Origin of the sequence: Streptomyces sp. NRRL S-350 (assembly GCF_000719705.1) — a bacterium.
Lineage (GTDB): Bacteria > Actinomycetota > Actinomycetes > Streptomycetales > Streptomycetaceae > Kitasatospora.
Map to the genome: position 1 here is coordinate 56,974 of NZ_JOHO01000015.1, position 57,671 is coordinate 114,644.

A 57,671-nucleotide genomic window follows, 5' to 3' on the forward strand; every position below is an offset into this window, starting at 1 on the left:
GGCCGAGCGGCACAACCTGCCGGCCGAGAACCTGATCACCCCGGACCTGGTCCGGCGGGTGTCCTGGGAGCCGCCGGCCGACCGGGGCCCCGAGGGCGTGGCCGCCGCGCTGCGCCGGCTCGGCGCCCGGCAGTGGCAGGTCGACCTGGTCGCGCCGGCGATGGCCGCCGCGTTCGCCGCGGCCGCGAGCGCCACCACGGCCCAGGACTGAGCCGATCGAGCCACCCGGAGGGGGTGTCGTCCGCGCGGACGGCACCCCCTCCGGCGTGCCCGGGGCAGCGTTCCTGGTCGGACGTGTCGCGGGACACACCGGGAGAACCGTCCGAGGGGCCTGGGCAGGTTGGTTACCGACCGGTAGCATGACGGTGAAGCGGCGCCGCTCGGGTCTTTCCCGGCGGCAGCCTGCCCACCTCAAATGTTGGTCCCTGGGAGGAGAGCCCCCGTGCCTCGTACCGCGAGGGACGTCGTCTTCGTCGATGGCGTCCGCACCCCGTTCGGCAAGGCCGGCCCGAAGGGCATCTACCACGAGACGCGCGCCGACGACCTCGTCGTCAAGTGCATCCGGGAGCTCGTGCGCCGTAACCCGAACCTGCCCGTCGAGCGCATCGACGAGGTCGCCGTCGCGGCCACCACGCAGATCGGCGACCAGGGTCTGACCATCGGCCGCACCGCCGCCCTGCTGTCCGGCCTGCCCAAGTCCGTGCCCGGCTACGCGATCGACCGCATGTGCGCCGGCGCGCTGACCGCCGTCACCGCCACCGCCGGCGGCATCGCCTTCGGCGCGTACGACGTGGTCGTGGCCGGCGGCGTCGAGCACATGGGCCGCCACCCGATGGGCGAGGGCGTCGACCCGAACCCGCGCTTCGTCTCCGAGAAGCTGGTCGACGAGTCCGCCCTGTTCATGGGCATGACCGCGGAGAACCTGCACGACCGCTTCCCGCACCTGACCAAGGAGCGCTGCGACGCCTACGCCGTGCGCTCCCAGGAGAAGGCCGCCAAGGCGTACGCCAACGGCGACATCCAGCCCGACCTGGTGCCGATCTCCATCCGCAACACCAACCCCGAGGTCGGCGAGACCGGCTGGGGCCTGGCCACCGTGGACGAGCCGCTGCGCCCGGGCACCACGATGGAGAGCCTGGCCGGCCTGAAGACCCCCTTCCGCCCGCACGGCAACATCACCGCGGGCAACTCGGCCGGTCTGAACGACGGCGCCACCGCCTCGCTGCTGGCCGCCGAGGACGTCGCCGAGGAGCTCGGCCTCCCGGTCAAGATGCGCCTCGTCTCCTACGCCTTCGCCGGCGTGGAGCCCGAGGTCATGGGCATCGGCCCGGTGCCGGCCACCGAGAAGGCGCTGGCCAAGGCCGGCCTGACCATCGACGACATCGGCGCGTTCGAGGTCAACGAGGCCTTCGCCGTCCAGGTCCTGGCCTTCCTCGACCACTACGGCATCGCGGACGACGACGAGCGGGTCAACCCGTACGGCGGTGCGATCGCCTTCGGCCACCCGCTGGCCTCCTCGGGCGTGCGCCTGATGAACCAGCTGGCCCGCCGCTTCGAGCAGCGCCCGGACGTCCGCTACGGCCTCACCACGATGTGCATCGGCTTCGGCATGGGCGGCACCATCGTCTGGGAGAACCCCCATTGGAGCGGAGCGGAAGAGTCGGCCGAGTTCGAGGGTGGTAAGTGATCATGACCAACACCACTGAGCTGCTCCAGCACGGCGCCGAGCTGTTCCCGGGCGAGGTCGTCACGACCGCGCACGTGCGCCACCTGGACCTGCCGCTGCAGGCCGGCAAGCTGGCCCTGATCACCCTGGACAACGGCTTCGACCACACCAAGCCGACCACCTTCGGCCCGGGCTCGCTGCTCAAGCTGTCCGCCGCGCTGGACCAGGTCGAGGCCGAGGCCGCCGAGGGCAGGATCGTCGGCGCCGCCATCACCGGCAAGCCGTTCATCTTCGCGGTCGGCGCCGACCTCAAGGGCGTCGAACTGCTCAAGGAGCGCGCGGACGCACTGGCCATCGGCAAGGGCGGCCACGAGGTCTTCAAGCGGATCGCCGCGCTGCCCGTCCCCACCTTCGCCTTCTACAACGGCGCGGCGATGGGCGGCGGCGTCGAGGTCGGCCTGCACTGCGACTACCGCACGGTGTCGGCGGGCGTCCCGGCCTTCTCGCTGCCCGAGGTCTTCCTCGGCCTCGTCCCCGGCTGGGGCGGCTGCACCATCCTGCCGAACCTGATCGGTGCCGGTAAGGCCGTCAAGGTCATCATCGAGAACTCGATGAACCAGAACAAGCAGCTCAAGGGCAAGGACGTGTTCGAGCTGGGGATCGCCGACGCGATCTTCGAGCCGGCCGACTTCCTGGAGCAGTCGCTGCTCTGGGCCGCCAAGGTCCTCAAGGGCGACGTCGTCGTCGAGCGCGAGGCGATCGACCGCGGCAAGGCCTGGGACGACGCCGTCGCCTGGGGCCGCCTGGTCGCCGACGGCAAGGTGCACGGCGCCGCGCCGGCCGCCTACAAGGCGCTGGACATCATCGCCGCCGTCAAGGACGCCGACCTCGCCGACAAGGCCAGCCTGCAGGGCGGCTTCGACGCCGAGGACACGGCCCTGGCCGACCTCATCATGAGCGGCGAGCTGCGCAGCGGCATCTACGCCTTCAACCTGGTGCAGCGCCGGGCCAAGCGCCCGGTCGGCGCGCCGGACAAGTCGCTGGCCCGCCCGGTCTCCAAGGTCGGCGTCGTCGGCGCCGGTCTGATGGCCTCGCAGCTGGCGCTGCTGTTCGCCCGCCGCCTGGAGGTGCCGGTGGTCCTCACCGACATCGACCAGGAGCGCGTCGACAAGGGCGTCGGCTACGTCCACGCCGAGATCGACAAGCTGCTCTCCAAGGGCCGCATCGGCAAGGACAAGGCCAACCGCCTCAAGGGCCTGGTCTCCGGCTCGCTCGACAAGGCCGCCGCCTTCGGCGACGCCGACTTCGTCATCGAGGCCGTGTTCGAGGAGATGGGCGTCAAGCAGACCGTCTTCGCGGACCTGGAGGACGTCGTCTCGCCGACCTGCGTGCTGGCGACCAACACCTCCTCGCTGTCGGTCACCGAGATGGCCTCGAAGCTGAAGCACCCCGAGCGGGTCGTCGGCTTCCACTTCTTCAACCCCGTCGCGATCCTGCCGCTGCTGGAGATCGTCCGCGGCGAGCAGACCGACGACGCGTCGCTGGCCACCGCCTTCGCCGTGTCGAAGAAGCTGAAGAAGACCTCGGTGCTGTGCAAGGACGCCCCGGCGTTCGTGGTGAACCGGATCCTCACCCGCTTCATGGGCGAGATCCAGGGCATCATCGACGAGGGCACCCCGATCGCCGACGTCGAGAAGGCCGTCGAGCCGCTCGGCCTGCCGATGTCCCCCATCGTGCTGCTGGAGCTGGTCGGCCCGGCCATCGCGCTGCACGTGTCGGAGACCCTGCGCGGCGCGTTCCCGGAGCGGTTCACCGTCTCCGAGAACCTCGCCAAGGTGGTCAAGGCCGGCAAGCGCGGCTTCTACACCTGGGTGGACGGCCGGCAGGTCCTCGACCCCGAGGTGCTGGAGCTGCTGACCTTCGGCGACTCGGTGCTCACCGAGGAGCAGGTCCGCGCCCGCGCCCTGGAGGCCGTCGCGCAGGAGATCGGCCTGATGCTGGAGGAGGGTGTCGTCGCCGAGGCGCAGGACATCGACCTCTGCATGATCACCGGCGCCGGCTGGCCCTTCCACCTGGGCGGGATCACCCCGTACCTGGACCGTGAGGGCGTCTCGGAGCGGGTGAACGGCAAGCCGTTCCTCGCCCCGGGTGTGGCCTCGGTGCCCGCGTAAGGCGCAGCACCACGGAGGGCCCCCGGCGACCTGGTCGCCGGGGGCCCTCCGTGTGTGCGGGCGCCTCAGTGCTTGAGGCGGTAGACGACGGTGTCGGCGAAGACGCCGACCATCTCGTAGTGGGTGTCCAGCAGGTTCTCGATCCGGGGCACCAGGACCGGCTGGTACGGGGCGATGCCGGAGTCGTCGACGACGACCTCGGGCAGGCCGTTGGCCAGCTCCTTGTCGAAGGTCTGCCAGGCGTTGGAGACGCTGAACTGCTCCCCCACGTTCTGGCTGCCGTCCTTGCCGCCGCTGTAGTTGGTGAGGAAGCCGGCGGTCAGGTAGCGGCTGGCGGGCTTGCGGTCGGCCAGCCAGTACAGCTCGGGGTGCATGCCCCAGACCAGCACGGTGTCCTTGGGGGTGGTCTGCGCGGCGACGGCGGTGGCGACCTCGGTGGTGCGGTCGAGCCGCTCCCCCGGCCAGGCCAGGGCCAGGGCCCAGAAGACCGTGGCGGCGACCGTGGTGTACACCAGGACGGGCTTCCAGCGGATCGCCGAGGTGGCGACCGCCCCGGTGCCGAGCAGCACCAGCGGCGGGATCAGCTGCAGGTAGTAGTGGCCGAAGAAGTGGAAGCCGACGCTGACCGCGACGGCCGAGGAAAGCAGCCAGACCCACAGGTCGGTGGTCGAGCCGTGCTCCTCGCCGGCCACCGGCAGCGGGCGGTGGCGGTACTTGAGCCAGAGTCGGCGCCCGACCGGGAACAGGAAGCCGAGGCCGGCCGCGACCAGGATGGCCGAGTTGCCGAACGCGCGGCCGAGCATCTGCAGCCAGGCGCCGCCGAAGGTGGCGTAGTCGCCGCTGCCGGTGACCACCCAGAAGAGGAAGCCCTTGGGCTTGGTGAGGATCACCGCGACCAGCGCTATCGGCAGGATGAAGCCGAAGCCGATCTTGAACAGGGCGGGCGGCCAGCGCACCCCGCGCCGGCGGGCGTCCTGGAACAGCATCCAGAGCACCGGCAGCAGGACCGCGCCGCCGGTCTGCTTGGTCAGCGAGCAGAGGGCCACGGCGATGCCGGCCGCCAGCCAGCGGCGCCGCTCGGCGTACCGGAAGGCGGCCACCATGGCGGGCAGCATGAAGACCTCGAAGGTCGCCGCCTGGGTGTCCTCCGGGGAGAGCCCGATGGAGACCAGGAGGTAGAGCAGTCCGGCGCCGGCTCCGGCCCGGTTGCCCCAGCGGCCGCGGGCGATCGAGGCCAGCAGGATCGCGGTGACCAGGTGGGCCACCACGGCGAGGGTGCGCTGCGGCCAGAGCGAGGCGGAGCCGAAGACCGCGAAGCAGGCCTGGTAGAGCCAGGGCAGCAGCGGGGGCTTGCGGTCCACCACGGTGTCGTACAGCACCCCGCCGTCGGCCAGCATCCGGGCCTGGGTGGCGAGGAAGCCCTCGTCGGGGCTCCAGACGGGCCGGGCGAAGGAGGGGATGTGGGTGAGCAGCGCGACCAGTGCGAGCACCGGCACCAGCCTCGTCCAGTACCCGACTCGGACTTGGGTACGGACGCGCTCGGACAGGCGCGCGGCCGGTCCGGCGGGGCGGGGGCGGGTGGGGGTCGGCACGGTTGACAACCTACCGGGCGGGATCGGCGCAGGTAGCGCCGGTCCCGCCATTCAGTACGATTGTCAGCTTGTTTCGTGACGAACTGTTACGGAGTTACGACGAACAGTCGTCGGCGGAACGGGTGACCCGGGCCCTCCTCAGGCCTCGACCCGGGCCCCGGCCAGCCCGGCGACCAGCGCCGTCACCCTGCGCGCGATGTCCGGGGCGTTCAGGCCGATTTCCGCCAGGATCTCGTTCCGGCTCGCGTGGTCCAGGAACTCCTGCGGAATGCCGAAGTCACGCACCGGCAGGTCCACGTCCGCGTCCCGCAGCGCCTGCGCCACGGCCGCGCCGACGCCGCCCACCCGGCCGTTGTCCTCGATCGTGACGACCACCCGGTGCTCGGCGGCCAGGCCCGGCAGGGCCCGGTCCACCGGCTTGACCCAGCGCGGGTCGACCACGGTGGCGGTGATGCCCTGGGCGGCCAGCAGGTCGGCGACCTCCAGGCTGGTGGCGGCCATCGCCCCCACCGAGACGATGAGCACGTCGGCGCGGTGGGCCCCGGTGTGCTCCTCGGCCGCGCGCAGCACGTCCATGCCGCCGACCCGGCCGACCGCGGGGACGGGCTCTCCGACCGTGCCCTTGGAGTAGCGGACCACCGTCGGGGCGTCCTTGACCTGGACGGCCTCGCGCAGTTGGGCGCGCAGCTGGTCGGCGTCGCGCGGGGCGGCGAGCCGCAGGGTCGGGACGACCTGCAGGATCGACATGTCCCACATGCCGTTGTGCGAGGCGCCGTCGGTGCCGGTGACACCGGCCCGGTCCAGTACGAAGGTGACGCCCAGCTTGTGCAGGGCGACGTCCATCAGGACCTGGTCGAAGGCGCGGTTCAGGAAGGTCGCGTAGACGGCGAACACCGGGTGCAGGCCGCCGGTGGCCAGGCCCGCCGCGCTGGTGACGGCGTGCTGCTCGGCGATGCCGACGTCGAAGGTGCGGTCCGGGAAGGCCTGGGCGAACGGGGCCAGGCCCACCGGGTGGAGCATGGCGGCGGTGATGCCGACGATGTCCTCGCGCTCGTGGCCCAGCGCGACCATCTCGTCGGCGAAGACCGACGTCCAGTCCTTGCCCGCGCTCTTGATCGGCAGGCCGGTCTCCGGGTGGATCACGCCGACCGCGTGGAAGCGGTCCTCGTCGTTGTTCTCGGCGGCGTGGTAGCCGCGGCCCTTCTCGGTGAGGCAGTGCACGATCACCGGGCCGCCGAAGCCGCGCGCCTTGGTCAGCGCGGACTCCAGGGCGGTCAGGTCGTGGCCGTCGATCGGGCCGATGTACTTGAGGCCGAGGTCCTCGAACATGCCCTGCGGGGCGATGAAGTCCTTGAGGCCCTTCTTGGCGCCGTGCAGCGTCTCGAACAGCTGCTGGCCGACCACCGGGGTGCGCTGCAGCGCGTCCTTGCCCCAGGAGAGGAAGCGCTCGTAGCCCTGGGTGGTGCGCAGGGTGGCGAGGTGGTTGGCCAGGCCGCCGATGGTCGGGGAGTACGAGCGCTCGTTGTCGTTGACGACGATGACGACCGGGCGGTCCTTGGCGTCGGCGATGTTGTTGAGCGCCTCCCAGGCCATGCCGCCGGTCAGCGCGCCGTCGCCGATGACGGCGACGACCGGGTCGTTCTTGCCCTGGAGCCGGTTGGCCTTGGCCAGGCCGTCGGCGTACGAGAGCACGGTCGAGGCGTGCGAGTTCTCGATCACGTCGTGCTCGGACTCGGCGCGGGACGGGTAGCCGGACAGGCCGCCCTTCGTGCGCAGCTGCGAGAAGTCCTGGCGGCCGGTGAGCAGCTTGTGGACGTAGCTCTGGTGGCCGGTGTCGAAGAGGATGCGGTCGCGCGGCGAGTCGAAGACCCGGTGCAGCGCGATGGTGAGCTCCACGACGCCGAGGTTGGGGCCGAGGTGGCCGCCCGTCTTGGAGACCTCGGTCACCAGGAAGGTCCGGATCTCCTGGGCCAGTGCGGCCAGCTGTCCGGGCGTGAGCCGGTCGAGATCGCGCGGTCCCCGAATGCGGGTCAGCAGGGCCACCCGTTCCTCCTCGTTCAGTGTTCGCGGACCGCGGGCGGTCCGACGGGCGTCGCTGCCCGGTCCGGCGGCAGGCCGGCGGTCGCGGCCGGTACCGACCGGTCGAGTCTAATGTCCGCCTGCCGGGCACCGAGCGGCGCGCTCGGTGCCACCGTTCGGTTACCGCCATTCCCGGAGGTCGACCGGGGGGTGCGCGTCGCGGCGGGTTGACGCGCGGGCGTTCGACCGCCGCCGCGCCCGCCTCCACGTCGCCGGGCGCCGGGTCGACGCCGGGCCCGGCGCTAGCCGCGCCCGAGGGCGCCGGAGTCGCCCATCTCGCTCATCACCAGGGCCAGCGCGCCGAGCACCTCGGCCCGGCCGCCGAGGGTGCCGGGGACGACCGACAGCTGGCGGGCGGCGCTGGGGATCGCATAGCGGGCCACCGAGTCCCGGATCGGGGCGAGCACCAGCTCACCGGCCTCGGCGAGGTCCCCGCCGAGGATCACCCGGCGCGGGTTGAGCAGGTTGCACAGGGTGGCGACGCCGGTGCCGATCTGCCGGCCGGCGTCGGCGATCACCCGGCGGCAGCCGAGGTCGCCCTGGTGCGCCAGCTCGACCACCCGGGGCAGCGTGAGGTCCGGGCCGAGGGTCGTGGTGAGCAGGGAGAGCAGGTAGCGCGAGCCGACGAACGTCTCCAGGCAGCCGCGGTTGCCGCACCGGCAGACCGGCCCCGCCTCGTCCAGGGTGATGTGCCCTATCTCACCCGCCGTGCCGCCCGGGCCGCGGTAGATCTGGCCGTTGACCACCAGGCCGGCGCCGACCCCGCTGGCGATCTTGATGTACGCGAGGTCGCTCAGTCCGCGGCCGGCGCCCCAGACCAGCTCGCCGAGCGCACCGAGGTTGGCGTCGTTGTCCACGTGCACCGGCATGCCCAGCCGCTCGCCCAGCTCGCGGCCCGGGGCGATGCCCGTCCAGCCGGGCAGGATCGCGGTGGAGCCGAGCGCGCCGGTCTCCACGTCGATCGGGCCGGGCACGCCGAGGCCGACGCCGATCACCTTCTCCGGGCGGAAGCCGGCCTGTGTCAGCAGCCGGTCGACCATCGCCTCGGCGCGGTCGAAGCCCTGCTGCGCGGAGACGTCCACGTCGATCGGGGCGCTCTCCTCGGCCAGGACCCGGTGGGCCAGGTTGCCGACCGCGACCCGCAGGTGGGTGTGGCCGAAGTCGATGCCGACCACGATGCCGGCGTCCCCGCTGAGCGAGACGCTGCGGGCGCGGCGGCCACCGGAGGAGGTGTCGGCGACCACGACGGTGCCGCTCTCCTTCAACTCGCGCACGATGTTGGACACGGTGGCCGCGGAGAGGCCGGTGCCGCGGGCGATCTCGGCCTGGGTCAGCGAGCCGGCCATCCGCACCGCGCGCAGCACCCGCTCCAGGTTCGCCCGGTGCAGGGACGACTGCGAACCCGGTGTGTCCGTCGACATGATCCACCCTCCCAGGGCGGGGATCCCTCCGCCGGGCATCCCCTTCAATTCCTGAAGGGTACGGCCCGGGGGCGCCCGCGGAAGTGCCGAAGGGGGCCGGGCGAGGCCGGGCGGGGCCGGGCGGAGGCGGGCAGGGGGCGGACGGGGCGGACGGCGGGTGCGGCGGGGTGGACACGCCGGGCGGCGGCGGGGCCCCTCGCGGGGGCCGCCCGGGGGTCACGCGGAGGTGTCGGCGGTGCGGGCCGGGTGATCGGCGGGTGAAGGTGTTGCACGGCCTGGACCTGCGGGGACGGGGTTCGGCCGTCCTGGCGGCGGCCGAAAACCACGCACCACTACCATGGTGCCCAATTCTCACTCGTCCCCCCGGAATCGCGGACGGTACCGGCAAGGGGGCGCATCCAGATATGACGGGGACTCAGATGGCAGGGGATCACCCTACGCCGGGGGCAGGCGAAACGCCCGGCAACGGTCCGCAGGACAACCGGGGCGTCTCGTTCGGACGCCCGCCAGGCGGCGGTGTCGATCCGGCCGCCGTCGCGGACCAGATGACGCAGCTCGACGGCTCGGCCGTCCCGGGGCAGGGCGCGCCCGCCGGACCGCCGCCCGCCCAGCCGCCGGCACCGCCCGCGCAGCCGCCCGTCGGCGGTGCCGACTACGCGGCGTACGCGCCGACCGCGACCGGATTCCCCAGCCAGGCCCCGCCGCCGGCCGGCGCGCCCCTGGGCCCGTACGACCCGGTGCCCACCGGCGGGTACCCGGCCCCGGACGCCGCCCAGGGCTACAACACCGGTGGCTACGCCTACCCGCCGCCGCAGCAGCAGCCCGGGTACAGCTACCCAGGCGCGCCCGTCCCGCCCAAGCAGCGCAACCCCGTGATGCTGTGGGGCGGGATCATCGGCGGCGTGCTGGCGATCGCGATCGTGATCGCGCTCGTCGTCCTGCTCAAGGACCCCGACCCCGACCCCACCCCGGGCCCGGGCCCTGTCACCAGCGGCAGCACCGGCCCGGACGACACCAACAACAGCCCCGGTCCCGGCGGCAAGGGCGCCACCTACAACGTCGCCTGGAACGCCCCCAAGGGCGCCAACACCGACGGCTCGAACCAGATGCTCGGCGTCTGGGGCACCGACAAGCTCGCCGTCCGCGCCGACAGCGCCGGCATCAAGGCCTACAACCTGGCGGACGGCAAGGAGGCCTGGACGATCCCCGCCCCGGCCGGCAGCAAGGAGATCTGCACCGCCTCGTACGGCGCCAACTCCAAGAACATCGCCGCCGTCTCCTTCAACACCGGTGACAGCGACTGCTCCACGGTCGGCGCCATCGACCTGACCCAGGGCAAGCTGCTCTGGAGCGTGAAGGTCTCGGCCGACCGGATGTCCTCGCCGACTCTGAGCGTCACCGAGAACGTCGTCGCCGTCGGCGGCAGCGCGGTCGGCGGCCTGAACATCGCCAACGGCCAGCCGGCCTGGCAGTTCCAGCCGCGCGACAAGGACTGCAGCGTGCGCGGCCGCGCGGCCGGCAACCAGATCGCGGTCAGCGACCGCTGCTACGGCGGCAGCGGCCCCAAGTCGCAGCTCGTCATCGTGAACGCCGACACCGGCAAGGCGGCCAGCACGCCGATCACCCTGACCGGCAGCATCGAGCAGGTCGACCAGGTCGTCCAGGACAAGCCGCTGGTCCTGCTGATGACCAACGGCCCGCAGGGCGACTACGTCCTGCCGTTCGACAAGGACAACAAGCCGGGCACCCAGATGTCCGTCAAGGAGCCCGGCTCGGACAGCCTGCGCCTGTCCGGACAGGACGAGGCCTTCACCCGGAACGTGGTCAGCGGCACCACGCTGTACGTCCAGGTCGGCGGCGCCAAGTCGGGCATCAACGCCTACGACCTGAACACCGGCAAGCGCCTGTGGGCGGCCACCACCTCCTCGGCCAGCAACGACATGCGCCTGGTGGCCGGCACCGACAAGGACGGCAAGATCCGCGCCATCGTCGAGCAGGGCTACGAGAAGCCGGCCCGCCTGGTCACGCTCTCGCCCACCGACGGCTCGATGACCGACATCGGCACCATCGCCATGCCGAACGGCCTGGACATCGGCAGCAGCACCTCCGAGTACCTCGTCTCGGACGACGGCGGCGCGATCTACGCCTTCCGTCGCTACAGCTCCACCGACGGTCCGCTGACCAAGTGGAAGAAGTGATGCCGGGGGCATGACCCCTCGTCGCGGCCGATGCGGGCGGGGCGGGCACGGGCGATCCGCCCGGGCCCGCCCCGCCTGCGATTTTCCGGCGGGCCCGTCCGTTGAACGTGCGAGGATTCGCACCATCAGCCCGACAAAGGAGCGCAGCCAGTGCCCGGCACAAACCTGACCCGCGAGGAGGCCCGCACCCGGGCCGACCTCCTCCACGTGGACGCCTACGACATCGAGCTCGACCTCGGCTCGGCCCGTGCGGGCGGCACGTTCCGGTCCACCACGGTGGTCCGGTTCACCGCCACCACGCCCGGCGCGGACACCTTCATCGACCTCGTCGCCCCCAGCGTCGAGGAGATCACCCTCAACGGCGCGACGCTCGACCCGGCGAGCTTCGCCGACAGCCGCATCCCGCTGCCCAACCTGGCCGCCGAGAACGAGCTGCGGGTCGTCGCCGACTGCGCGTACACCAACACCGGCGAGGGCCTGCACCGGTTCGTCGACCCGGTCGACGGCGAGACCTACCTGTACACCCAGTTCGAGGTGCCGGACGCCCGCCGGGTCTTCGCCACCTTCGAACAGCCCGACCTGAAGGCCACGTTCGCGTTCACCGTGACCGCGCCCGAGGGCTGGGTCGTGGTCTCCAACTCGCCCACCCCGACCCCGGTCGGCGACGGCGCCACCCGAGTCTGGAAGTTCGAGCCCACCGGCCGGATCTCCAGCTACATCACCGCGCTGATCGCCGGCCCGTACGTCGGCGTCTTCGACAGCTACGAGAACGGCGAGCAGAAGGTGCCGCTGGGCGTCTACTGCCGGCCCTCGCTGCGCGAGTTCCTGGACCCGGAAGCCATCTTCGAGGTCACCAAGCAGGGCTTCGACTACTTCCAGGAGAAGTTCGACTACCCGTACCCGTTCGCCAAGTACGACCAGCTGTTCGTACCGGAGTTCAACGCCGGCGCGATGGAGAACGCGGGCGCCGTCACCCTGCGCGACCAGTACGTGTTCCGCTCCAAGGTCACCGACGCCGCCTACGAGGCCCGCGCCGCCACCATCCTCCACGAGCTCGCCCACATGTGGTTCGGCGACCTCGTCACCATGGAGTGGTGGAACGACCTCTGGCTGAACGAGTCGTTCGCGACCTTCGCCGAAGCCGTCTGCCAGGCCGAAGCCCCCGGCTCCAAGTGGCCCCACTCCTGGACCACCTTCGCCAACCAGATGAAGACCTGGGCCTACCGGCAGGACCAACTGCCCTCCACCCACCCCATCATGGCCGACATCAACGACCTGGAGGACGTCCAGGTCAACTTCGACGGCATCACCTACGCCAAGGGCGCCTCGGTGCTCAAGCAGCTGGTGGCCTACGTCGGCCAGGACGCCTTCTTCCAGGGCGTGCAGGCCTACTTCAAGCGCCACGCCTGGGGCAACACCCGGCTGAGCGACCTCCTCGGCGCCCTGGAGGAAGCCAGCGGCCGCGACCTCAAGGCCTGGTCCAAGTCCTGGCTGGAGACCGCCGGCATCAACGTGCTGCGCCCCGCCATCACCCTCAACACGGACGGCGAGATCGAGACCTTCGCCGTCCTGCAGGAAGCCCCCGCACTGCCCGCCGGCGCCAAGGGCGAGGCCGTGCTGCGGCCGCACCGCATCGCGATCGGCCTGTACGAGCTCGACGGCGACACCCTGGTGCGCACCGACCGGATCGAACTGGACGTCGACGGCCCGCGCACCGAGGTGCCCGAACTGGTCGGACGTCACCGCCCCGCCGTCGTCCTGCTGAACGACGACGACCTCTCGTACGCCAAGATCCGGCTCGACGAGGACTCGCTCGCCGTCGTCACCGAGAACCTCGGCGGCTTCACCGACTCGCTCCCCCGCGCCCTCTGCTGGGCCTCCGCCTGGGACATGACCCGCGACGGCGAACTCGCCGCCCGCGACTACCTGGCGCTCGCCCTGTCCGGCATCGGCCGCGAGAGCGACATCGGCGTCGTGCAGTCCGTCCAGCGCCAGGTCAAGCTCGCCCTCGACGCCTACACCGACCCGGACTGGCGCGAGCAGGGCCTCGCCCGCTGGGCCGCCGCCGCCGAGGAACACCTGCGCGCCGCCGAACCCGGCAGCGACCACCAGCTGGCCTGGGCCCGCACCCTCGCCTCCGTCGCCCGGACGGACGGTCAGCTCGGACTGCTCGCCGGACTGCTGGACGGCACCGCCGAGATCAAGGGCCTCGCCGTCGACACCGAACTGCGCTGGACGCTGCTCACCCGCCTCGCCGCCACCGGGCGCGCCGACGAAGCCGAGATCGCGGCCGAACTCGAGCGGGACAACACCGCGGCCGGCCAGGAGCACGCGGCCACCTGCCGCGCCGCCCGACCCACCGCCGAGGCCAAGGCGGAGGCCTGGGCGTCGGTCGTGGAATCGGACACGCTGACGAACTACGTGCAGGAGGCCGTCATCGCCGGCTTCCAGCAGTCCGACCAGCGCGACCTGCTCGCCCCGTACGCGGCCAAGTACTTCGCCGCCGTCAAGGGCGTCTGGGAGACCCGCAGCCACGAGATCTCGCAGCAGATCATCGTCGGGCTGTACCCGGCGCTGCAGGTGACGGCCGCGACGCTGGAGGCGACGGACGCGTGGCTCGCCACCGCCGAACCGGCACCCGCACTGCGGCGCCAGGTCATCGAGGCGCGGGCCGGCATCGAGCGCGCCCTCAAGGCCCAGGAGGCCGACCGGGCGGCGGGAAGCCGCTGACGGGTCACGGCCGCGGACAGCCGGAAGGGGCGTCGGACGATCGTCCGGCGCCCCTTCGGGGTCGTGCTGGTCGTGCGGGTCATGCGAGGCATGCCGGTCGTGCAGGTCGTGCCGGTCGTGCGAGGCATGCGGGTCGTGCTGGTCCTGAGCGGGCGCCGTACGGGCGCTCGGGCCCGAGTGGACCTCCGCGCGGTGGCTCGGGGCGGCTCGGGGTGGTTCAGGGTCGTTCGCGTTGCCCGCGATTGTTCGCGGTTGTCCGCGGTTGTCCGGGGTGGCTCAGGTGGCTACTTCTTCTTGCCCTTGCCGTACGGCAGACCGGCCAGCCCGGCGATGACCGCGAAGGCGACCAGCGGGAGGAACACGTACAGGCCGAGGGTCTGGCCGACACTCAGGCCGGAACCCGGGTCGTCACCGTCGTCCCTGGTGAAGGCCATGGCGGGCGACGACAGCAGCATCATGAGCGTGACCGTTGCGGAGACCGCGCCGGCTCGCAAAGCGTTCCTCTTGTCCACGTTTCCAACTTACCCGCCGCTTATGGGAGGGCGCGCGTCGGGGTCGGCCTGGTGGGGTGGGTGGCCGGCGCGGGGTGGCCGGTGCGGTGTGGCCGGTGCGGTGTGGCCGGTGCGGTGTGGCCGGTGCGGGGTGGTGGGGGCAGCGGAGTGCGCCTGCCGAGCGGGCCTTCCGCCTCACAGGGACGGGTTGCGGGGGCTGGGCGGGGCGAGGAGGTGCGCCAGGAGGCGGGCGGCGGGGGTGGTGGCGAGGCGGTCGAGGGTGACCGGGACACCGGTGCCGTCGGCGATGGGGAGGCGCCAGTTCGGGTACTGGTCCCAGGTGCCGGGCAGGTTCTGCGGGCGCGGGTCGCCGACCAGGTCCGGCAGCCAGACGCCGACCAGCTCCGCCGGGGTGGACCGCAGGAAGCGGTACAGCGCGGGCATCGACAGCGGCTCGCCCGGCTGGAGCAGGCCCCGGGCGGTCAGCTCGGCCCGCCAGTCCGCCAGCTCCGCGGCCGCCTCCTCCTGCTCCTCCCCCAGGGGGCGGGCCAGCAGCCCCAGCCGGTGCCGCAGCTCGACGTGCTCCCCGGAGAGCCGGGCGGCGGTGCTCGGCAGGTCGTGGGTGGTGAGGGTGGCCAGGCAGCCCGGCCGCCAGCGGTCGGCGGCCAGGATGCCGCCGTCCGCCTGCCAGTCCCGCTCGAACCAGAGGACCGACGTGCCGAGCACCCCGCGCTCCGCCAGTTCCTCGCGTACGCCCGGCTCGACCGTGCCGAGGTCCTCGCCGATCACCGCCGTCCCGGCCCGGTGCGCCTCCAGGGCCAGCACGCCGAGCATCGCCTCGGCGTCGTAGCGGACGTACGCGCCCTCGGTGGGCGGGTGGCCGACCGGTACCCACCAGAGGCGGAACAGGCCCATCACGTGGTCGATGCGCAGGGCCCCGGCGTGCCGGATCGCCGCCCGCAGCAGTTCGGCGTACGGGGCGTAGCCGGCCTCGGCGAGGGCGTCGGGGCGCCAGGGCGGCAGACCCCAGTCCTGGCCGTGCGCGTTGAAGGCGTCCGGCGGGGCGCCGACCGAGATGCCGCCCGCCAGGACGTCCTGCAGGGCCCAGGCGTCGGCGCCGTCCGGGTGGGCGCCGACGGCGAGGTCGTGGATCAGGCCGACCGGCATGCCGGACTCCCGGGCCGCCTGCTGGGCGGCGGCGAGCTGCTGGTCGACCTGCCAGGCGAGCCAGCGGTGGAACTCCACCCGGTCCTTGAGCTCCTTCTCCGCCTGCTCCACGTGTGGGCCGTCCGGGTGACGCAGGCCCTTCGGCCAGTGGTGCCAGTCGGCGCCGTGCACCTCGGCCAGGGCGCTCCACAGGGCGTGCCGGCGCAGCCACTCGCCCTCGCGGCACCGGAACGTCCCGTACGCGGCCTCGCGGCCGGGCCCGCGCGGCACCTCGTGCAGCAGCTCCAGGGCCTCGCGCTTGAGCGCCCAGACGGCGTCGCGGTCGATCAGGCCGTCGTGCCCGAGCACCTCCTCGCGCAGCCGGGCGGCGCGGCGGGCCAGGTCGTCGACCTGCGCCCGCTGCTCCCCGTTCAGGAACGCGTACTCGGGGACCGCCTCGACCCGCAGGTGCACCGGGTCCGCGAAACGGCGGGAGGACGGGCGGTAGGGGGACGGGTCCGACGGGGCGGCGGGGAGCGCCTGGTGCAGCGGGTTGATCTGCACGAAGCCCGCGCCGAGACCGGCACCCGCCCACTGCGCCAGCTCGGCGAGGTCGCCGAGGTCGCCCATGCCCCACGAGCGGTCGGACAGGACCGAGTACAACTGGGCCAGGAACCCCCAACTGCGGCCCGGCAGTTGGGGAAGCCGCTGCGGGGCGACGATGAGCGCCGCCCTGGCCTTCGTGCCGCGGGACTCCGCCGTGAGAGTGTGCCGCCCGAGGGGCAGGTCGGCGGGCAGCCAGTGCGAGTGCCCGCACGGCAGCTCCCAACTCCCGCCGCCCTCCAACGCCACGTGCAGCCGCGCGTCCGCCGGCACGTCCAGCGCGGTGCGCCGCCCCTGCCGGACCACCACGCACGGCGGCAGCAACCGGGCCTGCTGCCCAGCCCGGTGACGCTCCAACGCCTCCCGCACCTCCTCCGGCGACCCGGCCGCCACCCCCAGCGCCCCCAGCACCGCGACCAGCGTCCGCGCTCCCACCGCCTGCCCACCCGGCCCCGGGTGCCGGGTGTCCACCCCGTACGCCTGCGCCAGCGCCAGCAGTTCGGCGGGCGGCGGCGGAGCATCCTGCGCCGGCACCTGCTCGGCTCCGTCACTGTCGTGGTAAGCGGCCACTCGCGGCTCCTGCGATGTCTCGGCAACGCCCGGTCAGGACTCACAAGTCCTACCCGGGTAACCCCCCGACGACGCTGCGCGACACGACGGCACGGGGTGGATCAGCCGGGGTGGATCAGCGGCAGCGGCCGGCGGGAGCGGCGCAGCGGCAGCGGCCGGCCGTCGGCGGTGGACCCGTGACTCCCCTCCGAGATGCCGAACACCTCCGCGAAGCGCTCGCGAGCCCACGTCCAGGGATTCGGCGGGGTCGCGTGGAAGGCCTGGAGCTGTACCTCTGTGGCCCCCGGAGGACGACAGCCTTCAGGAGGCCCGAAGGCCCTCCGCCCTCGTTCACCGGATCTTGAAGCCCGGATCGCGGGCAATTCTGAGGCCGTTCCCAGAACGGATCCCCGACCCGCACAGAGTCGCTTACGACTTGCTCCGCGGCCCGGAGCAAACGGTCTATGTCCTCTGAATGCCCTCCTCTCCCGTCAACGCCGAGAGGAGGGCGCCGATGCCCGCAGCAAGAAGCTCGCTCAGCCGCCCAGCCGCCACGTCACCCACTCCGGGGCTCTGCGATGTCACCGCGGGCGCCGAAAATCTGAACGCACGCCCCGAGCCACACGAATGCGACGGCTCAGCGGGCAGGCTCGCCAGCGCCCACCTCGAGGGCTGCGACATCGGCGCGGAAGTCGGCAAGCTGCTCAGCCGCCTCGGCCGCGGCCTGCTCCAGTGCCTCGACGTGGGCCGCCATCCCGCCCACGGGCATGGTCTCCCGGCTCGGACCGTCGAGCTCATCCGCGCCGGACTTGGTCGTGGTGGGCGGCGAAGGAGCCTTCGCCGGGGCGCGAGATCGCCCAGCCGCCCTGCTTCAGCAAGGCCATGGCCTCTGAACGGTCAAGCTGGAGGCCCCGAACTCCCGCGTCAACACGCTCTGCATCGGCAGCGCGTCGCCCCAACTTCCGCCCGGAATGGATCTGCTCCTGCAGCGTCTCGGCGATGATCTCGAACGCGAGTGAGCCCCTGCCCCGGAGGATCCGGGGAGGGGCTCACGTTCAGTGCTCAGTGCATCTTACAAAGCCGTCAGCAGCGACTACTCCATGCCATCCATGCTCCACAGCCTCACGAGCGGCCCGTTGGCGAACAAGGCGAAATCAAGGGCCCCCGCCGGCGACACCGCCCACCTGATCGAAGACCCGGCCGCGTACCTCGACGTCTACCCGGGCCCGGTCGACTGGAAGCCCGCCTTCATGGACGACGACGCCGACACCCTGATGACCGAAGCAGCCTGACGACTCATGTAACTCGCTATCAAGAAAGGAGAGTTGGCCTGATGGCCGAAGATCGCCTCACGCAGCGCACCGTGACCGTGGTCATGGCGGTCATCGCCCTGCTGGCGTTCGTCTTATCCTTCGGCAACGTCTGGGCACTGGCCCTTCGCCTGGGGGTGCCCCACCCGGTCGCGCCGCTGATCGCCCCCATGGTTGACCTGTCCGTGATCGGGCTCCTCGCCGGTCTGCGCTTGCTGTCCCTGCGCGGCGTCCCGCAGGAGGAGCTGACGGCCGCAACCCGTCTGATGCACCTGTGTGGCCTGCTGACCCTGGCCCTGAACGTCGCCGAACCCCTCGTAGCCGGACACTACGGCCGTGCCGCCGTCGATGCGGTCGCGCCGCTACTGCTGCTCGGCTGGGGCCAGGTCGGCCCGCAGTTCCTCCGCCACTTCCACGCCCTGAGCGCCCCGAAGCCGGCGGAGGCTCCCGTCTCGGCTCCGGCCATGGAGCACCTGCCGGACTCGCTCGCATCGCTCAGCCCCGGACCGGAGCCCGTCCACGTACCGCCCTTCGGACCAGCGCTTGCCCCGGCTGTGGTCGTCACCGCTGAGCCTGAGACTGTTCCCGTGCCGACCAAGAGGGCCGCGCGCGCCACGCTCCCGGCCGTCCCTGAGGCCCTGCTGATCGCTGCCCGGCGCATTGCCGAGACGCATCACGCCGAACAGGGCGAGCACATCACGCCCGGTCAGCTGAAGGCCCGCCTGGGCGTAACGCTGCCGCTGGCCACCGCCGCACACGCTCAGCTCTCCGCCTGAGCCCGCCGGCCCCTTCCCCACCTGACCGACCCCGCCCGACCGGGCTCGGTTCACCATGCCCCGAGCAGCACCAACGCGCCTTCCTGACTGGGCGGTTGCTGCTCGGGGCCACCTCACCCCACAGAAGGGAAACGCCCCGAATGGTCACCCTGGACCTGCGCCACGTGGCAAGCCCCGCCCTGCGGGACCTGATCCACCTGGTCAACCTGCCCGACTTCGACCGCGCGCACCAGCAGATCGACCGCCTCGGCGGCTGCACAGAACCCGTGCGCCTGCTCGGCCAGACCACCACCATCGACACGGCAACCGGCGAGGTACTGCGTTCCTACACCACCGACGATGAGCCCACGGGCAGCCTGCTGACGGCCTGCGGCAACCGCCGCGCCTCGCGCTGCCCGGCCTGCTCCCGCGTCTACGCCGCCGACACGTTCCAACTGATCCGGGCGGGCCTGACCGGCGGCAAGAACGTGCCGGACACCGTCCGCTCTTACCCCCGCGTGTTCGCCACGCTCACCGCGCCGTCCTTCGGCCCCGTCCACAACCGCCCCACCGACACGGGCGGTGCCCTGCGGCCCTGCCGCTGCGGCAAGCGCCACGAACCCGCGGACGCGCTGCTCGGCACGCCGCTGGACCCGAAGACCTATGACTACCCGGGTGCGGTGCTGTTCAACGCCCATGCCGGAGCCTTGTGGGCTCGTTTCACGATCTACCTGCGCCGTGAGATCGCCGCCGGGCTCGGCCTGACCCAGAAGGCGGCCCGCGCGGTGCTGCGCGTCTCCTTCGCCAAGGTCGCCGAGTACCAGAAGCGCGGCCTGGTCCACTTCCACGCCGTGATCCGACTCGACGGCCCGGACGGCAGCACCCAGCCCCCACCCCCGTCCGCCACCGTGACCATGCTCGCCGACGCCATCCGGGCCGCCGCCGCCCGCGTCTCGATCAGCGTCGTCTCGGACGCGGTCGGGGAACGCGAACTCGCCTGGGGCGAACAGCTCGACGTGCGCGAGATCGCCGCCTTCGGCACCGACGCCGAACTGACCGATCACGCGGTCGCCGCCTACGTGGCCAAGTACGCCACCAAGTCCGCCGACTCGTCCGGCGCCCTCGACCGCGCCCTGTTCTGCCGCCCCTGCCAGGGACGCGGCATGACCCTCACCGGCCACGGACCCCCGCTCACGTGCACCACCTGCGCCAGCACCGGACAGGCCCGACCCCTGCCCCGCCTCGCCGTCGAACGCCACGTGCGGCAGATGATCCGCACCTGCTGGGAACTGGGCAAGCGCCCGGAGTTCGCCGACCTCAAGCTCTGGAAGTGGGCTCACATGCTCGGCTTCCGGGGCCACTTCTCCACCAAGTCCCGCTGCTACTCCGTCACCCTCGGCCAACTGCGCGACGACCGCCGCGCCTGGCGCACCGAACAGGCCCGCACACACGCCGGCCTGCCCGACCTCGACCCGAGCACGACCCTCGCCATCGGCCACTGGACCTACCACGGCTCGGGCCACAGCCCCGGCGCGGAACTCCTCGCAGCCGCCGTCTGGCACCGCAGAGAAGTGGAACGGCAGTTCACCGCCGGGGGCGGCTGCTGATGGCCCGCCCCACTCCTGGGTCCGGGCGGGGATCTGTTGACGGTCCCCCAGGTCATGGCCCGCCTCCAACTCGGCCGCTCCGCCGTCTACGACCTGCTCCGCACCCGGCAGCTCGCCTCCATCACCCTCGGCCGCGCCCGCCGCATCCCCACCCACGCGCTCACCGACTTCATCCGCACCCGACTCGAACAGGACGCCGCCTGATGACCGCATCCCACGACACCCCCGCTCCCTCACGCCGTAGCCGCGCCAACGGCGACGGCACCGTTTACCAGCGCAAGGACGGTCGCTGGGAAGCCGCCGGCTACGTCCTCGCCCCCGGAGACACACGCAAGCGCGTCCGCGTCTACAGGGGCACCCGCAAGGAAGCCCTCGCGAAGCTCACCGAGAAGATCGCCGCCAGCAACCTCGGCGTCCCCGTGGTCTCCGCCCAGGGCAGCCTCGGGGCGTTCCTGACGTACTGGCTGGAGAACGTCGCCGTCCACCAGCTCCGCGAGACCACTCACACCCGCTACACCACCTGCGTGACCCAGTACCTCATCCCCGGCCTGGGCAAGAGGAAGCTCGCCAAGCTCGCCGCCAAGGACATCCGGAGCTGGCTGAACGGGCTGCGGACCGTCTGCCAGTGCTGCGCACGCGGCCTCGACGCCCGTCGCAAGCCTGACGCCCAGGCCGGCCGCCAACCGCGCTGCTGTGCCATCGGCAAGTGCTGCCGCAAGCTCCTCTCGCCGCTGACGCTCGCCTACATCCACTCCGTGCTCAAGTCGGCCCTGGAGCATGCCGTCCGTGAGGAGGAGATCCCGCGCAACGTCGCCCGCAACGTCCGCACCGGCACACCCCGCCCCCGCCGCTTCGAACCGCTCACCGCCGACGAGGCCCGCACCTTCCTCACTGCCGCCAAGGGCCACCGCCTGCACGCCCTGTTTGAGCTCGCCCTTCGCACCGGGCTCCGCAAGGGAGAACTCCTCGGCCTGCGCTGGGAAGACCTCGACCTCGATGCCAGCACCGCCAGCATCCGCCGCACTCTCCAACGCACCCGCACCGGCGGCCCGACCACCCTGCCGACCAAGACCATCAGCTCGGAACGCCGCATCGCCCTCCCGGTTGCCTGCGTCACCTCGCTGCGAGAGCACCGCGCCCGGCAGGCCCGCGAGAAGCAGCAGGCCGGCGCACAGTGGGTGGACAACGGCCTCGTCTTCTCTCGCCCGGACGGCCACCCCATCGAACCCGCCACCCTAACGCGGCACTTCAAGGCACTCCTCCGCCGCTCCCGCCTGCGGGCGATCCGGTTCCACGACCTGAGGCACTCGACCGCGACCCTGCTCCTGGAACAGGGCGTCGAACTCGTCGTCATCAAGGAGCTATTGGGTCACGCCCACATCGGCGTCACCGCGACGGTGTACGCCCACGTCCGCCTCCGCCTCCAGCGCGACGCCATCGACCTCCTCGGCCGCACTCTCGGCGAGCGCTCGGAGTCCGTCAGCCAGCCCACTGACGGCGACGACCCACCGCTTTGTGCAGCACCCGTCCGTTGACGTTGCCGTCAGCTACTGCCGTCAAACGTCGCGGGGCCCTCATCGGCATCACTGTCGATGAGGGCCCCGTCACACTGCTACTAGATTTTGGCAACCCAGTCTGAGATTACGGATAAATGGCCGGAATATTCCACCCGGCACACTCCGCTACAACTCGCGCGATCTGCCTGCGCTTCGGATAATTTGAGCGAATTTTAGAGAGGCGTTCCGCATATACTGCCGCGACATCGACTCCCTCGCCGGACAGTAGGCGGATATCCCCATCGCGCCAGACATCCTCAACTCCCCGCAGAGTCGTCTTAATTCCCTGAAACTCTTCCCTCGAATATCCGCCGCCAGCATGCAACAGGTCATCGCAGGAATCCCAAAAGTTTCCCACGCTTGACCTGATCCTCCACTCGCGATCGCTTGCAGGGATCTCGTACGACGCCACCAGAATCGCAACACCAGCAGCTGTCGATTGAAAATAGGTCGGGGTGGACGAGTCCTCTAGGGCGCCGATCTCGCTTCGCCAGCTCCTCAGCGAAGCGATCTTCTCTGCGCCTCCAGGAACCCCTGGGGCGCTGCAGCCAGCAACTACGTCATCGATCTCTGCCAGGCGCGGGGCCCCGGCAGCTTCAAGGATGGGCCGCATCCTGGCGAGGGACAGCCCTCCTGTCAGACTCCACAAGTCCATCAGCCACCGACCCCTAGAACCACTCGCCATGGCGTATTTCCAGTACTCGATACCCCAGTGCCCTTGCCTATCGGGCTCGGCGTGAGGCCCACGCCTGGGCCTGTTGCTTGCGCGAAGCACGTAGGGCACATCCTAGTCGACGAAGCCATCCCTACGATCTCCCAGTCACTCCCCAGGCGATTCATGATCGTTGCTTCGGCATGCCCTTGCCCCGAGATATAACGCTCACCACGAAGCGGTGCATTGCCGCCCTTCCATTCGTCGGGAAGTCCGGTACGTTCAGTGGCCACCCAGGTTTCAACCTTGTCCGGATTACTCGTGCTCCGGACCCGGGCAACTGCGACAGTCGATGCCTCATCAGCTCGCGTACCGTAAAGCTCGCGCGCCCTATCGAGGAGCTCGCCACCACAATTGTGCACCAGGACCGGGGTGGCCCCCGCCAGCACATAGTACGTGTGGAGGAAGTTGACGGTGAGGTTGTGGGTGGTGACGGCGTAGGGGTAGTTGCGGACGGACTGGACGGTGCGGGTGGTGCCGTCGGGCTGGCGGAGGTGTTCGCCGGGGGTGAGTTCGCCGGCGTCGACCCACTGCTGGCGGGTCTCGCTCCAGTACGGGTGGTGGTGAGTGGAGGTGATCTTCGCCTGGTCGGCGGTGGGCGGGCCGCGCGGGGTGGCGTCGTCGGTGAGGGTGAGGTCGGTGAAGTCCTTGTCGTCGGGGGTGGTGATGGTGGCAGTGACGGTCTCGGGACGGGTTTCCCCGGTCTGCGGGTCGGTGGCCATCACGACGTCGCCGTCACGAACGTCACCGATGGGCTTGGCACTGCCGTCCGCCATCAGGACCAGGGTGGTGGCCGGGAAGCTGTTGCACTTTTCGAGGCTGGATGCGTCCGACTCCGCCTTGGTTGCCTTGGCCTCGGTGCCGGCCGCATCGGCTGCTGTCTCTTTTGCCGCTTTCTCTTCCGCTGCCGTGGCTGCCGCTTTTTCGGCTGCACGGGCTTCGGATGCAGCCGTCCTGGCCGTGACGAGGGCGGCCTCGGCTTCCCTGGCCGTGCGCTCGCCGGCCCGGATGGCGTCGTAGACCTTGTTGATCTCCTTGTAGATCTTGAGGGCCTGGATGCCGACCTTGATGGCCTTGAAGATCTTGCCCCAGGGGACCGCGTTGAGAGCGGTGTTGACGCACGCCATCACGTCGCCCTTGGTGAAACAGTCGCGGGCGTCGTTGAAGCCGATCAGATCGCCGACGATGTCGACCACCTTGTGCACGAGTTCGTCGCGCTTGCGCTTGCTCTCGTTGAGGTTCTTCTGTGCGACGTCGGCCGCACGGGCCGCGGTCTGCTCTTCCGCGGTGGGCTGGGGCAGCGAGGCCAGGGTGGGCGGCGACCAGGTCGCCGGGGTGATGTAGGAGGCGCCGTGGCCGTTGTCCTTCGTGTCCGCGAGGCCCTTGCACTCCTCCGGGGTGTCGCAGGTGGGCCTCAGGCCGTTGGCGTCGGACTTGTTGATCGGGCTGTTGTTGGCGTACGCGTAGGCGTTCCACTGTTGGGGGTCGCCGGCGTCCATGATCGGGTCGGGGCTGATGAAGCGGCCCGTCTTGGAGTCGTATTCACGGGCGCCGAGGAGGGTGAAGCCGGTCGTCTTCTCCTTGGTGCCGCCGACGAAGCCCCTGGCACCGGCCCAGACGTCCTCGGACGGCTGGTTGCCTCGCTCGTTGCCGAACGGGTCGGTGGGACGGCGGACGTGGGCGAGCGTCGCCGAGTCGAACTGGACGCCGTTGGTGCCGTGCGGGTCCGCAGCCTGGTAGGCGAGCGTGGAGCTGCCGTTGGTGGTGGTACGGGTGATGGAGAGGCCGTTGGGGGCCGCGTAGGAGCGGACGTTGGTGACGACCGCGGTGTTGGTGTCCAGGGTGAGCTGGTCGGCACCCAGGTTGAGTGTCACCTTGCCGGGGTCACGGCGGATCAGCTGGCTGCCGGAGACGTCGTACAGGTAGCTGGTTGCGCCGCTCTGGCCGGTGCCGGTGATCTGGTCGAGCTTGCCCTGGGCGTTCCAACCCAGTGTCTTGGTGCCGGGGGTGTCGGTGATCGAGGTGGTGTTGCCTGCGGCGTCGTAGGTGTACGAGGTCACCGCGGCGCCGTCCGGTCCGGTCCGGGTGGACTTCATCAGCGCGTGCGGACCGCCCGTACCACCGCCCGTCTTGGGGTCGGAGGACGGGGTGTTGGGGCCGGTGCCGAAGGTCTGGGTGGTGGTGACGTCCTTGGTCGCGTCGCCGGTGACATCCTTCTGGACCAGCTTGGTGCGGTTGCCGATGAGGTCGTACTCGTACTGCTGCCAGTACGGGGCCGGACCGCCGACGCTCGGCAGGCCGTCGCTCACCGACGGGCCGTCGGCGTTGGTGCAGGCGCCGACGCCGGGAACGCTGGGCTGCGGCGTCGTGGTCTGGGAACCGGTGTCGGTCCAGGCCTGGGTGAGCCGTCCGAGGTAGTCGTGGGTGAAGCACTGCAGGTCGGCGACCTCGCCGTCCTGCGCGTCGCGGGCCGAGGTGACCTGGCCCAGCGGGTTGTAGGTGTAGTCGACGGAGTCGACGTGGGCGGCCTCGGCTGTCTGCTTGTCCAGGATCGATCGCGTCACCCGGCCGGTGGCGTCGTCGATCACCATCGTGGCCACCACCTGGGCGCCGGCCCCACCGATGGTGGTGCGGTACGGCCGGCCGTACGGGTCGTACCGGACGTCGGCCACGAAGGTCGTGGAGCCGAAGCCGAAACCACTGGAGAGTCCGCCGAACTGACCGACGACGTCGGTGGCGAAGGTCAACTTCTCCCGGCCCATACCGGCGACCGCAGGCATCGTCGTGGTCGCGAGGCGGCCTGCGCCGTCGTAGGTGTTGTCGGTCTGGTAGACGCCGGCGAGCTCCTTCTCGACAGCGGGGATGGTGGTCTTCGCGCCCTTCTCGCGGTAGCCGATGTCGTAGCCGGTGATCTCCGACTTGTACGCGTCCCCGCTCGCTCCGCCGACGAAGCGGGTCGAGGAGGTCGGTTTGCCCAGGGCGAGGGTGTCAAAGGTCCAGGCGGCGACCTGCTTGGCAGGGTCGATCGCGGTGCCCTCGTAGGCCGCGACGGTACGGCCGAGCAAATCGGTGACGCTGGTGGCGCTCTTGCCGCGGGAATCCGTGACCGTGACGAGGTTCTTGCTGTCGTCGTACGTCGTCGTCCCGATGCCCGAGTCAGGGTCGGTCGACTTCACCGGCCGGCCCAGCAGGTCGTACTCGTACGTCCACCGGTTGCCGGCCGCGTCCTTGCGCCAGGCCTCCTTGCCGTCCGCCGTGTATCCGTAGGTGGTCTCGTCGTACGCACCGGTCGGGGTGTTGGTCTTGTACTGGCGCAGGGCGACGGTCTTGCCACGGGCGTCGGTGACGGCCGCAGACGCGTACCCGCCGGTCGGCGGGGTGGTGCGGACCTCGTCGGCGCCGAGGTAGTCCGTGTGGGTGCGCCACTGCTCGACACCGTACGACTGGAAGATCGAGTCGGTGACCCTGCCCATGCCGTCGTACTTCTGGACGGTCTGGGACGGGATCTTCCCGTCCGGGTTGACTCCGCCGTTGGGCAGGAAGAGCTGACCGCTCGGCTGTTCCTGGTCGTTGTAGTAGGCCGCGCTGGTCTTGGTCTGCCAGCCGTGCGAGTCGAACAGCGCGTCGGTGATCATGCGGCCGGTGGCGCCCGAGGGAGGGCTGGCCTGGGTCTGGCGGACCCGGCCGAGGCCGTCATAGATGGTGAAGCTGGAGGTGTACGTGGCCAGGTCCCCCATCAACGCCTGGCTGAGGACCTGCGAGGGCGCGTTGGCGCCGTTCACGGAGTAGGAGAACTTGCGGTTGGGACTGTCCGGGAACGTGGCCCGGTCGTGGCCGGGGCTCCAACCGGCCACGGCGCGGCCGAGGGCGTCGAACTCCTGCTCGCTGATCCGGCCGTTCTCGTCCTTGATCTTGAGCGCCGATCCACGTCCGACGTCGAGGGTGCTGACGGACTGCCAGCCCATCGGGTTGGTGTGGGTCACCTGGGTGGGCAGCTGGCCGGTGGCCGGCGAGTAAGCCGTCCTGGTCTCGGCGCCGGCCGGGTGGTTGGCGTCGGTGCGGGTCGGGTCGACGGTGCTGATGACCCGGCCGTAGTCGTCGAAGCTCGCCCGGGCGGTGGTCCGGTAGACCGGCTTGCCGGCCGCGTCGTAGCGCTCCAGCACCTCGGTCGAGGTCTGCTCGGACTTGCCCCCTGACATGCCGAGTGCCAGACCGTCGAAGTAGGACCGGGTGTCGGCGACCGTGTTGTCCTTGGTCGCGGGCCGGCCGCAGGCACCCTTGAGGACGAGGGTGCGTGAGGCCAGCTGCGTCGGTACGCCGCCGGGGCCGGTGGCGTACTCGAACGAGGTGCAGAGCAGTTGCTCGGGGTGGGTGACGTCCCCGTTGTCGTACACCGTCAACGGCCTGGCGTATGGCGTCGAGTCGTACGTCGTGGAACGCTCACGGGTGCGCCAGCTGCCGTCGGCCAGCTTCTCGCGGTTGGTCACCTTCAGGGCGTTGACTGCCCGGGCGATGATCGCGGGCATGCCGCCGGACTGCTTGCGAGTGGCCGTGATCGGGCCGAGCCACGGGTCGGAGACCACGGTGGAGAGGAGCTCACCGTTGTCGCCGTTGTAGGTGGAGGAGTCACGGATGAAGCCGACCAGGGCGTTCTCGTCCTTGATGGTGCCGCCATGGATGTCGGTGACGGTCACCTGGCGGGCGGTTCCGTTGGCGAGGACGTCACCGTCCATGCCGCGCAGGAAGGTCGCGGCCGACTTGGTTCGTGGTGCCTCGACGTCGCTGCCGCTGCCGGTGCGGGTGGTGACCGTCGCGTACCCGCGGAACTGGTCCCACGTCCGGGTCTTGGAGTCAGCCATCTCGGAGTCGTTGCGGTGCCAGGCCGCGCCGCCGCCGTACTCGTAGTCGGTGACGACCACGGGCTGACCGCCCGCGACCGAGTCCTCCTGCGTGACCGACTGGACGATGATCTTGTTGAACCAGTCGTTCACCGGATCGGGCGCGCTCTGCCCGGGCAGGTACCACTTGACCGGCATGCAGGCCATGGTGTTGCCGTCCTCGGACGCCGGCATCGTCCCACCGGCCGCCCGCGAGCACTCGGCAGGCCGGTAGACCACGTTGATCAGACCACCGGTCTCGGTGGTGATCTTCTGGATACGCGGACGCTTGTAGGGCTCGACGGAAGCCGAGGTGCCGTCCGGCAGGGCGATCGGGCCGGCGACTCGGTTGGCGATCTCCAGTGGCTGGAAGGCCACTTCGGCCAGAGTGACAGGCGTCCGTCCGTTGCTGCCGGTGCGCTGGACCGAGTCCAGCCACAACGACGGCGAGGTGCCGTCACCCGGGTCCTGGAAGGACTGGTTGAGAGCGAAGGAGTCGACCTGGCGGTACGTGCCACCGTCCCAGACCTCGGTGTCGATCTTCGTCAGGCGTTTGGTGGTCCAGAAGGTCGGCGAGTAGACGGTGCAGTCGCCGGTCGCATCGCAGTTCTGGTCGATCGGGGTGTCCGGCCACCGTTTGGCGTTGTCCTTGGTCCGCTGGGACGGGTCGCAGGCGAAGTCCTGGTCCGGAAGGCAGCGCTCGGCGGTGCGGAACCACACCTGGGCGGCCGGGTTGGCCTTGCCCTTGGCGGCGATCTGGTCGGGCAGGCGCTGGCCGTAGCCGACCCAGGTCGGGTAACTGGCCCGCTGGTAGCGGGTCCGGGGGCCGTTGCCGTTGTTCTGTCCGCCGCTCTGGACGTAGTAGTTCTGCTCCTGGTCGTACCGGTAGGTGATCAGGTTCTGGTGGGGGTCGACGACGTAGTCCAGCGACCACTGCCAGCCCATCTGGTTCCAGGTCCCGGTAGCCGGGGAACCGCCCTTCAGGCACGGGTCCTGGCCGCCCGGCCAGTAGATCGGCACGGTGGAGACCGAGTTGCTGGCCTGGTCCGTGCCGTCGCCACCGGGCAGATGGCTGGCGCCGAAGTAGTACTGCGTGCCGTCGACCGTGGTGATCCGCCAGGCCTCGCCGTTCCAGGCACCGTTGTTCTGACCGGTCAGCCGCTCGACCCTGGTGCCGTCCTCGCCCTGCAGGTGCCACTCACAGGACTTGTCGTCCTTGACCAACTGGCCCGCGTGACCCGCGAGCGAGAGCTGCAGCAGGTCACCACCCCAGCACTGGTCGCCCGACTTGTCGATGCCGGCGTCCTTGCAGTTCTTGTAGCCGCGGACGATGGAACCCGGGTGCCATTCCCAGCCCTCGCCGATCCACGACGGCTGGGCATTGGTGGAAGCGGTCTTGCCGTCCACGCTGGAGGAGTCGTAGCCGAGCGAGACGTCGGGGGCCGGGCCGGCCAGCGCGGAGGGCAGCTCGGCGGTGTAGCCGTAGGTGAAGTTGCCCGCGTTGGCTCCGGCCTGCCAGGAGGCGGACGGTGTGATCGGCGAGGCGGTGAAGTCACCGCTGCTGCCCTTGGCGTCGGCCTCGACGGCGAGCGCCACCGTAGGGGCTGCGGCCGCCGGACTGGCGAAGGCGCCCGAGGTGAAGGACTTGGCGGCCGCCGTGGTCGGCTGGGGGACGTCGACCTCGGCCACCAGCCGACCGGTGGCGTCGTCGCGGTGGGACGACACCGGGGTGCGCGTCTTGCAGCCGGCGGCGCCCGGGGTCGTCAGCGCGCAACCCGGCAGTTGGACGATCCGGGCCCGCGAGGCCCAGTCGGCTCCTGCGTTCTTCGCCCAGGCCTGGATGTCGATTCCGACCTGGACCCGGCCCGCCTGAGCGCCCGAGCCCGTGTCGGTGAGTGCGACCAGGGCACCGTTCACGCCCGCGGCCTTGGCCCGGATCCGATCGGCCAGCTCGACCTGGAATGCCGACGGATCGTTCTTGGCCTGGGCCGCGGGCGCGGTCAGGGCAGCGGACTTCGGGCCCGGTGCCGGGGCGATCCAGACTGGCAGCGAACCGGCCTGAACCGGAAGCGAGGGTACGGCCGTCGGTTGCGCGTCGGATGAGGTCGGCGCCGAGGCCGCCTTCGCGCCGGTGCCACCGAGGACCGCGGTGGCTCTGCCGGATGGTGGGCTGGAGTCGGCCGGTGGTGACCACTTCTTGCCGGGGTCGGGCTTGTGACCGGCAGCCTTGCCGTTGGTCCCCTTCACCGGGTGGGTCTGCGCCACCGGCGTGTTCGGAGGTACCCACACCTCCGGCGGGTTCGCCGCGCGGGTGACCGCCTCGACCGAGGGGATCGTCACCACCGACATGCAGACAGCCAGAGCTGCGACGACGGCCACTCGCAGGCTGCGTGTTCGCGTGAATAGGCGGGCGTGACGCGACAACTGATCCCCCCATGGATCGCCAGAGCTTGAATCGGGCCGATCGCAACCGGCCCAGGCTTCCGGCACCTTAGGGGCGTACGACCTATCGCAGGTAGGAGAAAATTAAAAACACCGTGCGTGATCCATGTCACACGGAGCGCAATGCGTCACCACCCGCGACAACTCGGACACCCCACCGACAAAACGCTTTGACAGCGAAGAAAATGTGAAGGCAGCGTGCGCCTGATCCCTACTCACCTCACCATCGACGACGGGGCCTCCATGTCGAGCTCACATCCTCCATCCCTTCCAAAACCAGGACGGACCATGCGAAGCCGGACATTCGGCATGGCCGTCCTGCCACTCGCGTTCTCGGTCGTACTCTCCCTCGGAGCCGGCTTCTCGGCGGGGTCCGGCACTGCGGTGGCGGCTTCCGCCGACCGCAACCACGGCCCCGCCGACACCACCTGGCCGACGCCTTCGTCCCGCCCGGCGAAGGTGCCGTCCGATACCCGGGCAGCTCAGATCCAAGCGATACGCACCGCCCAGGCCGGCGCGAAGAACACCGGGAAGCCTGTCGTCGTCGATGCGCTGACCACCGGAAACAGTCGGACCACCGCCAACCCGGACGGCACGCTGACCAGCGATTCCACTCCGGTGGCGGAGCGGGTCAAGAACGCCGACGGCACCTGGCGCGCCGTGGACGCCACCCTGCGGGCCAACCCGGACGGCTCGGTCACGCCGATCGCCGTACCGTCCTCACTGTCCTTCTCCGGCGGCGGCAGCGGCCTGTTGGCCACCATGGCGACCGCGGACGGCAAGAAGCTCTCGATCAAGGCGCCGTTCGGCCTTCCGAAGCCCGAACTCCACGGCGCCAGCGCGCTCTACCGCTCCGTCATGCCCGACGTCGACCTCGAACTCAACGCGACCACCGCGGGCGGCTGGCGCCAGGTCCTCGTCGTCCGCACCGCACAGGCGGCAGCCGACCCGAAGATCAAGAAGCTGCACCTCGACACCGTTGCGGACGGACTCACCGTCAAGGCCGACGCCAACGGCAATCTGGTGGCCGAGGACGCGTCCGGCAAAGCCCGATTCACCGCTCCCACGCCGGTCATGTGGGATTCGACCACGACATCCGCCCCCGCTGCTGCAGCCCAGCCCGAGATTGCCGCCAAGTCCGCCGAGGTGTCCGCCTCCGACGCCCCGGCCCCGCTCGGGCCTGACAGCAAGTCTCCCGGCCCCGGCGCCAGGACCGCGCAGACCGCCGTCACCGTCAGCGGCACCGGCATCGACCTCGTCCCGGACGCCTCGGTCCTCGGGCAGGGAACCGGCCCCTGGTACATCGACCCCGGCTGGAACCCCAGCGTCGACAACGGCGCCCAGGCCTGGGCCCAGGTGCAGTCCGCCTACCCCAAGAACACCGAGTACAACGGCACCCAGTACGGCCAGGACAAGCCGGGAGCCGGCTACTGCGGCTACATCGACTCGGCCAACCGCTGCGAGAAACAGGGGAAGGAGCGCGCCTACTTCCAGGTCGGCCTGAACTCGGCGTTCTGGGACTCGGCGGTACTGGGCGCCAAGCTCTACGCCACTGTCGCCGAGTCGTCCAGCCCCTCGACGGCCACGCCGATGGGCCTCTACTCGACCGGCGCGGGCAGGAGCAACCCGATCAACGAGTGGACGCGCTGGGAGGCCCAGCCCTGCACGGAGCTCTCGAACTGCGCCAAGGTCGGCGCGAACTGGATCTCGGGGACGGGCGGCAAGGAGTACGACGTCTCCGGTCAGATGGCCCAGGCGGCGCGCGAACACTGGGACGGCTGGACGTTCATGTTCGCCCCCGATGACGAGACCAACAAGTACTACCACCAGCGGTTCGACAAGAGCCCGCACATCGTCGTCACCTACGACTTCGAACCCCACATCGGCAGCCCCGCCACCAGCCCGACCCCGGGCTTCGCCCGTGACGCGGCGTACGACCAGTGCCAGACTCCCGGGACCGCCAACGCCTGGGACAACCCGGGCTGGGTCGGCATCAACACCGACATCAACCTCAGCGTCGACACCTGGTCACCGACCGGCGAGCAGCTCTGGACCGCGTTCAAGATCTGGGACGACGACGACAACGGCTCCTCGAAGCTCTACGAGACTGGCTGGGCGGCAAGTTCGGGCCGCAAGAACGCGAGCGTCGGCCCGCTGATCGACGGCCACCAGTACGGCTGGTTCGCCGCCACCACCGACGACACGCTCACCAGCGCGAACAGCCCGATGTGCTTCCTGCGCATCGACCGCACCCCGCCGACCGCCCGCATCACCTCGACGGACTTCCCCGAGTCGGGCACCCTGGGCGGGCACCCCAAGCACGTCGGTGAGGACGGCGTCTTCACGCTGAGCGGCACCGACCCGGCCCCGACCACCGGCGGCCGCTCCTCAGGGCTGGCCTGCGCCCGTTGGACCACCGACCCCGTCCAGGCCGCTGCCACCGGCTGGAGCTGCAATGACGACGGCATCGTCAAGATGGACGGCAACGGCAGTTTCCAGCTGACCCACCGGCCCACGCACTGGGGAACCAACTTCCTCTACCTGCAGACCCAGGACAACGCCGGCAACATGTCCCAGCCGGTTGCGTACACCTACTTCGTCCCGAGCAACCCCGCCGCGGGCGACCCGCTCATGGGCGACATCGACGGCGACCTCAAGGCGGACGTCCTCCTTCCGGACAGCGCCGGCTCACTGCGCCTGGTGGGCGCCGACATCGACCCGTACGCGGCCCCGAACACCAAGCCGGCCTCGGCACCAGGCGCTGCGGGCAACCAGGACTGGAGCACCATCCAGATCACCCATCGGGGCTCGTTCAGTGATCGGAACGTGGACGACCTCGTTGCACACGCTTCCGGATCCGCACAGCTATACCTGTACACCAACGACGACAGGGTCGGACATCTCGACGGCCAGGCGGCGGTCGAGCTCACCAAGAGCCGCAGTTGCGCCCTTCCTGACGCCACGACGATCGACTGCGCGGCCTACGGCAACAGCGGGGACTGGTCCGCGGTCACCCAGATCGCGGCGTTCGGATCACCCACCGGTGACACACTCAGGAACCCCGGGACCGTCACCGCCGGCCTGCCGCACTCCTCGTTGCTCTTCGTCGAACACGGCCGGCTGTGGCTCAACCTGCAGGACACCACCAAGCATCTCGACGGCCCTGCCATCCTGCTGTCACAAAGCCAGGACTGGGACTCCTACGACCTGATCACCCCTGGCCCGGCCAAGGGCACGAACGTACCCACGGTCTGGGGCCGTTCGAAGAATGACGGCACCATCCACGCCTACCAGTTGAACCTGGCTCCAGGCAACGCCTTCGATGCCTCCGGTTTCGCCGACCCGGCCTCGGGCGGGTTCGTCGGCGGAGTCGACACCAAGCTCTACCCCAAGGTCGGCTCCAGCGGTGACGTCACCGGGGACGGCGTTCCGGACCTCTGGGCCGTCGACACCGAGAACCAACTGGTCGTCTGGGACGGAGTCGGCACCAAAGCGCCCGATGTCAAGAGCGGTTCGACGGTGACCGGACTGGAGCAGAGCCCGGTCGTCCTCGGCAACCTCAACCGACCGATCGGCAACTGGCTGGCCTCGCCCGACGGCGGCAACACCGTCAGAGACAGTCAGAAGCGCGCCGACGGCACAGCCTCGGGTGTCAGTTGGGTCGGGGACACCGTGGACGGCCAGGCGGTCACCGTGGGGGCCTTCAGTCCAGGTGCCGGCTCGAACATCACGATGTCTCGCTCCGTCGTCGACACCCGCAAGAGCTTCACCCTCTCCACCTGGGTGAAGCCGGGGCCCGCCAGCGGCGTGATCGCCAGTCAGGACACCGTGCACGGCAGCAACTTCATGCTGTACAGCGGTGGTACGGGAAGCAACTGGAACTTCGCCCTGGCCTACGCCGACGACGACAACTGGTCGTACGACTACACGACCACGGTCAACGCCAACGCCCTGACCCGGACCGGGGTCTGGACGCAGCTCACCGCGTCCTACAACGCGAACACCGGGCTGATGTCGCTGTACGTCGACGGCACCCTGGCCGCTACCGGGAGCCACCGGGCGAGCACCAGCCCGCCCTCGTCCGGAGCATTCACGCTGGGCCGGTACAGGTACCAGTCCGCGCCGACCGCGAGTTTCGACGGAGACATCAGCAGCACCGCCGTCTACCCTTTCGCGGTGGCCCCCAGCGCGCCGAGCACCGCGGGTGTCGTCCGGTCGGGCGTCAACGGCGACATGTGCGTCGACGACAACGGCGCCGGTACCGCCGACGGCTCCGCGATCCAGCTGTACGGCTGCCACTCGGGCCCCTCGCAGCAGCTCTCCGTGGGTACCGACGGGACCATCCGTGTCCTGGGCGGGTGCATCGCCCCGGTGAACTCGGGCACCGTCAACGGCACGCCGTTGGAGTACCACACCTGTGACGGTACGTCGGCCCAGAAGTGGTTGCCGCTCGCAAACGGCGCCCTGTACCACCCCGCCTCCGGCCGCTGCCTCGACCTACCGCAGCGGCAGGCGACCAACGGCACCCGACTGGACCTGTCGGACTGCACGTACGAGGCGAACCAGCAGTGGAGCGTCCCGACCTTGCGTTCGGCCGTGCCTCCCGCTCCGCCTCGCACCTGACCTCCCCGTTCCGGGCAGGCACCTGGGCCCGCGTCGCCGATCGGCGACGCGGGCCCGATGGTTTGTCGGGAGCACCGGTGGCGGTCGAACCGGGGCAAGGTGGGCATAGCAGGCGGCGGCGTTGACACCGGGTTGGGGAGCTGGTGGGGTTGCGGCGATGTGGTTCCGGCCTGGCTAGGAGGCTCCTGTTGCAAGCCCGAGTGTCCGTTGTGGCCGGGCGGCGGCTGCGGTCGCAGTTGGAGCAGAGTGCGGCGTTGCGGGACGTGTTGCAGCACCCGGCGGCGTTGGTCGCGCGGCGGGCTACGGCGCGGACGTGCCGTCAGTTGGCGCCGCGGACCGCGGATCGGCTGATCGCGGACCTCAAGGGCACGGAGCCGCTGCTGGCGTCCGTGCGGGAGGAGCGGCAGGAGCGGGCTGCCGGGCGGCCGGGGCGGCGGGCGATGCAGATCGCGGCCGGGGTCGCGGCCGCGGCGGTGGTCGGCGGACTGTTCGCCGGGGTGGTGCCGTCGGCGGCGTACGCGGGCGTGCCGGGGCCGGAGGTGGCGAGCACCGCGCCGCAGACGCCGCTGGGGAGCATGTCGGATCCTCGGGTGTTCCCGCGCCCGCAGGAGCAGACGGTGGCGGGCAGGCCGGTGGCGGTGCCCGCGGCGGTGACGCTGGTGGCGGCGCCCGCGGCGGACCTCGGGGCGGTGCTGGCCGTCCGGGAGGTGCTGAAGGTCGCCGGGACGACCGAGGTGGTGTCGCGGACGGACGGCGGGACGCCGGCCGCCGGTTCGCTGGTGGTGTACGTCGGCGGCCCCACGGAGGGCGCCGGCGGCGAGGTGGACCGGGTGCTGCGGCAGCTGTCCGCCGCGGCGGGCGGCAAGGACGGCACCGGGCCCTCGACGTCGGGCATGCCGGCCGGCGGGTATGTGCTGTCGGCGGGTCAGCTGCCGGCCCAGGGCGGCGGGACGTACGGCGCCGTGGTGCTGTCGGGCGTGGACGCGGCGGGCACGTTCTACGCCGCGCAGAGCCTGCGCCAGCTGTTGGCGGCGGTGCCGGCCGGGCAGGGGCAGGCGCCGGGGGCGGCCGGGCTCGGCCTGCCCGGGATCACGCTGCGGGACTGGTCGACGGGCGCACCGGTGCGCGGCACCGCGGAGGCGTTCTACGGCACCCCGTGGACCGCCCAGCAGCGGCTGGAGCAGGTCGACTTCCTCGGCCGGTCCAAGCAGAACTTCTACCTGTACGCGCCCGGTGACGACCCGTTCCGGCTGTCCCGCTGGCGCAGCGCCTACCCGGCGGCCCAGGCGGACGAGCTGCGCGAACTGGGCGACCGGGCGCAGCGCAACCACGTGACGCTCGGCTACGCGATCGATCCGGGGCAGTCCCTCTGCTTCAGCTCCGGCAAGGACGTGGACGCGCTGGTGGCCAAGCTGGACGGGCTACGCAAGCTCGGCTTCACCGCCTTCCAGCTGCAGTTCCTGGACGTCAGCTACGACGAGTGGCACTGCGACGACGACCGCGACAAGTACGGCACCGGCCCGGCCGCGGCCGCCAAGGCGCAGGCCGAGCTGGTGAAGAAGGTGCAGGACCGGCTGATCACGCGGTACCCGGGCCTGGCACCGCTGTCCGTGGTGCCCACCGAGTACCACCAGCAGGGCGCCACCCCGTACCGCAAGGCGCTGGCCGCGGCGCTGCCGGAGGGCGTGCAGGTGGCGTGGAGCGGGGTCGGGGTGATCCCGGAGAAGATCACCGCCGCGCAGGCCTCGGACACCGCCGACCTGTACGGACACCCGCTGCTCACCATGGACAACTACCCGGTCAACGACGCCAGCCCGGACCGGCTCTTCCTCGGCGCCTACAGCGGGCGCGATCCGGGCGTGGCGACCCGCTCCGCGGTGATGCTGACCGGCGCGATGCAGCAGCCGGTGGCCTCCCGGATCGCCCTCGCCACGGCCGGCGACTTCGCCTGGAACCCGACCGGGTACAAGGCGGACGACTCCTGGCAGGCCGCGGTGCGCTCGCTGGCCGGTCCGACCGGCGCCGACGCGACGCCCGCCGGGAGCACGCTGCCCGCCGTCACCGCGCTGGCCGGCAACAGCACCTCCTCGCCGCTGTCCAAGCAGGAGTCCGGCTACCTGACGCCGCTGCTGGACCGCTTCTGGGCCGCCGCCGAGCCGACCTCGGGCGCGGCCCCCGACCTGGCGAAGCTGATAGCGGCCGCGGCCCCGCTGCGGGAGTCCTTCGCCGCGATGGCCACCGCCCGGCAGACCCTGGCCGCCACCCCGGCCACCGCCCAGCTGGCCGGCGAGGCGGCGCCCTGGCTGGGCCCGCTGGGGGACTACGGCCTGGCCGGACAGGCCGCCCTGGACATGCTGCTGGCCCAGCACGGCGGCGACGGCGCGGCGGCGTGGAAGGCCCGGGTCGAGCTGAACCGGCTGCGCGAGCAGCTCGACCGGGCACCGGCCACCATCGGCGCCGGGGTGCTCGGCCCGTTCCTGGAGCGGGCCGTCCGCGCCGCCGACAACTGGGCGGGCGTGGTCGGCGGCGGGGTCACCCCGACCACCACCATGGGCACCGCGCAGGACCACCTGCCCGCCCTGATGGCGGACGGCGTGGCCGACACGTTCTACTGGAGCTCCGCTCCCCCGCAGCCCGGCGACGCCGTCGGCCTGGACCTCGGCGCGGGCCGCCCGGTCAGCGGCGTGACCGTGCTGATGGGCGGCTGGGGCGGCGGCCCGGACGCCCGGACCGCCACGGACGACTACCTCCACGACGGCGTGCTGGAGTACTCCACGGGCGAGGGCGGCTGGAAGCAGCTCGCCGTGGTCAGGAACCAGAAGTCGGTCAGCGCCCAGCTCCCGCCGGGCACCGTGGTGCGGGCGGTGCGGCTGCGCGCCACGTCCGCGCAGAAGACCGCCGTCGCGGTGCGCGAGTTCACCGTCACCGCACCGGACGAGTCCCCGGCGAGCGTCACCGGCGGGCCCGACCCGCTGCCCGGCTCCTCGGCCGCGTCGGTGCTGGACGGCAACCCGGACACCGCGTACCGGGCCGCCAAGCCGCCGACCGCGCAGGACGACCCGCTGACGGTCGAGCTCGGCGCCGCCCGTCCGCTGGACCGGCTCACCGTGCTGACCGACCCCGCGGTGCACGCCACCGCCACCCTCGCGGTGCGCCGGCCCGACGGCACCTGGGCCGACATCGGCACCGTGCAGCCCGGCTACAACGAGCTGCCGGCCGGCGGGCAGGTGGCCGACGCTTTCCGGCTGACCTGGAAGCCGGGCGGCGACCCGCCGGTGGTCAACCAGGTGATCCCCTGGTACGCGGACGCCCCGGCCGCCCGGCTCAGCCTGTCCGACCCGGCCCTGGACGTGGTCACCGGCGCGGCCGCGCCCGCCCAGACCCGGGCCACCGTGGAGGCCGGCCGCCCCGAGGGCACCACCGGCGAGCTGCGCGCCGAGGTGCCGGCCGCCGCCAAGGGCCTGACCGTGACCCCGACCGGCCCGGTGACCGTGCCGCGCGGCGGCCGGGTGGGCGTGCCGCTGCTGGTCGCCGCCGCCCCGGAGACTCCGTCGGGGACGTACCAGGTGCCGGTGCAGTTCGTGTCCGGGACGACCAGTGTCCGGCAGGTGCTCCAGGTGCACGTGGTGCCGCCGACCGGCGGGCCGGACCTGGCGGTCGGCGCGAAGGCCGCCTCCTCGGGCGACGAGACGGCGAACTTCCCGGCGTCGGCGGTCGCCGACGGCGACCCGAAGACCCGCTGGTCCTCGCCGGCCAAGGACGACGCCTGGGTGCGGCTGGAGCTGCCGCAGGCGGCCCGGCTGGGTGCGGCGGTGCTGCACTGGCAGGCCGCGTACGCCTCCTCGTACCGGATCCAGGTCTCGGCGGACGGGAGCACCTGGACCGACGCGGCGACGGTCGACAACGGCAAGGGCGGCGACGAGACGGTGCGCTTCGACGCGCCCGGCGCCCGGTTCCTCCGGGTCCAGGGCGTGGCGCGGGCGACCAAGTACGGCTACTCGCTGTGGGGGATCGAGCTGTACGCGGTGACCCCGCCGGCACAGCCGCAGTCGCCGCCGCAACCGCCGGCCGGCCAGCCCGCGCAGCCGGGCGGTGCGCCGGGCACTCCGACGGCCCCGCCCGCGACGCCCGCGAAGCCGTAGCGCCGGGCCGGGGTTCCGGGCCGGGGTTCCGGGCCGGGCGGGAAGCGGCCCGGTGCGGAAACGCGGCGGGCCGCCGTGCTCCCCGGTGCGGGGGGCGCGGCGGCCCATGAGGCGCGTACCGACGGTGTGACGGGCGGGCCCTTGTGACGCTCGGATCAGGCGGAGAGCGGTTCCGGCTGCTCGCCGCGGCGGACGGGGGCGGGGTGGGCGACGTGCGCCCGGCCGATCGGGACCGAGTGGTTGGCCTCGGTATGGTCGTGGTGCTCGTACTCGCCCCACTGCGGGGCGCGCAGCTGGTCGCTGCCGCCGTACGGCTCCAGGTAGGGGCGCCAGCGCGGATCCTTGATGCCGGTGCCGATGATCCGCCAGGCGAGTCCGCTGGGCGGTGCGGGTGGGCGTTTCATCCGCCACCCGAGTTCGGTGAGGTGGCGGTCGGCCTTGGTGTGGTTGCAGCGGCGGCAGGCTGCCACCACGTTGTCCCACCGGTGCTGGCCGCCCCGGCTGCGCGGGATGACGTGGTCGACGCTGGTGGCGGCGGCCCCGCAGTAGACGCAGCGGCCGTGGTCGCGGGCGAACAGCGCCCGGCGGGTGAGCGGGACGGGCCCACAGAACGGAACCCGTACGAAGCGGGTCAGTCGGACGACGGACGGCGCCGGAAGGGCGCTGGTGGCGCTGTGCAGAGTGACTTCCGAGTCCTCCAGGCTGACCGCCTTGTGGTTGAGGACCAGGATGAGTGCGCGGCGCATCGATACGACGCCGAGTGGCTCGTAGGACGCGTTGAGGACCAGGACATGCGGCACGGATGCCTCCTTGGACGCCTGCGGCGCGTGGCTCGCGCCGGGACGAGCGGTTGGATCGCGCAACGAGTACGCGATCTCCCCCAGTGTCGCCTTACGCCTTTGTACGGCGCCACCACTCCTGTGTAACGGAGCTGACGGAACTCCTGATGTGGTCTCTGTCACAACCGGTATGCCCGGGGAGGGTCGAGTTTCACCCGGGTGCACCCCGGGCCCGGCGGGGTGGCCCTCGCGGGGGACGGCTCGGCCGGTCGGAGCAGTGCCCGGGCCCCGGTCCGGGGGGAGCGCACCGGGGCGTTGACGGGGCGTCCGTGGGGTTCCGTACGCCCTCCGGCGCCTTTCCGCGAGGTCGCGGGCGCTCCGCGGCGTGTCCGGGCGGCGGCCCGGCGCCGGATAGGCTAAGGCGCACGGTCCGCGGGCCGCTTGCCGGCGGTGCGGGCCCGACACACCCCCTTGCAAGGAAGGTCCGCCCGTGTTCCGCTCCGGCGCCACCGGTCTGTCCGACGCGTCCCCGACGCCCTCCGTCCCGACGCCGGATCCGAGCCCCACCGCACAGCTGCCGCAGCTGGACCTGCGCATCCCGACCAGCGCGCAGGAGGTCTCGGACACCACCAGGCAGGCCGCCAGCTGGTTCGACACGCACTGGCAGGGCTGGCTCGCCTCCGGCCTGCGGATCGTCTTCATCGTGGTGCTGGCGCTGGTGCTGCGGGCCATGGTGCGCAAGCTGATCACCCAGCTGATAGGGCGGATGGCGCGCATCCCGGAGCACCAGGAGGAGAGCCGGCTGGGCGGGCTGCTGGCCAACACCGGGGTGGTGAACCCCGAGCGGCGCCAGCAGCGCTCGGAGGCGATCGGGTCGGTGCTGCGCAGCGTGGCCTCCTTCAGCATCCTGGGCACGGCGGCGCTGATGGTGCTCTCCGCGCTGGGGGTGAACCTGGCCCCGCTGCTGGCGAGCGCCGGTGTGGCCGGTGTGGCGATCGGTTTCGGCGCCCGCAACCTGGTCACCGACTTCCTCTCCGGAGTCTTCATGATCATGGAGGACCAGTACGGCGTCGGCGACGAGATCGACACCGGGGTGGCCACCGGCACGGTGCTGGAGGTCGGCCTGCGGGTGACCAAGCTGCGCGGGGCGAACGGCGAGATCTGGTACATCCGCAACGGCGAGGTGAAGCGGATCGCCAACATGAGCCAGGGCTGGGCGACCGCCTCGGTGGACGTCCAGATCGGGTACAAGGAGGACCTGCTGCGGGTCGAGGACCTGATCCTGCAGACCGCCGAGGAACTGGCCAAGGAGGCGCCGTACGACGAGCTGGTCTGGGCGCCGGTGTCCATCCTGGGCGTGGAGTCGGTCGCGGCGGACTCGGTGCTGGTGCGGGTGGAGGCCCGCACCGCCCCCGGCAAGGCGCCGACCGTCTCCCGGGCGCTGCGCCGGCGGCTGAAGGTGGCCTTCGACCGGGCCGGGATCAAGGTCAAGGAGGAGGCCCTGACGGCGGCGACCGCCGCGGCCGGGGCCCCGGCCGGGGCGGCGGCCACCGGAGTGGTGATCGCGCCGACACCGGCCCCCGCGGCCGAGCAGACGGCGCCGTCCGCGCTCGCCGACCCGAACTCGGCCCGGTTCAAGGCCAGCGAGCCGATCGCGGTCCCGAAGCAGGAGCCGTAGGCCCCGTAGCGGAAGCGGGCCCCCGCGAGGGGGACGAACGCCCTGCCCTCCCACAGTCCTCCCGGCCCGCTGCGCGGGAAGTCGCTCTGGCCGACTTCCCGCGCAGCGGGCCGTTGGCGTGCCCTCCTCGGTCGCGGGGGGGGCGCGCCATGAGGCGCCGACTCCGCCGGCGGGGCGGGGGCGGGCGTTCGGGGGCCCGGTAACGCTTCGGCATCCTCCGCTTCACCGGCCATTGACACTCCGCCGACGCGACCGTACGGTCCTCTCCAAGCGACTGGAAAGTTTCCTAACAGTTCACACGGGACGGGCGGAAGAGGAGGATCCCGGCATGACCAAGAGCACCGCCAAGGCCCCCCTCGCCGGCACTCCGAGCCTGCTGCGCGCCATCAACGACCGGGCCGCCCTCGAACTGCTGCTGGCGAACGGCCCGCTCTCGCGCACCCAGATCGGCACGCTGACCGGGCTGTCCAAGCCCACCGCCTCCCAGTTGCTGGCCCGGCTGGAGGCGGCCGGGCTGGTGCTGCCGGTCGGCACCACGGCGGGCGGCCCGGGGCCCAACGCGCAGCTGTACCAGGTGAATCCGGCCGCCGGGTACGTCGCGGGGCTGGACGTCACCAACCACGCGATCCGGGTCGCGGTCGCCGACATCACCGGCACCACGCTCGCCGAGCACACCGTGTCGACCAAGGGCGCGCCGGCCGCCGGGACCGTCTCCCGGGCCGCCGCCGCCGTCGCCGAGACGGTCCGGGCCGCAGGGCTCGCCGAGGGCAGCCTGCGCACCGTCGCAATCGGCGTCGGCGGCGCCCCCGACCCGGTCACCGGCAAGCTGCGCTACGCCTCCCACCTGCCCGGATGGCACTCGCCGCGGCTGGTGGAGGAGCTGTCCGAGGCGATCGGCGCGACGGTGTCGATCGAGAACGACGTGAACCTGGCCGCCGTCGCCGAACAGGCCTCGGGCGCGGCGGCGGGCTTCGAGGACTTCGTGCTGCTCTGGGCCGAGGCGGGCGTCGGCGCCGCGATCGTGATCGCCGGCCGGCTGCACCGCGGCTTCACCGGCGGCGCCGGGGAGGTCGGCTACATGCCGGTGCCCGGCTCGCCCGTCGAGTGGGACTCCCGGCGCCGCAACTTCGGCGGCTTCCAGGCGCTGGTCGGGGCGCCCGCGGTGCGGGCCCTGGCCCGGGAGCACGGGCTCGGCGCGCCCACCGCGCAGGAGTCGATCGCCAAGGCCCTGGTGACCCCGGGTGCCGGGGACGGCTTCCTCGCCGAACTGGCCGGGCGGCTGGCCGTCGGGCTGGCCGTGATCGTCTCCGTCGTCGACCCGGAGCTGGTGGTCCTCTCCGGCGCCGTGCCGAGCGCGGGCGGCGAACGGCTGCGCGCGCTCGTCGAGGACGAGCTGGCCCGGATCTCCATCGCCCGGCCGGAGGTCCGCAGCAGCGCCCTGCCCGGCTCACCGGTCCTGATCGGTGCCCTGCAGCGCGCCCTGTCCGACGCCCGCGAGGCGGTCTTCTCCACCCACTGAAGCCTCCACCCACTGAAGCCCACCCACCGACGCCTCCACCGACGCCCCGCCCCCGCCGCCCCCGCCCACAGACGCTGCCCGCACCCACCTCTCCCCGACCCCCGAACGCGGGACCTGAGGCAACGACGCCTGCCCGCGCACTCCCAGGAGGACCCCGAAGTGCACGCCACCACCTCCCGCAGAGGCCGCCGCACGGTCGTCGCCGTCGCCGGCAGCGCCGTCCTGGCCCTGCTCGCCACCGCCTGCACCGGTTCCAGCGACTCCGGCGGCACCGACGACTCGGCCGGCGGCAAGGACGTCACCATCACCTTCTGGCACGGCTGGAGCCAGGACAACGAGACCAAGGCGATCAACGAGCGCATCGCCGCCTTCGAGAAGGCGCACCCCACCATCCACGTCAAGGCCGTGGACAACGTCCAGGACGACAAGGTCAACCAGGCCCTGCGGGCCGGCGGTGACGACGCGCCCGACGTGGTGTCCTCCTTCACGACCAACAACGTCGGCATGTTCTGTGCCACCAAGGCCCTCACCGACCTCAAGCCCCTGCTGCAGAAGAGCGGCATCGACCCGGTCAAGACCTTCCCGGCCGCGATGCTCGACTACACGCAGTTCCAGGGCAACCAGTGCTCGCTGCCGCTGCTCGGCGACGCCTACGGCCTCTACTACAACAAGAAGGCCTTCGCGGCCGCCGGCATCGCCAACCCGCCCAGGACGTTCAGCGAGTTCGCCGCGGACGCCGCCAAGCTGACCGTCGCCGACGGCGACTCGTACAAGCAGCTCGGCTTCATGCCGCTCTACCACGGCTACGAGTCCACCACCGAGCACTTCCTCGGCCAGTACGGCCCCTCCTACTTCGGCCCCGACGGCAAGTCGAGCATCGCCACCGACCCGAAGGTCGCCGCGATGCTCAAGTGGCAGAAGGGCATGGTCGACCAGCTCGGCGGCTACGCCAAGCTGGAGAAGTTCCGCTCGACCTTCGGCGAGGAGTTCAGCGCCAAGAACCCCTTCGACACCGGCCAGGTCGCGATGGCCATCGACGGCGAGTGGCGCACCGCCCTGCTGGCCGGCGACAAGCCCGACTTCGACTGGGGCACCGCCGCGTTCCCCGTCCCGGACGACCAGGCCGACACCTACGGCCGCGGCTACCAGACCGGCACCATCATCGGCATCGCCAGCACCAGCAGGAAGCAGGCCGCGGCCTGGGAGTTCGTCAAGTACCTGACCACCGACACCGATTCGGTCGTCAGCTTCGCCAACGCGATCCACAACGTGCCGAGCACCTTCGCGGCGCTCGAGTCGCCGAAGCTGGTGAGCGACGACAACTTCAAGACCTTCCTGGACGTCGCCAGGAACGCCCACTCCGGCACCACCCCGGCGGCCGTCAACGGCAGCGGCTACATCGTCTCGCTGCAGAACCTGGGCTACGACTACGAGTCGGGCAAGCAGACCGACCTGCAGGCCGGCCTGGCCGACACGGCCAAGCAGATCGACACCGACATCGCCCAGGCCAAGTAAGCGCCGGGACCGGCCCACGGAGCTCCCATGTCACTCGCGTTCGGCACCCGCAAGGGGAACGACGGGCCGGCGGGCGCCGGACCGACCGGCCCGGCGGCGCCCTCCACGCAGCACCTGCTGCGCCGCAAGCGCCGCCGGGAGGCGGCCCGCACCCTCGCCTTCCTCTCGCCCTGGCTGGTCGGGTTCGGCGTCTTCTTCGTCTACCCGCTGGTCTCCACCGCCTACTTCTCCTTCACCCAGTACAACGGCTTCGGCGCGCCGGCCTTCAACGGCCTGAAGAACTGGGACTACGTCTTCGACCAGCTGCCGACGTTCTGGCAGGGCCTGCGCAACACCCTGTGGCTGGTCGTCGTCATGGTCAGCCTGCGGGTCGTGTTCGGCCTCGGCATCGGGATGCTCATCACGAAGGTCAAGACCGGCGCGGGCTTCTTCCGCACGGTCTTCTACCTGCCGTACCTGGCGCCGCCGGTGGCCGCGACCGTCGCCTTCGCCTTCCTGTTCAACCCGGGCACCGGCCCGGTCAACCACCTGCTCGGCGAGCTGGGCCTGCCGCAGCCCGGCTGGTTCGCCTCGCCCGACTGGTCGAAGCCGGCGCTCACCCTGCTCGCCATGTGGGGCATCGGCGACCTGATGGTCATCTTCATGGCCTCGCTGCTGGACGTGCCCCGGGAGCAGTACGAGGCGGCCGAACTCGACGGCGCCGGCCCGTTCCAGCGGTTCCGGTACGTCACGCTGCCGAACATCTCGCCGATCATCATGTTCGCGGTGGTCACCGGGGTCATCCAGACCATGCAGTACTACACGCAGGCGCTCGTCGCCGGGAAGGTCGCCAGCGGCATCGCGGGCAACTCCGGCCAGCAGTTCGAGCCGGGCTACCCGAGCGGCTCCACCTGGACCCTGCCGCAGATGGTCTACAACCTCGGCTTCCAGCGCTTCAACTACGGCGCGGCCTGCGTCGTCGCCCTCGTGCTGTTCGCCATCTCGATGGCCGTCACCTCGATCCTGCTCCGCCGCCGGTCCGGCTTCATGGCGAGCGACGACTAGCGGGCCAGTGAGGACCTGATCATGACTCTCAGCAACACGCTCACCGAGGCGCCGGCGCCGTCCGGCCCCGCCCGCCCGGCCCGCCCCGGCGGGCCAGCCGCCCGGGCCGCCCGGCGCCGCGAACTGCTCCACTGGGTGGCCGTGCACTCCCTGGCCATCGCCGCCGCGCTGTTCTTCCTGCTGCCGTTCGTCTTCGTCTTCCTCACCTCGGTGATGTCCGACCGGCAGGCGCTCACCACCGACTACTGGCCCACCGACTGGCACTGGGGCAACTACGGCCAGGTCTGGAACACCCCCGGCTTCCTCACCTGGTGGCGCAACACGCTGCTCTACGCCGGGCTCGGCACCCTGCTGACCGTCGTCTCCAGCCTGCCCGTCGCCTACGCGCTCGCCAAGTTCCGCTTCCGCGGCCGCAACCTGGCGCTGATGGCCGTCATCGCGATGATGATGCTTCCGCCGCAGGTCACCGTCATCCCGATGTACCTGTTCTGGGCCAAGCAGATGGGCCTGGGCGGCTCGCTCTGGCCGCTGATCATCCCGATGGCCTTCGGCGACGCGTTCACCATCTTCCTGCTGCGCCAGTTCCTGCTGACCATCCCCAAGGAGTACATCGAGGCCGCCCGGATGGACGGCTGCGGCGACCTGCGCACCCTGCTGCGGGTGGTCCTGCCGATGGCCAGGCCGGCCATCGCGGCGGTCGCGCTGTTCCAGTTCTTCTACTGCTGGAACGACTACTTCGGGCCGCAGATCTACGCCAGCAACAACCACGACGCCTGGACCCTCTCGTACGGGCTGGAGTCGTTCAAGGCCGCCCACCACACCAACTGGAACCTCACCATGGCCGCCACCCTGCTGGTGATGGCGCCGGTGATCGTCCTCTTCTTCTTCGCTCAGAAGGCCTTCATCGAAGGCGTGACACTGACAGGGGTCAAGGGCTGATGTCCGCACCGAAGTCCCGAGCTTCCTCCCTCAAGCTGGCCATCGTCGGCGGCGGTTCGACCTACACGCCGGAGCTGGTCGACGGCTTCGCCCGGCTGCGCGACACCCTGCCGGTCGGCGAGCTGGTGCTGATCGACCCGGCCGCCGAGCGGCTGGAGCTGATCGGCGGGCTCGCCCGGCGGATCTTCGCCAAGCAGGGGCACGGCGCGGCGGTCACCGTCACGACGGACCTGGCGGCGGGCGTCGCGGACGCCGACGCCGTCCTGCTGCAACTCCGCGTCGGCGGGCAGGCGGCGCGCAACCAGGACGAGACCTGGCCGCTGGAGTGCGGCTGCGTCGGACAGGAGACCACCGGCGCCGGCGGGCTCGCCAAGGCGCTGCGCACCGTCCCGGTGGTCCTCGACATCGCCGAGCAGGTGCGCCGCGCCAACCCGGACGCCTGGATCGTGGACTTCACCAACCCGGTCGGCATCGTCACCCGGGCCCTGCAGACCGCCGGCCACAAGGCCGTCGGCCTGTGCAACGTCGCCATCGGCTTCCAGCGCAAGTTCGCCGCGCACCTGCGGGTGGACCCGGAGCTGGTCCGGCTGGACCACGTCGGGCTGAACCACCTGACCTGGGAGCGCGGGGTGACCCTGCTGGACGCCCCGGGCGCCGCGAGCGGACGGGAGGTGCTGCCCGAACTGCTGGCCTCGCACGGCAAGGAGATCGCGGCGGACCTGCACCTGCCGCAGCCCGTCATCCAGCGGCTCGGCGTCGTGCCCTCCTACTACCTGCGGTACTTCTACCAGCACGACGCGGTGGTCGCCGAGCTGAAGGAACAGGGCTCACGCGCCGCCCAGGTCGCCGGGATCGAGCGCCGGCTGCTGGAGATGTACGCCGACCCGGCCCTGGACACCAAGCCGGAACTGCTCGGCGAACGCGGCGGCGCCTTCTACTCCGAGGCCGCCGTCCAACTGATCGCCGCCCTGCTCGGCACCGGCGGCGGCACCTCCGTCCAGGTGGTGAACACCCGCAACGACGGGGTCCTGCCCTTCCTCCCGGACGACGCCGTCATCGAGGTGCCGGCCGAGGTCGACGCGGCCGGCGTGCGCCCGCTGCCGCAGCGCCCGCTGGAGCCGCTGTACGCCGGACTCGTCGCCGCCGTCACCGCGTACGAGCACCTCGCGCTCGACGCCGCCCTGCACGGCGGCCGCGACCGGGTCTTCGACGCCCTGCTCGCCCACCCGCTGGTCGGCCAGCTCGAGCTCGCCGACCGGCTCACGGACCGGCTGCTCGCCCACAACCGCGGGCACCTCGCCTGGGCCTGACCCGGTCGGCGCGGAGAGCGCCCACCCCCGGCCGCCGCACCGCGGCCGGGCACCCCGGCCGGGACCGACGGCCGGGCCACGTACGAGCCGCGGGGACCTGATGACCCACCAGCCCGAACCACTCCTGCCAGGCGTCCTCGCCATCGACGCAGGAAACTCCAAGACCGACGTCGCCCTGGTCGGCGCCGACGGCACCGTCCTCGGCACCGCCCGCGGCGGCGGCTTCGAACCCCAGAAGACCGGCGGCGCCGCAGCCGTCGCCGCCCTCGCCCCGCTCGTCGCCCAGGCCGCCGCCGAGGCCGGCCACCCGGCCTGGCGCGGCGTGCTCACCAGCCACGTCAGCGCCTGCCTCGCCAACGCCGACCTGCCGGTCGAGGAGGAGGGACTGCGCGCCGCCCTCGAATCCCACCCGTGGGGCGTCAGCAACACCGTCGTCAACGACACCTTCGGCCTGCTCCGGGCCGGCACCGACGCCCCGCGCGGCGTCGCCGTCGTCTGCGGCGCCGGCATCAACTGCGTCGGCCTCCTCCCGGACGGCCGCACCGCCCGCTTCCCCGCCCTCGGCGAGCTCACCGGCGACTGGGGCGGCGGTTCCGGCCTGGCCATCACCAGCATGTGGCACGCCGTGCGGTCCGAGGACGGCCGCGGCGGGCCGACCGCCCTCGCCCGGGCCATCGCCGAGCACTTCGGCCTGCCCAGCGCGGGCGCCGTCGCCGAGGCCGTCCACCTCGGGCACCTGCCGGGCAGCCGGCTGCACGAGCTCGTCCGGGTGCTGTTCGCGGTCGCGCGGGACGGCGACGCCGTCGCCCTGGAGCTGATCGACCGCCAGGCCGACGAGATCGTCCGCCTGGCCGTCGTCGCCCTCGGACGCCTCGGACTGCTGGACTCCCCCACCCCGGTGGTCCTCGGCGGCGGCGTCCTCGCCTCCGGGCAGCCCCTGCTCCTCGACAACCTGAAGGCCCGCCTCGCGAAGGCCGCCCCGCTGGCCGAACCCCGCGTCGTCGTCGCACCGCCCGTCCTGGGCGCGGCCCTGCTCGGACTCGACCACCTGGAAGTCGGCGAGGAGGCCCAGCGGCGGCTGCGCGAAGCGTACGAGGGGCCGCGGCCCGTGGCGGCCTGACGCCACCACGAGGACTTCCCTCCCCCGCCGGATCCGCACGTCCGGGTGGGGGAGGGAACCGCTCCCCCGGGGCCCGTCGTGATCACGGTTACCGACTTCCGCCCCCGCCCGGGGAGACTTTGCGTCATGGCCGTGTCCCGCACCCTCCTCGCCGCCGCCCTGCTGACCGGCGGCACCGCGGCAGCCCTCGCCGGCTGCACCCCCGCCGACTCCCGCCCCACGGTGGCCGCCGCCTCCGCCGCCGCGGTCGCCGACGAGGACGCGGACGACGTCCTCGACGACCAGGACGACCAGGCCGACCTCGCGGGGGACGACGACGAGAGCGCCGAGTCCTACTCCCCCGCCGCCGCCCAGGCCGCCTGCACGGCCCCGGCCACCAGCCCCGGCCACCAGATCCTCGTCGTCGTCTCCGCCGGCCCCGCCGAACTCACCGCCCAGCCCGCCCGCTACACCTGCGACCCGGGCCGCTACACCCCGACCGGCACCCCCGTCCACTACGGCTTCGCCGCGGCGGGCGTCACCGCCACCGTGATCGACCGCACGCACGGCGACCAGGCCAAGCCCGTCCCGCCGGCCGAGCTGATCACCCACCTGAACGACTGCCTGGCGGAGCGCGACCCGGCCGACCCGTTCGGCTGCCACGGGAACGCCTACGACGTGGTGCTGGACTCGCACGGGCGGATCATGCGGATCGGGGAGGTCGCGGCGCCGTGACCTCCCCGGTCGCGGGCGCTGCCGCGCGGGGGGAACGCGCGGAGAACGCGCGGGGTGACACGCCGCGGGTGCTGCGGCGCGGGTGACCCGGCGCAGGTGGATGCGCGCGGGTGAATACGGTGTAGAAGCCCCTCTCAACTGTTGACATTCGGCTTCGCTACCCGCGTCAACCGCGTTCCAGGTGCGGTCTTTTGACCTTCTATACCTCGACCTGGGCTCCCCTTGGGGCGGGTCTTACTCCGGCCGTCGTTGACCCGGTTCCGACGCCTCTGCTTTGCTTCCGGCCATCGGCGGCAGCCCGGTCCCCCATCCTCACGCCGCTGACCGCCCCCTGACGGGCGGTCCGCCGTTCCGGCCTGCCGCGGTCGTACCTCCCTTCGTCCCCCACAGTGCCGCCGCGCCGTACCCGTGCGCGGCGGCACGAGAGAGGAACCCTCACGATGGGCATGTCCCCCACCTCCCGCCGGACTCGGACCCGGGCCCTGACCGGGCTCGGCGCGCTGGCGCTCGCCGCCTCCGGTTTCGCCGCCGCGCCGGCCGCCCAGGCCGACCAGCCGGTCCGCGAGACCGCCGGCCAGACCCACCCCTACCGGCACGGCGCCGTCCCCACCAAGGAGGACAACGCCAATGCGAACGCCAACTCCGCTGCCGCCCAGCGTAGTTCGAACCTGCGGTACGGCGGCGGCGTGGACGGCATCGGCGTGACCACCGGCGCGCCGAAGGTCTACCTGGTCTTCTGGGGCTCCCAGGGCACCGACGCCAACGGCAACACCACCCTCTCCGGCGACCCGAAGGGCATCGCCGTCCGCGCGCAGCAGCTGTTCAAGGGCCTCGGCACGAACGGCGAGACCTGGTCCGGCGTCATGACCCAGTACTGCGAGGGCATCACCAAGGGCGCGACCAGCTGCCCGTCCACCGCCGCCCACGTCGGCTACCCCACCGGCGGTGCGCTGGCCGGCGTCTGGGTGGACTCCTCGGCCGCCGCGCCGGGCCAGGCCTCCGGCAACCAGCTGGCCGCCGAGGCCGTCAAGGCCGCCGGGCACTTCGGCAACACCACGGCCGCCGCCAACCGCAACGTGCAGTACGTCGTGCTCTCGCCGACCGGCACCCACCCGGACGGCTTCAACACCTCGGCGGGCAACTTCTGCGCCTGGCACGACTGGAACGGCGACACCACGCTGAGCGGCGGCGCGGCGCCGTCCCCGTACGGCGACGTGGCGTTCACCAACGACCCGTACGTGACCGACATGGGCACCTCGTGCGGCCAGAACTACGTCAACAGCGGCAGCGCGGGCCTGCTGGACGGCGTGACCATGGTGTACGGCCACGAGTACTCGGAGACCGTCACCGACCAGAACCCGGCCGGCGGCTGGACCGACTCGACCGGCTACGAGAACGCCGACAAGTGCGCCTGGAAGGGCACCGGCGGCGTCGGCGGCGCGCAGAACGTGGCCTTCGCGACCGGCTCGTTCGCCATGCAGGGCACCTGGGCGAACGACTACAACGGCGGTGCGGGCGGCTGCGAGATCTCGCACCCGGTCGTCCACTGACACCAGGTCGGGGATGAGGCGCCGGGGCGGCCGTGCGGGCCCGCCCCGGCGCCTTCCGTCATGGGCCGACCAGCCCGAACTCGTAGGCCTGGATGACCAGGTGGACGCGGTCGCGGGCGTCGAGCTTGGTGAACAGCCGGGCCACGTGGGCCTTGGCGGTGGCCACGCTGATGGTGAGTTCACCGGCGATCTCGGCGTTGGACAGGCCCCGGCCGACCAGGGTGAGCACCTCGCGCTCGCGGTCGGTGACGGCCTCGGCGACGGGCCGCCGGGGCTGGGCCGCCCCGTGCGGGCGGGCCGCGAACTCGCCGATCAGCCGGCGGGTGATGCCGGGGGCCAGCAGGGCGTCCCCGGCGGCGACGACCCGGACGCCGTCCAGGATGGTCTCCAGCGCGAGGTCCTTGACCAGGAAGCCGCTGGCGCCGGCCCGCAGCGCGCCGTACACGTAGTCGTCGTCGTCGAAGGTGGTGAGGACGAGGACGTGGGTGGGCAGCTCCGGATCGGCGGTGATCCGGCGGGTGGCCTCGATGCCGTCCATGCCGGGCATCCGGATGTCCATGACGGCGACGTCGGGGCGCAGCCGGCCGACCAGTTCGACGGCCTCGGCGCCGTTGCCGGCCTCGCCGACCACCTCCAGGTCCGGCGCGTCGGCGATGAGCACGCGCAGGCCGGTGCGGATGAGCGGCTGGTCGTCGACCAGGACGACGCGGATCACGGCGCCACCTCCAGGGGTGTCGGCAGTCGGGCGGCGACCAGGAAGCCGCCTTCGGGGCGCGGGCCCGCACTGAACTCGCCGTGCAGCAGGGCGACCCGCTCGCGCATGCCGGCGATGCCGTAGCCGGTGCCGGGGTCGGCCGTCGCCGGCCGGGTTCCCGAGTCGACGACGGTGACGGCCAGTCCGTCCGGCCGGTAGTCGACGGTGACGTGGCAGTCCCGGGTGCCGGAGTGCTTGACCACGTTGGTCACCGCTTCCTGGACGATGCGGAAGGCGGCGAGGTCGACGTCGGCGGGCAGCGCGCGCGGCTCGCCGCCGCGGGTCACCGCGACCCGTACGCCGGCGCTCGCGCCCTTCTCGACCAGCCGGTCCAACTCGCCCAGCCCTGGGGCGACTTCGAGCGGCGCCGACTCCGGTTCGCCGGCCCGCAGGGCGCCGAGCATCCGGCGCAGGCCGGCCAGGGTCTCCCGGCTGGTGGCCTCGATGGCGTTCAGCGCGTTGCGGGTCTCGGCGGGCTGGGTGTCCATGACCCGGCTGCCCATGCCGGCCTGGATCGCGATGATGCCGATGCTGTGCGCGACCATGTCGTGCAACTCGCGGGCGATCCGCAGCCGTTCGGCGGTGACGGCCTGCTCGGTGGCGCGGCCGCGCAGCGCCTCGCTGTGGGCGCGGCCCTGGTGGACGGTGTTGCCGACCAGCCAGGCGATCAGCGCCGTGGCGGCCATGCCGCCGTAGGCGAAGGGGTTGACGGGGTAGTCCTCGACTGCGCCCCAGAGCAGCAGACCGGCCAGCGTGGCGAGCGGCAGCCCGAGGGCGCCGAGCGAGACCGCGCGGGAGCGGACGGCGGCGCAGTAGCCGACCACGGCGTCGGCGATCAGGAACTGCAGCACCGTCGTCTCGGGGACGCTGGACATCCCGAGCGAGAAGACGCTGCCCGCGAGCGCCACCACGACGGCCACCAGCGGCAGCCGGACCAGCAGGGCCGCCACCAGGGTGGTGACCACGGCCGTGACCACCAGCGGCATGTCCTCGGGATTGCCGTGGTACTCGAGGAGGTGGCGCAGTTCGTCGTCCCGGGTGAAGTAGCGGAACACCACGACGGCCGTCCAGAGTGCCGCCACCCACACGCCCGCGGGCAGGCGTCCGAGCAGGGGCGGGCGGGAGTCGGTGATCATGACGCGATGGTAGCCGCGGGTGTTCGGACGCCACATCGGCCCGGGGGAGTAATCCCGTGGGCGGGGGCGGCCGTTCCCGGTTGTGGCCCGCGGCCCGATGCCCGGCCGCGGTGCCGCCCGGCACCGTGGTCCCCGTGATCGAGATCGAGCGACTGACCAAGCGGTACGGCGCCACCACGGCCGTCGACCAGTTGACCTTCACCGTCCGGCCGGGCGCCGTCACCGGCTTCCTCGGCCCCAACGGCGCGGGCAAGTCCACCACGCTGCGGATGATCCTGGGCCTTGACACCCCCACCGGTGGCACCGTCACCGTGGACGGCACGCCCTTCACCGACCGGCCGCGCGGCCTGCGGCACGTCGGCGCGCTGCTGGACGCGGGCGACGTGCACGGCGGGCGCAGCGCCAGGGCGCACCTGTCGGCGCTGGCCCGCAGCAACCGGATCCCGCTCGGGCGGGTGGACGAGGTGCTGGCGGAGGTCGGCCTCGGCAAGGCCGCGGGGCGGCGGGTCGGCGGCTACTCGTTGGGCATGAAGCAGCGCCTGGGCATCGCCGGCGCGCTGCTCGGGGACCCGCCGGTGCTGCTGTTCGACGAGCCGTTGAACGGGCTGGACCCGGAGGGCGTGCTCTGGGTGCGCGGGCTGTTCCGGCGGCTCGCGGCCGAGGGGCGGACGGTGTTCGTCTCCAGCCACATGATGGCCGAGATGGAGCACACCGCCGACCACCTGGTGGTGATCGGCCGCGGCCGGCTGATCGCCGACCAGAGTCCGGCCGAGTTCTCGGCGTGCAACGCGGTGTCCTCGGTGGCCGTCCGGACCCCGCAACTCACCGCCCTGCTCGCGGTGTTGCGGGCGGAGGGTGCCGAAGTCCCGGAAGCGGACGGCCGGTCGGCGGTGGTCACCGGGCTGCCCGCCGAGCGGATCGGCGAGCTCGCGCTGCGGCACGGCGTGGTGCTCCACGAGCTGGCCACCCGGACGTCGTCCCTGGAGTCCGCGTTCCTGTCCCTGACCGCGGACAGCGTCGAATACCTGGCAGGAGAGGCCCGATGAGCACCGTGCCCCCCGACCGTACCGTCACCGCCGGCCGGGCCCGGGGCGTCCACCCGGCCGAGCCCGCACCCCGGTTCGGCGACCTCCTCGCCGCCGAGTGGATCAAACTGCGCTCGCTGCGGTCGACGTACTGGGTGCTGGCCCTCGCCTCGCTGGTGGCGATCGCGGTGAACGTGAACGCCGTCCACACCGACCTCACCTACATCGACCACCCGCCCGCGCCGGAGTTCGGATTCGGACCGTACCGGTACGACCCGCTCTTCCACGGCCTCGGCAGCATCGGCAGTGACCTGATGGCCATCGCGGCCGGCAGCCTCGGCGCGATCACCGTGTTCGGCGAGTACACCACCGGCCTGATCCGCACCACCTTCGCCGCGGTGCCGGACCGGCGGGGCGTGATCGCGGCCAAGGTGCTGCTGATCGGCGGGATCACCGCGCTCGCCGGTGCGGTGGTGTCCACGGCCTCCTTCTTCGTCACCAACGCGATGCTGGCCTCCCGGCACGTCGGGCTCTCCATCACCGACGCGGGCTGCCTGCGGGCCGTCCTCGGCTACGCGGCGATCGTGCCGACCTGCGCGCTGATCGGGATGGCGCTGGGCGCGCTGCTGCGGCACGCCACCGCCTCGATCGTGGCGCTGGTGATGCTGATGTTCATCTTGCCGCTGATGTTCGGCGGGGACCGCTACCGCTGGCTGAAGGAGATCGGCACCCACCTGCCGTCGGCCACCGTCAGCCGGCTCACCATCAACCCCCACTCCGCGACCACCATGGGGAAGTACGCCCCGAGCGTGCCGGACTCCTGGATCACGATGGGCGTGTGGGCGCTGGTCGCGGTGGTGGTGACGGTGGTCGTGGTGCGGCGGCGGGACGTCTGAGGCTTCGCGCGGCGCAGGCCGACGGCCACCGCCCGACGGCCGCCGGACCTGTTCAGACCGCGGCCGCCCCCGCCTTCGCGCGGAAGGCGCCCAGGGTGGCCGCCGGGATGCCGCAGGCGGGGAGGAAGGACGCGGCGCCGCCGTGGTGGCTGCGGACGCGGTCGAGGAAGACGGACATCGCCTCGGCCGGGGCCTCCAGGAGCGGGGCGGGAATGGTGAGGTGGCGGCCCTGGGCGTCGGTGACGCGGGCGGTGGCGGTGGGGTCGTTGAGGGCGGAGCGGTGGCGCTCCGAGAGGCCCGCGAAGATCTGCGGGAGGGCGTCGGTGGTGCGGGCGTAGTCGGCGACGATGCGGTCCGCGGGGACGTCGAGGAGGTCCAGCAGGAGGGCGGTCAGCAGGCCGGTGCGGTCCTTGCCCGCCGCGCAGTGCAGCAGGACGGCGCCCGGGCGGACGGTGGCCTCGACGGCGGCGGCGAGCGCCTCGGGGGCGGACTCGGCGAGCAGGACGTAGAAGTCGCCGAGGTCGGCGGCCGTGGTCATGGTGCTCATCCGCGCGGTGAGGACGTCGGTGGCCGGGTTCACGGGGGCGGCGACGACGGCGATCCCGGCGGCCTCGGCGGCGGCCCAGTCGTCGGGGTGGGTCTCGCGCGGGTCGCGCAGGTCCACGATGGTGCGGATGTCGCAGGCGCGCAGCTGGGCGACGGTCGCCGCGTCGGCGGCGGGGAAGGGCTGCGCGGAGCGGTAGAGCACGCCGGAGCGGACCCGCAGGCCCTCGGGGTCACCGAGGACGGCGGGGTCGCGGAAGTTGACCAGGGACATGCGGGAGGCCTTTCGGTGGAGCCGCGCGGGAGGAGGAGCACATCGAGACATCTAGATGTCTAACGCCTCCCGGGGTCGCCGGGCAAGCCGCCGACCGGCACTCCCCATCCCACTCCCGCCGGCGCCCGGGAGCGACCGGACAGGGACGGCGGGCGCAGCGGGGGCAGCGGGCGGGCAGGGGCGGCGGGCGACGGGGCGGCGGGCCGGGCGGCGGGCCGCGGGCGCCCGGCGGCGGACTTCGTAGGATCGAGCCCGTGGCGACCAACCCCGCGGACACCCCGAACACCCGGAACACCCCGAACCTCCCGAACACCGCCGACCACCCCGGCCCGCCGAGCACCCCGCTGTACCGCCGCCTGGCCCGCCGGCTCCAGGAGCGCATCGACGCCGGCGCGTACCCGGCCGGTGCCCGGCTGCCGAGCGAGCCGGAGCTGAGTGCCGAGTTCGGCGTGAACCGGCTGACCGTACGGCAGGCGGTGGCGGAGTTGGAGCGGGCGGCCGTGGTGGAGATCCGCCGGGGCGTGGGCACCTTCGTCCGCCCGCCCGCCGTCCGGGTGTCCATCGCCGTGGACCCGCGCAGCCAGCGCTTCGACCTGGGCAGCGTGCAGGCCGCCCTGCCCGAAGCCGGCCAGGGCGGGGGCAGCCGGGGGGCCGACCGGGGGGACGGCGAGTTCGTGGTGGCCGCGCCGCCGGTGACCGGCTCGGCTCAGGACGCGGAGGCGGCCCGCCAGCTGGGCCGCGAGCCGCACGAGCTGTCCCGGGTGGACTCGGTGATCCGCCTGGGCGGCCGGGCCCGGGCGGCCAGCAGCTACTGGGTGCCGTTCGGCCCGCTGCCCGCCGAGCTGGTCCGGCCGGGCCGGCCGGGGAACCTGGTGCTGGACCTGGCCCGGGCGGCCGGGGTGGAGCTGGAGTACGACTGGCGGGCGTTCGGGGCGGTCGGCGCGGACCTCGCGGACGCCGAGCTGCTGGGCGTCCCGCCGGGCACCGCCCTGCTGGTCCGCGAGGGGGTCAGCTGCACCCCGGACGGCACCGCGGCCCTGTACGTGCGGCGGCGGATCGACGGCAGCAGCGCGCGTTTCGTGCTGCACTTCCGCGACCGGTAGGGCCCGGGGCGGGGGCCTCCGGCTCCCGGGTGCGGCGGCACCGCGTGCCCGCTCTCCGGCCGTACCGGTCCTGCTAGTCTTCAGCGCCGAATTACCAGGTCGTACGGGGGATGGCAGCACGTGGTGACCGAGGGGACGGACTACGACATACCCGCCGAGCTGGCCGAGGCCTACCTCGCCCTGCTCGCCGAGGTCTCGCGCACCGGCCGGCTGCTGCGCCGCGACGAGCTGGAGGGCCTGCGCAAGCTCGGCGAGCACTGCGCGGAGGCCGGGTTGGGGCTGCGCGAGGTGGTGGCGCACTGCCTGGCGGCGGCCCGGCGCGCGTGGCAGACCCTGCCCGGGACGGTCGCCGCGACGAGCGTCGCCGAGCTGCGCCGGGCGGGCGACGCGGTGCTGGCCGCCGCCGATGCCGCACTGTCCGCACTGGGCGAGGGCCACGAGCGGGCGCAGCGCCTGGCGGTCCGTCAGGAGGAGGCAGCTCGGCGGGAGTTCATCGACGACCTGCTGTTCGGCCGCAGCGACCTCGGGCTGCTCGCCGAGCGCGCCGAGCGGTTCGGGCTGAGGCTGGCGGGCGCGTACACGGTGGCGGTCGCGGTGGGCGACGAGCCGTTCGCGGACGTCCACCCGCTGGTGCACCGGGTGGAGCGGGAGCTGGCCGGGCGCTTCGGCGAGCGGGACGTGCTGCTGGCGAGCAAGGACGGCCGGCTGGTCTGCATCGCCCCGGACTCCGAGCGGGCCGTCCTGGAGGCGTTCGCCGACCTGACGCTGCGCCCGGGCCCCGGCTACCGCCCGGTGAGGCGGGTGGCCACCGGCCGCCGGCACTCGGGGCCGAGCGGGGTGCCGCGCAGTTACGAGGAGGCGTTGGACGCGCTGGACTACGCGCGGCGGCTGGGCCTGCCGGCGCGGCAGCTGAAGGCCGAGGACCTGCTGGTGTTCCCGGTGCTGATGCGCGACCGGGCGGCCATGGCCGACCTGGTGCGCAGCGTGCTCGGCCCGCTGACGGAGGCGCGCGGCGGTGCCCGCCCGCTGCTGGACACCATCGCGGTGCAGGCGGAGGCCGCGTACGTGAACGCGGAGGCGGCGCGCCGGCTGGGGTTGAGCG

At 72.2% G+C, this 57,671-nt stretch carries 36 protein-coding genes (2 of these 36 only partly in view); 25 read left to right on the forward strand and 11 right to left on the reverse strand.

Annotated elements, in window-relative coordinates:
* The 3 genes from IF30_RS0116940 to IF30_RS0116950 all read left to right on the forward strand — a co-directional run.
* Positions 1-211: the 3' portion of an HRDC domain-containing protein gene (locus IF30_RS0116940; protein WP_030238497.1), read on the forward strand. The gene continues 1,043 nt to the left of window position 1, outside the view; 211 of the gene's 1,254 nt are visible here — the last part of the coding sequence; its start codon lies off the left edge, out of view; the stop codon is at positions 209-211.
* A 231-nt stretch (positions 212-442) separates the two neighbouring features.
* Positions 443-1,687: a thiolase family protein gene (locus IF30_RS0116945; RefSeq protein ID WP_030238498.1), complete on the forward strand. Its 1,245-nt coding sequence runs from the start codon at positions 443-445 to the stop codon at positions 1,685-1,687.
* Positions 1,688-1,689: 2 nt separating this feature from the next.
* Positions 1,690-3,837, forward strand: coding sequence for a 3-hydroxyacyl-CoA dehydrogenase NAD-binding domain-containing protein (locus tag IF30_RS0116950; RefSeq protein WP_030238499.1), 2,148 nt, complete (start codon positions 1,690-1,692; stop codon positions 3,835-3,837).
* 65 nt (positions 3,838-3,902) lie between these two features.
* Here IF30_RS0116950 and IF30_RS0116955 read toward each other — a convergent pair whose 3' ends face one another.
* The 3 genes from IF30_RS0116955 to IF30_RS0116965 form a co-directional block, all read right to left on the reverse strand.
* The gene (locus tag IF30_RS0116955; protein WP_078891441.1) at positions 3,903-5,480 is read right to left on the reverse strand and encodes a glycosyltransferase family 39 protein; all 1,578 of its coding nucleotides are present in this window, start codon (positions 5,478-5,480) and stop codon (positions 3,903-3,905) included.
* An 87-nt stretch (positions 5,481-5,567) separates the two neighbouring features.
* Positions 5,568-7,472, reverse strand: coding sequence for a 1-deoxy-D-xylulose-5-phosphate synthase (gene dxs / locus IF30_RS0116960; RefSeq protein WP_030238503.1), 1,905 nt, complete (start codon positions 7,470-7,472; stop codon positions 5,568-5,570).
* 278 nt (positions 7,473-7,750) lie between these two features.
* Entirely contained in the window at positions 7,751-8,929 is a 1,179-nt protein-coding gene (locus IF30_RS0116965; protein ID WP_030238506.1) for an ROK family transcriptional regulator, read from the reverse strand.
* A 545-nt stretch (positions 8,930-9,474) separates the two neighbouring features.
* On the opposite strand from IF30_RS0116965, the gene IF30_RS0116970 reads away from it, so the two are divergent.
* A complete protein-coding gene (locus IF30_RS0116970; protein WP_030238508.1) occupies positions 9,475-11,127 on the forward strand; it encodes a PQQ-binding-like beta-propeller repeat protein in 1,653 nt (550 codons plus the stop codon).
* A gap of 150 nt (positions 11,128-11,277) precedes the next feature.
* Positions 11,278-13,857 (forward strand): aminopeptidase N, encoded by a 2,580-nt coding sequence (pepN, locus tag IF30_RS0116975; protein WP_030238512.1) that lies wholly within the window; start codon positions 11,278-11,280, stop codon positions 13,855-13,857.
* 284 nt (positions 13,858-14,141) lie between these two features.
* Here the strand turns inward: pepN and IF30_RS0116980 are convergent, their stop codons facing one another.
* Positions 14,142-14,369 carry a hypothetical protein gene (locus IF30_RS0116980; RefSeq protein WP_030238515.1) on the reverse strand — a complete coding sequence of 76 codons (228 nt, stop codon included), beginning with the start codon at positions 14,367-14,369 and terminating at the stop codon, positions 14,142-14,144.
* 174 nt (positions 14,370-14,543) lie between these two features.
* Positions 14,544-16,667: a 4-alpha-glucanotransferase gene (gene malQ / locus IF30_RS0116985; protein ID WP_078891442.1), complete on the reverse strand. Its 2,124-nt coding sequence runs from the start codon at positions 16,665-16,667 to the stop codon at positions 14,544-14,546.
* Positions 16,668-17,755: 1,088 nt separating this feature from the next.
* Between malQ and IF30_RS47915 the strand changes: the two genes are divergently transcribed.
* The 5 genes from IF30_RS47915 (at position 17,756) to IF30_RS0117025 (ending at position 21,853) form a co-directional block, all read left to right on the forward strand.
* Positions 17,756-17,938 carry a hypothetical protein gene (locus tag IF30_RS47915; RefSeq protein ID WP_158835214.1) on the forward strand — a complete coding sequence of 61 codons (183 nt, stop codon included), beginning with the start codon at positions 17,756-17,758 and terminating at the stop codon, positions 17,936-17,938.
* A 41-nt stretch (positions 17,939-17,979) separates the two neighbouring features.
* Positions 17,980-18,732, forward strand: coding sequence for a DUF2637 domain-containing protein (locus IF30_RS0117010; protein ID WP_030238519.1), 753 nt, complete (start codon positions 17,980-17,982; stop codon positions 18,730-18,732).
* Between the two features lie 140 nt (positions 18,733-18,872).
* Positions 18,873-20,318 (forward strand): replication initiator, encoded by a 1,446-nt coding sequence (locus IF30_RS0117015; protein WP_030238521.1) that lies wholly within the window; start codon positions 18,873-18,875, stop codon positions 20,316-20,318.
* A 54-nt stretch (positions 20,319-20,372) separates the two neighbouring features.
* Positions 20,373-20,522 carry a hypothetical protein gene (locus IF30_RS0117020; RefSeq protein WP_051710451.1) on the forward strand — a complete coding sequence of 50 codons (150 nt, stop codon included), beginning with the start codon at positions 20,373-20,375 and terminating at the stop codon, positions 20,520-20,522.
* Entirely contained in the window at positions 20,522-21,853 is a 1,332-nt protein-coding gene (locus IF30_RS0117025; protein WP_030238524.1) for a tyrosine-type recombinase/integrase, read from the forward strand. Before IF30_RS0117020 ends, IF30_RS0117025 begins: the two co-directional genes overlap by 1 nt.
* A gap of 675 nt (positions 21,854-22,528) precedes the next feature.
* Here the strand turns inward: IF30_RS0117025 and IF30_RS0117030 are convergent.
* Complete coding sequence (locus IF30_RS0117030) at positions 22,529-29,803, reverse strand: RHS repeat-associated core domain-containing protein (RefSeq protein ID WP_234322723.1); 7,275 nt, start codon at positions 29,801-29,803, stop codon at positions 22,529-22,531.
* A gap of 390 nt (positions 29,804-30,193) precedes the next feature.
* Between IF30_RS0117030 and IF30_RS0117035 the strand changes: the two genes are divergently transcribed.
* Positions 30,194-34,528: a ricin-type beta-trefoil lectin domain protein gene (locus IF30_RS0117035; RefSeq protein ID WP_158835217.1), complete on the forward strand. Its 4,335-nt coding sequence runs from the start codon at positions 30,194-30,196 to the stop codon at positions 34,526-34,528.
* A gap of 319 nt (positions 34,529-34,847) precedes the next feature.
* Here the strand turns inward: IF30_RS0117035 and IF30_RS49360 are convergent, their stop codons facing one another.
* On the reverse strand, positions 34,848-35,105 hold the full coding sequence (locus IF30_RS49360; RefSeq protein ID WP_234322724.1) for a hypothetical protein: 258 nt from the start codon (positions 35,103-35,105) through the stop codon (positions 34,848-34,850).
* Here IF30_RS49360 and IF30_RS41595 point away from each other — a divergent pair.
* Positions 35,104-38,670 carry a beta-N-acetylglucosaminidase domain-containing protein gene (locus IF30_RS41595; protein ID WP_234322725.1) on the forward strand — a complete coding sequence of 1,189 codons (3,567 nt, stop codon included), beginning with the start codon at positions 35,104-35,106 and terminating at the stop codon, positions 38,668-38,670. The two genes, IF30_RS49360 and IF30_RS41595, sit on opposite strands and share 2 nt — an antisense overlap.
* 155 nt (positions 38,671-38,825) lie before the next feature.
* Here IF30_RS41595 and IF30_RS0117045 read toward each other — a convergent pair whose 3' ends face one another.
* Complete coding sequence (locus IF30_RS0117045) at positions 38,826-39,470, reverse strand: HNH endonuclease (protein ID WP_030238531.1); 645 nt, start codon at positions 39,468-39,470, stop codon at positions 38,826-38,828.
* A gap of 469 nt (positions 39,471-39,939) precedes the next feature.
* Here IF30_RS0117045 and IF30_RS0117050 point away from each other — a divergent pair, with 469 nt between their 5' ends.
* The 9 genes from IF30_RS0117050 (at position 39,940) to IF30_RS0117090 (ending at position 50,838) form a co-directional block, all read left to right on the forward strand.
* Positions 39,940-41,127 carry a mechanosensitive ion channel family protein gene (locus IF30_RS0117050; protein WP_051710458.1) on the forward strand — a complete coding sequence of 396 codons (1,188 nt, stop codon included), beginning with the start codon at positions 39,940-39,942 and terminating at the stop codon, positions 41,125-41,127.
* A gap of 328 nt (positions 41,128-41,455) precedes the next feature.
* Entirely contained in the window at positions 41,456-42,646 is a 1,191-nt protein-coding gene (locus tag IF30_RS0117055) for an ROK family transcriptional regulator (RefSeq protein WP_030238536.1), read from the forward strand.
* A 159-nt stretch (positions 42,647-42,805) separates the two neighbouring features.
* A complete protein-coding gene (locus tag IF30_RS0117060) occupies positions 42,806-44,161 on the forward strand; it encodes an ABC transporter substrate-binding protein (protein WP_030238538.1) in 1,356 nt (451 codons plus the stop codon).
* A 27-nt stretch (positions 44,162-44,188) separates the two neighbouring features.
* Positions 44,189-45,205, forward strand: a complete 1,017-nt coding sequence (locus IF30_RS0117065; RefSeq protein WP_078891444.1) for a carbohydrate ABC transporter permease — start codon at positions 44,189-44,191, stop codon at positions 45,203-45,205.
* A 21-nt stretch (positions 45,206-45,226) separates the two neighbouring features.
* Positions 45,227-46,144 carry a carbohydrate ABC transporter permease gene (locus tag IF30_RS0117070; RefSeq protein ID WP_030238545.1) on the forward strand — a complete coding sequence of 306 codons (918 nt, stop codon included), beginning with the start codon at positions 45,227-45,229 and terminating at the stop codon, positions 46,142-46,144.
* Positions 46,144-47,454 carry a 6-phospho-beta-glucosidase gene (locus IF30_RS0117075; protein WP_030238547.1) on the forward strand — a complete coding sequence of 437 codons (1,311 nt, stop codon included), beginning with the start codon at positions 46,144-46,146 and terminating at the stop codon, positions 47,452-47,454. The genes IF30_RS0117070 and IF30_RS0117075 overlap by 1 nt, the downstream gene beginning before the upstream one ends.
* Positions 47,455-47,554: 100 nt before the next feature.
* A complete protein-coding gene (locus IF30_RS0117080) occupies positions 47,555-48,574 on the forward strand; it encodes an N-acetylglucosamine kinase (protein ID WP_030238550.1) in 1,020 nt (339 codons plus the stop codon).
* Between the two features lie 126 nt (positions 48,575-48,700).
* Complete coding sequence (locus IF30_RS50235; RefSeq protein ID WP_030238553.1) at positions 48,701-49,288, forward strand: hypothetical protein; 588 nt, start codon at positions 48,701-48,703, stop codon at positions 49,286-49,288.
* A 440-nt stretch (positions 49,289-49,728) separates the two neighbouring features.
* Positions 49,729-50,838: a hypothetical protein gene (locus tag IF30_RS0117090; RefSeq protein WP_199807879.1), complete on the forward strand. Its 1,110-nt coding sequence runs from the start codon at positions 49,729-49,731 to the stop codon at positions 50,836-50,838.
* A gap of 58 nt (positions 50,839-50,896) precedes the next feature.
* Here IF30_RS0117090 and IF30_RS0117095 read toward each other — a convergent pair whose 3' ends face one another.
* Positions 50,897-51,553 (reverse strand): response regulator, encoded by a 657-nt coding sequence (locus tag IF30_RS0117095; protein WP_030238558.1) that lies wholly within the window; start codon positions 51,551-51,553, stop codon positions 50,897-50,899.
* A complete protein-coding gene (locus IF30_RS0117100) occupies positions 51,550-52,728 on the reverse strand; it encodes a sensor histidine kinase (RefSeq protein WP_030238561.1) in 1,179 nt (392 codons plus the stop codon). The genes IF30_RS0117095 and IF30_RS0117100 overlap by 4 nt, the downstream gene beginning before the upstream one ends.
* A gap of 134 nt (positions 52,729-52,862) precedes the next feature.
* Between IF30_RS0117100 and IF30_RS0117105 the strand changes: the two genes are divergently transcribed.
* Together IF30_RS0117105 and IF30_RS0117110 are read left to right on the forward strand one after the other, a co-directional pair.
* Positions 52,863-53,774: an ABC transporter ATP-binding protein gene (locus IF30_RS0117105; protein ID WP_030238563.1), complete on the forward strand. Its 912-nt coding sequence runs from the start codon at positions 52,863-52,865 to the stop codon at positions 53,772-53,774.
* On the forward strand, positions 53,771-54,649 hold the full coding sequence (locus IF30_RS0117110) for an ABC transporter permease subunit (protein ID WP_051710459.1): 879 nt from the start codon (positions 53,771-53,773) through the stop codon (positions 54,647-54,649). The genes IF30_RS0117105 and IF30_RS0117110 overlap by 4 nt, the downstream gene beginning before the upstream one ends.
* 52 nt (positions 54,650-54,701) lie before the next feature.
* On the opposite strand, the gene IF30_RS0117115 is transcribed toward IF30_RS0117110, so the two are convergent.
* Positions 54,702-55,466 carry a tyrosine-protein phosphatase gene (locus IF30_RS0117115; RefSeq protein WP_030238568.1) on the reverse strand — a complete coding sequence of 255 codons (765 nt, stop codon included), beginning with the start codon at positions 55,464-55,466 and terminating at the stop codon, positions 54,702-54,704.
* 254 nt (positions 55,467-55,720) lie between these two features.
* Here IF30_RS0117115 and IF30_RS0117120 point away from each other — a divergent pair, with 254 nt between their 5' ends.
* Positions 55,721-56,569: a GntR family transcriptional regulator gene (locus tag IF30_RS0117120; protein ID WP_030238571.1), complete on the forward strand. Its 849-nt coding sequence runs from the start codon at positions 55,721-55,723 to the stop codon at positions 56,567-56,569.
* A 123-nt stretch (positions 56,570-56,692) separates the two neighbouring features.
* Positions 56,693-57,671, forward strand: the 5' portion of a protein-coding gene (locus IF30_RS0117125; protein ID WP_234322726.1) for a PucR family transcriptional regulator. Its footprint extends 137 nt past the window's final position; the window shows 979 of its 1,116 coding nt (coding positions 1-979); its start codon is at positions 56,693-56,695; its stop codon lies off the right edge, out of view.

Bases quoted from the DNA above. Each gene is read 5' to 3' on its own strand.
- IF30_RS0116950 (WP_030238499.1), top strand. From the start codon at position 1,690: ATGACCAACACCACTGAGCTGCTCCAGCACGGCGCCGAGCTGTTCCCG.
- IF30_RS0116955 (WP_078891441.1), bottom strand. From the start codon at position 5,480: ATGGCGGGACCGGCGCTACCTGCGCCGATCCCGCCCGGTAGGTTGTCA.
- IF30_RS0116965 (WP_030238506.1), bottom strand. From the start codon at position 8,929: ATGTCGACGGACACACCGGGTTCGCAGTCGTCCCTGCACCGGGCGAAC.
- IF30_RS0116970 (WP_030238508.1), top strand. From the start codon at position 9,475: ATGACGCAGCTCGACGGCTCGGCCGTCCCGGGGCAGGGCGCGCCCGCC.
- IF30_RS47915 (WP_158835214.1), top strand. From the start codon at position 17,756: ATGCTCCACAGCCTCACGAGCGGCCCGTTGGCGAACAAGGCGAAATCA.
- IF30_RS0117010 (WP_030238519.1), top strand. From the start codon at position 17,980: ATGGCCGAAGATCGCCTCACGCAGCGCACCGTGACCGTGGTCATGGCG.
- IF30_RS0117015 (WP_030238521.1), top strand. From the start codon at position 18,873: ATGGTCACCCTGGACCTGCGCCACGTGGCAAGCCCCGCCCTGCGGGAC.
- IF30_RS0117020 (WP_051710451.1), top strand. From the start codon at position 20,373: ATGGCCCGCCTCCAACTCGGCCGCTCCGCCGTCTACGACCTGCTCCGC.
- IF30_RS0117025 (WP_030238524.1), top strand. From the start codon at position 20,522: ATGACCGCATCCCACGACACCCCCGCTCCCTCACGCCGTAGCCGCGCC.
- IF30_RS0117035 (WP_158835217.1), top strand. From the start codon at position 30,194: ATGCGAAGCCGGACATTCGGCATGGCCGTCCTGCCACTCGCGTTCTCG.
- IF30_RS41595 (WP_234322725.1), top strand. From the start codon at position 35,104: ATGTCGGATCCTCGGGTGTTCCCGCGCCCGCAGGAGCAGACGGTGGCG.
- IF30_RS49360 (WP_234322724.1), bottom strand. From the start codon at position 35,105: ATGCTCCCCAGCGGCGTCTGCGGCGCGGTGCTCGCCACCTCCGGCCCC.
- IF30_RS0117055 (WP_030238536.1), top strand. From the start codon at position 41,456: ATGACCAAGAGCACCGCCAAGGCCCCCCTCGCCGGCACTCCGAGCCTG.
- IF30_RS0117065 (WP_078891444.1), top strand. From the start codon at position 44,189: ATGTCACTCGCGTTCGGCACCCGCAAGGGGAACGACGGGCCGGCGGGC.
- IF30_RS0117070 (WP_030238545.1), top strand. From the start codon at position 45,227: ATGACTCTCAGCAACACGCTCACCGAGGCGCCGGCGCCGTCCGGCCCC.
- IF30_RS0117075 (WP_030238547.1), top strand. From the start codon at position 46,144: ATGTCCGCACCGAAGTCCCGAGCTTCCTCCCTCAAGCTGGCCATCGTC.
- IF30_RS0117080 (WP_030238550.1), top strand. From the start codon at position 47,555: ATGACCCACCAGCCCGAACCACTCCTGCCAGGCGTCCTCGCCATCGAC.
- IF30_RS50235 (WP_030238553.1), top strand. From the start codon at position 48,701: ATGGCCGTGTCCCGCACCCTCCTCGCCGCCGCCCTGCTGACCGGCGGC.
- IF30_RS0117090 (WP_199807879.1), top strand. From the start codon at position 49,729: ATGGGCATGTCCCCCACCTCCCGCCGGACTCGGACCCGGGCCCTGACC.
- IF30_RS0117100 (WP_030238561.1), bottom strand. From the start codon at position 52,728: ATGATCACCGACTCCCGCCCGCCCCTGCTCGGACGCCTGCCCGCGGGC.
- IF30_RS0117110 (WP_051710459.1), top strand. From the start codon at position 53,771: ATGAGCACCGTGCCCCCCGACCGTACCGTCACCGCCGGCCGGGCCCGG.
- IF30_RS0117115 (WP_030238568.1), bottom strand. From the start codon at position 55,466: ATGTCCCTGGTCAACTTCCGCGACCCCGCCGTCCTCGGTGACCCCGAG.